Genomic DNA, 54,259 nt, shown 5'->3' with positions numbered 1-54,259 from the left:
GCAGAAATAACCCCGGTCCGCGCGCATCACGCGGAAATCGTGCGCCATCGCGAGCATCGCGCCCGCGCCGAACGCGTGGCCGTTGATTGCCGCGATCGTCGGGACCGGCAGCGTCAGCACCCGGGCGAACAGCTCCTGGACGTCCGCCACGTACCGGCCGGCCTGGTCACTGTGCGCCGTCAGCCATTCGAGGTCCAGGCCGTTCGAATAGAACTTGCCGCCTCCGGTCGTCAGCAGCGCGCCGTCGACACCGTCCAAAAAGGAATGGACGCGCTGCAGCCAGTCCGGCGAGAAGCGGTTTTCGCCGTCGCCCAGGTCGAGCACGGAAACGGTCACGGTCGGTCCTTTTCTCGAGGGGGCACGGTCAGCACCGCCCGCACCGCGGCGGCCAGCCTTTCCCGCACCAGCGGATCGGTGATGTCACGCCGGAAGAACGCCGTCGGCAGGTCGACGACGCACGTCGTGATCACCTCGACGGCCAGTCCGTCGCCGCGGCCCCACACCTGCCGGGCGAGCCGGACCAGCAGGGTGACCAGGCGTTTGTCCACCGCGTGCAGTGCTTCCGCCAGCTCGTCGGGCAGCTCCGGCCCGAACAGCCGGTCGCTCCGCACCTTCAGCAGCATCCGCGCCCCGTCGGGACGCAGCAACGCGAACTCCGCGGGCGTGTCCGCCGCCGCGACGACGGCCTCGACCGGCGACGAAGCCTGCTCCACGCGGGAGGTCTGCAGGTCGAGGAACGCCGTCGCCGCGCGTAGCCAGACCTGAGCCAGCAGGGCACTGAGCGACCCGAACGCGTGGTAGATGGTCCCGTTCGGGACACCCGCGGCCGCCGCCAGGCCACGCACCGTCACGTCCGTCGAGGAGGCGACGAGCCGCTCGGCGACGTCGAGCAGCGCGTCGAGGTCGTGAACGCGGGGGCGGGGCATGCCGCGACCGTAACAGAACACGTGCTCCAAAACCAGGGCGGTAGGCTGCCGCCGTGGAGATCTGGATCAACCCGGCGTGCTCGAAGTGCCGGTCCGCGGTGTCGATGCTCGACGAGGCCGGCGCGGAGTACACCGTGCGCCGCTACCTCGAGGACCCGCCGACCGTGGCGGAACTCGAAGCCGTCCTGGAGCGCCTCGGCCTCGAACCGTGGGACATCACGCGCACCGCCGAGCCCGTCGCGAAGGAACTCGGCCTCAAGACCTGGGGCCGGACGCCCGAAGACCGGCCGAAGTGGCTCGACGCGCTGGCCGCGCACCCCAAGCTCATCCAGCGCCCGATCATCACCGCCGACGACGGCACCACGGTCGTCGCCCGCGACCCCGAAACCGTGCGTTCGGTCCTTTAAGGAATCTCGTCGGTCGTCGCCAGGAGCGGGACGTCGAGGGGCACCGTCTCCGGGTACTTGATCCCGGCGCCGGTGTTGAGCACGACGACGTCTTCGCCGCCCTCGAGCCATCCGGACTCGCGAAGGTGCCGTAGCGCGGCGAAGCACGCTCCGCCTTCGGGGCAGACGAAGGTGCCCTCGTAAGAGGTCAGTTCCCGTTGCGCCGCAAGCAGTTCCTCGTCGGTGACGGCGACCGCGGTGCCGCCGGTCGCGTAGACGGCGTCGAGCACGAGGAAGTCGCCCAGCGCCTTGGGTACGGTGATGCCGAAGGCGACCGTCCGGGCGTCCGGGAACGGCGTGCTCTCCCGCTCGCCGCGCGCGAACGCCGTGACGATCGGCGCGCACCCGGTGGCCTGGACGGCGACGAGCCGGGGCAGCGGACCGGAAACCCAGCCCAGCTCCCGCATCTCCAGCAGCGCCTTGTGGATCCCGATGATGCCGACCCCGCCGCCGGTCGGGTAGAGGATGACGTCGGGCAGCCGCCAGCCGAACTGCTCGGCGATCTCGTACCCCATCGTCTTCTTGCCCTCGATGCGGTACGGCTCCTTCAGCGTCGAGACGTCCTGCACCCCGGGACGCCGCCCGGCCGCCGCCGCGACGAGCTTGCCCGCGTCCCCGATGAGACCGGCCACCCGGTACAGCTCGGCGCCGGCGGCCACGCACTCGCGCAGGGTGATCGCCGGCGCGTCGTCCGGCATCGCGACCAGGCTCGACAGCCCCGCGCGCGCCGCGTACAACGCCCACGCGGCGCCGGCGTTGCCGTTCGTCGGCATCGCGATCCCGCGCACGCCCAGCTCGGCCGCCCGCGAGACACCGACCGCGGCGCCGCGCGCCTTGAACGTGCCGGTCGGGACCAGGCCTTCGTCCTTCATCCACAGGCGTGACAGGCCCAGCTCGCGGCCGTAGCGCGGCAGCCGCAGCAACGGCGTCATGCCTTCGCCGAGGCTGACGACGTGCTCGGGCGACCGCACCGGCAGCACCTCGTGGTAGCGCCACAGCGTCGGTTCCCGCCCGGCGATCTCCTTCGGCGTCACGGCTTCGCGAACCCCGTCGAGGTCGTAGCGCGCGAGCAGCGGCGCGCCGGCCGGGGACAGGCCCTGGACGGTGTCGGCGGCCAGGCGTTCGCCGGTCCGCGAGCATTCCAGGTGGCTGAGGAACGAGTACGGCACAGAGCCGATCTTAGGTCCTAAAGTGAGCACATGGACGCGCTGCGGGTGTGCCTGTACGTCTTCGCCGGGGTCACGCTCGGCACCTGGCTGGTATCCCTGCTGACCAGGGAGTACTCCTGGGTCGACCGGATCTGGTCGATCGTGCCGGTGGCCTACGTGGGGATCTTCGCCGGCGCCGCCGGGTTCGCCGACGCGCGGCTCGACGTCATGTTCGCGCTGGTCGCGCTGTGGGGCGCCCGGCTGACGTTCAACTTCGCCCGCAAGGGCGGCTACGCGCCCGGCGGTGAAGACTACCGGTGGGCCGTGCTGCGCGCGCGGATGGCGCCGTGGCAGTTCCAGGTGTTCAACTTCTTCTTCATCTCGCTGTACCAGAACGTGATCCTGCTGCTGATCACGCTGCCGGCGCTGACCGCGCTGGAGCACCCCGGCGAGTTCGGCGTCGCGGACGTCGGCGTCGCGGTGGTGTTCGCCGCCTTCCTGGTCGGCGAGACGGTCGCCGACCAGCAGCAGTGGGCGTTCCACCGGGAGAAGCACGCGGGCCGCGCGCCGACGCGGTTCCTGCAGGCCGGGCTGTTCCGCTACTCGCGGCACCCGAACTTCTTCTTCGAGCAGGCGCAGTGGTGGGCGATCGCCGCGTTCGGCGTCGTCGCCGGCGGTCTGGAGTGGACGGTCGTCGGCGCGGTGCTGCTCACCCTGCTGTTCGTCGGCTCGACACGGTTCACCGAGAGCATCACGAAGTCCCGCTACCCCGAGTACGCGGACTACCAGCGGCGGACGTCGGCCGTGGTCCCGTGGCCGGTGCGCGGATGACGGTCGTCGCCGCCCTGCAGATCGCGACCGGTGTCCCGATCGAGCGTGTCCTGGCCTTCGAGGACGACATCCGCGGCGCCGACCTGGTCGTGCTGCCCGAGGCCGTCCTCGGCGGCTACCCGCGCGAAGAACCGTTCGTGGAGTACTTCGGCGCGTCGGTGACCGTGCCCGGCCCGGAGGTGACGGAGCTGGCCGGGCTCGCGGCGTGGACCGGCGCGACCCTGGTCGTCGGCGTCATCGAGCGCGACGGTTCGACGCTGTACAGCACGGTCGTCTTCCTCGACCCGGAGCAGGGGCTGGTGGCCAAGCACCGCAAGCTGGTCCCGACGGCCCGCGAACGCCTGGTGTGGGGCCGCGGCGACGGCTCGACGCTCCCGGTGGTCCCGACGGCGGCGGGCCGCGCCGGCGCGGCGATCTGCTGGGAGAACCACATGCCGCTGCTGCGAGCGGCGATGTACGCGAAGGGCGTCGAAATCTGGTGCGCGCCGACGGCGGACGACCGCGACGTCTGGCAGGCGTCGATGCGCCACATCGCCGACGAAGGCCGGTGTTTCGTGGTTTCGGCGTGCCCGTACGAGCCGGCGGGCGACGACCCGTTCCGCGGCGGCAGCGTGATCGTCGGCCCGCTCGGCGACGTGCTGGCGGGCCCGCTGCGCGACGGCGAAGGCCTGATCAAGGCGGAGATCGACCTGACGGAGATCGTCGCCGCGCGGCACAGCCTCGACGTCTCGGGGCACTACGCGCGGCCGGACGTGTTCTCGCTGACCGTGGACGAGCGGCCGCGGGACGGCGTCACTTTCGTGAGGTGACGCCGTCCCGCGCGCGCTCACACCGCCAGCCGGCCCCCGTCCACCGGCAGGATCGCGCCGTGGACGAAGCTCGCGTCGCCCGCCGCCAGGAACGCGATGGCCGCCGCGATCTCCTCCGGGGACGCCACGCGGCCCGCCGGGCCCGCCGCCGCCAGCCTGTCCAGGCCGTCGCCGAAGGCCGCCGTGCCCTCGGTGCGGGTCGGGCCCGGGCTGACCGCGTTGACGCGCACGCCCGACGGCCCGAACTCCGCCGCCCACGCCTTCGTCATCAGCTCGATCGCCGCCTTTGACGCGCCGTAGACCGCCATGCCCGCCATGCCGCGCAGCGCGACCATCGTGGACACGTTGACGATCGCGCCGTGCCCGCGCGCCGCCATCTCCGGCCCCACCGCGGCGACCAGGAAGAACGGCACCTTCACGTTCGTCGCGAACACCGTGTCGAAGTCCGCCTCCGGGAACTCCGCGGTCGGCCCGGTGGGGAACACGCCGGCGTTGTTGACCAGCACGTCGATCGGCCCGCCGACCTCGCGTGCCCGGTCCGCGAGGGCCCGCGCCGACGCGGCGTCCGTCAGCTCCGCCGCGACGAAGTCGGCCTTGCCACCCGCCGCGCGAATGGCTTCGACGACTTCGGCGCCGCGCCCGGCGTCCCGGCCGGACAGCACCACGTGCGCGCCGAGCCGAGCCAGCGCGACCGCCGTCGCCCGGCCGATCCCGCTCGTCCCGCCGGTCACCAGTGCCGTCGACCCGGCCAGTTCTGCAGTCATCGCCCAACTCCTCCGCAACTCCGGGGGTTTTCCCCGGTCGCAGGGTTCAAGCGAGGCCGCCGCAAGGGGCTTCCCAAACTGCGTTCGTCCCTCCTTATACCTCCGATCCGTTCCGCTGATGGTCTTCCAGCGCCGCGACGAACTCCGCGACGTCACGCCGGTGCGACGTCGCCGGCCACACGGCCCAGGTGCGCCGGACGATCGGGGTGCCGGCCAGCGGCACCCACCTGACCGTGTCCGGCAGCGGGTACGGCCACTCGGGCGGCGCGAAGGCGTACGCCCCGCCCGCGCTGACCGCCGGAATCTTGAGCTCGACGATCAGCCGCTGCTCCTCCGGCACCTCCGGGCCGACGTCGAGGCCGTGGCTGCGCAGGATCGCCGCCAGCTCGTCGTACCAGGCCGGGCTGCCCGCACGCGGGAAGGCGAACCACTCCAGGCCGGCCAGGTCCTCCAGCCGGACCGGCGAACCCAGCTTCTCGGCCAGGTCCGCGGCCAGCAGGACGCCGACGTCCTCGGTCACCACGAGGACGGCGTCCAGGTCGGGCCCGGGCGGGCGCTCGCGGACCAGCCCGACGTCCAGCTCGCCGGCCCGCAACGCGGCCACCTGCGCCACCGACGACAGGTGCCGCGCCTGCACCCGCGTGTCCGGCAGCCGCGCGAGCGCCGAAGGCAGCAGGCCGGGTGGCAGTTCCAGGGGGACGCCGACGCGCAGCACGCCGCTGCCGGGCGCGGTGTGCCGGGCCATGGCGGCGAGTGCCTGGTCGTGGCGGGCCAGCACGGCCCGGGCCTCGCCGAGCAGTGTCGTCCCGGCGTCGGTGACCTGGACGCCGGTGCTGGTGCGCACCAGCAGCCGGACGCCGAGCCGCCGTTCGAGGGCGGTGATCGTCTGGGACAGCGCCGGCTGGCTGACGTGCAGCTGCCGCGCCGCTTTCGACATCGCGCCCGCCTCGACGACCGCGACGAACGTGCGCAGCTCCCGGATCTCCATCAGCGGCCCCACCGGATCGGCAGCGACTTGAGGCCGTTCTGGAAGTTCGACCGCAGCCGCACGGGAGGCCCCGCCAGGGAAACGTGGCCGAGCAGGTCGAGCACCGCGTCGAACATGGCCCGCATCTGCACCCGCGCGAGGTGGGCGCCGAGGCAGAAGTGCGGCCCGTGGCCGAAGGTCAGGTGGTCGTTCGGGGTCCGGCCGATGTCGAAGGTGTCCGGCGAAGGGAACACCGCGGGATCCCGGTTGGCCGACGAGAACCAGACCACCACCTTGTCGCCGGCGGCAATGTCCACATCGGACAGCCGGACGTCCGATGCCGCCGTGCGCCGGAAGTGCGTCACCGGCGTCCACCACCGCAGCATCTCCTCGACCGCGGAGGGCAGCAGCGACCGGTCTTCGAGGAGCCGCCGGTATTCCGCGGGGTGGGAGAGCAGGGCGAGCAGCCCGCCGGGCAGACCGTTGCGCAGGGTTTCGTTGCCGGCCACCGAGAACAGCCAGAACAGGTTCTCGAACTCGGCGAGCGAGACGCGCCCGCCGTCTTCGCCGACGTGCCGCATCAGGTTGCTCATCACGTCGTTGCCGGGATGCGAACGCTTGTACTCGCCCAAAGCGTTCGCGTACGCGTAGAGATCCGGCATGCCCGCCCGGGTCCGCGGGTCCGGCATCGACCCGTCCGGCCCCGGTGCCGGGCGGACGGCGAGCGCCGCCCGGGCGAGGTCGCTCACCTCGGCGACGGAAACCGTCGAGCTGACCGCGTATTCGGCGTCCTGGTAGCCGATCACGCGGTTGCTCCAGTCGTACATCAGCCGCCGGTCCTGTTCCGGCACGCCGAACACCCCGGCCAGGGTGCGCAGCGGCAGGTCGGCCGCCACGGCGGCGAAGTCGCACGAACCGCGATCGGCGACCGCCGCGACCAGCTCCCGCGCCCAGCTTTCGATCTGCGACGTCAGCTTCGCGACCGCGCGCGGGGTGAACGCCTTCGTGAGCAGGCCACGCAGCCTGCCGTGCTCCGGCGGGTCCATGTTGAGCATCATCCGGCGCACGTACGCGAGATCCGCCGCGTCGCGGATCTGCGTCCCGCCCAGCTGTGAGGAGAACACTCCCGGGTCGCGCAGCACCCGCCGCACCTCGGCGTGCCCGAGCACGGCCCAGAAGTCGTCGACGCGCACCACCGGGCCGGCGCGCCGCAGCCGCGCCAGCTCGTCGTACGGGACCCCTCGCACGTAGGTGTCCGGATCGGTGATCGCCACGCGCCGACCCTAGCCGCGACCACCGACAATTTGGGAGGCTGCGCGGATGGACACGCTCAACATGCGCATCGGCGGCAAGGGCGAACCGGCCGTCCTCCTCCTGCACGGCCTCGGCGCGACCGGCGCCGTCTGGGACCACTTCTCCGTCCTGCTCGACCGGCGCGTCCTCGTGCCCGACCTGCCCGGGCACGGCCTGTCCGCGCCGCTGCCGCACTACAGCTTCCGGACGCTGGCCGCGGCGGTCGCGCGGGCGCTGCCGGACAACCGGCCGCTGGTCGTCGCCGGCCACTCGCTCGGTGGCGTGCTCGCGCTGGAGCTGGCGTCCGACCGCTACGACGTCGACGTCGCCGGCGTGCTGGCCCTGGGCGTGAAGGTCGAGTGGAGCCAGGACGACCTGAACCGCGCCGCGTCGTTCGCCGCCAAGCCGGCCCGGGTGTTCGCGACGCGGGAAGACGCCGACCAGGCCTACCTGAAGGTGTCCGGGCTGCTCGGCATCGCGCCGGCCGACCCGGCCGGGCTTCGCGAGACCGAGGGAGGTTGGCGCCTCGCGATGGACCCGGCCGCGTTCGGCCTCGGCGCGCCGGACATGCCGGCCCTGCTGGCCGGGGCGCGTTGCCCGGTGCTGCTCGCCGCGGGCGAGCACGACCCGATGAGCCGTCCGGAGCAGCTGCGGGCGCTCGACCCCGGCGCCGTCACGCTCGCCGGCCTCGGGCACAACGCCCACGTCGAGGACCCGGCCGCCGTGCGGGCCCTGCTCAAGCGCTTCGGCGTGTGACGGTCCGGGCGCAGCCGTCGTACCCCACGCGACGGCTGCTCCGCGAACCCCTCGCCACCACCGGACGCGAGAAAGCCTAGGAAAGCGCGGTGGACGAGCGCCTGTACTCGTGCTCGCCGCCGCTGTCACGGTCCGTACCTGCGGAAACGGTTATCTTCGCCGATCGGTGGTACATCTCGGGCGGCACGATCGTGATGCTGGAGAGGTACGTTCCGCTCGGGGACGCAGGAGAGGACGCCTGTGGAGGAAGGCCCGTCGTTCGCCGGATGGCTGCGGGACCGGCGTGTGCTCGCCGGCCTCACCCAGGCCCAGCTCGCCGAGCGCGCGGGGCTGAGCCTGCGCGCGGTGCGCAACGCCGAGCTCGGCAGCGTCCGGCGGCCCCGGCCGGAGACGGCCCGCAAGCTGCGGGAAGCGCTGGCCGAAGCCCCGCCGGACCCCGTGCGGATCGGCGTGCTGGGCCCGCTGACGGTGACGCGCGGCACCGAGGCCGTGGAGATCGGCGCGGAGAAGCAGCGCCTACTGCTGGCGCTGCTGGCCCTGCGGCCGAACCGGACCGTCCGGCGCGAGGACCTCGTCGACGTCATCTGGGACGAGCCGCCGCCGTCGTGCCTGGACCTGCTCCACACCTACGTGGCGCGGCTGCGGCGGGCGCTGCGGCCCGCCGACCTGATCGCCACGGACAAGGGCGGCTACCGGCTCGCGGCCGGCGAGGACGAGCTCGACCTGCTGCGTTTCGAAGCGCTCCTTGAGCGGGCCGCGCTCAAGGAAGCCCTCGAGCTCTGGCGCGGCCCGGCGCTCGCCGACGTCGAACGGCTGCGCCAGCACCCGGCCCGGCTCGCGCTGGCGATGCGACGCGCCAAGGCGGTCATGGCCTACGCCGACGTCGCCGAGCCCGAAGACGCGGCCGTGCAGCTGCGGGTGCTGACCGCCGAGGAGCCGCTGAACGAGTCCGCGCACGCCAAGCTGATGCTGGCGCTCGCCGCGTCCGGGCGCCAGGCCGCCGCGCTGGACGTCTTCGCCGAGGTGCGCCGCCGGCTGGCCGGGGAGCTCGGCCTCGAACCCGGCCCCGAGCTGCGGGCGGCCCAGCGGCAGGTGCTGCGGCAGGACTTCGCCGCGCCGGAGCCGCCGGCCCGGGTGCCCGCGCAGCTGCCCGCGGACGTCCCCGGCTTCCGCGGCCGCACCGCCCAGCTGGCCGAGCTGGACGCGTTGCTGCACCGCGACGAAGGCGACACGAGCGCGCGCATCGCCGTCCTGTCCGGCACCGGCGGGGTCGGCAAGACCGCCCTCGCCGTCCACTGGGCGCGGCGCTCGCCCGGGGAGTTCCCGGACGGCCAGCTCTACCTCGACCTGCACGGCTACGGCACGGTCCGGCCGGTCGACCCGGGCGACGCGCTGTCGGGCTTCCTGCGTGCCCTCGGCGTCCCCGGGGCGGACATCCCCGCCGAGCCGGACGAGCGTGCGGCCAAGTTCCGCACCGCGCTCACCGGACGGCGGATGCTACTGGTGCTGGACAACGCGAACGCGGTCGGGCAAGTCCGCCCGCTGCTGCCCGGCTCGCCGACCTGCCTGGTCCTGGTGACCAGCCGGGACGCGCTGCCCGGGCTGGTCGCCCGCCACGGCGCCCGGCGCGTGCTCGTCGACCTGCTCACCGAGGCCGAAGCCCGTGACCTGCTGCGCGCGCTGCTCGGCCCGCGCGTCGACGGCGAACCCGAGGCCACCGCGGCGCTGATCGGCTACGCGGCCCGGCTGCCGCTGGCCTTGCGGCTGGTCGCGGAGCTGGCGCTGAGCAGACCGGGGGAGCGGCTGGCCGATCTCGCCGCGGAACTCGCCGACGAACGGCGGCGGCTCGACCTGCTCGACGGCGGCGGCGACCCGCTGACCGCGGTCCGCGCCGTGTTCTCCTGGTCCTACCGCCACCTCGCGCCCGACGCCGCCCGCGTGTTCCGGCTCTGCGGCCTGCACCCGGGCCGCGACCTGACGCCGCCCGCGCTGGCCGCGCTCGCCGGCGTCCCGCTGCCGGAGGCCGAACGGCTGGCCGGCGCCCTGGTGCGCGCCCACCTCGCGCAGCAGACCGGCGACGACCGCGTCCAGCTGCACGACCTGCTGCGCGTCTACGCCGCCGAGCTCGCGGCCGCCGACCCTCTTGAAAGCCGCGACGCGCAGCAGCGGCTGTTCGACTTCTACGTCTCCTCGGCCGGGCAGGCCATGGACGTCGTCCTGCCGCAGGAACGGCACCTGCGGCCGCGCGTGCCCGAACCCGACGTCAAGGTGATCGACGCGCAGGCATGGCTCGAGGCCGAGCGCCGCAACCTGCTGGCGGTCGCCGCGCACGCGACGCGCCACGACTGGCCCGACCACCTGCGGCTGCTCTCCGGGATCCTGTGGCACTACCTCGACGTCGGTGGCTACCACGAGGAAGCCCTGGTGCTGCACACGCACGCGTCGGCGCTGGCGCACGACGCCGGGGACCGTGTGGCCGAGGCGGAGCCGCTCATCCTGATCGCGCTGGGCCACTGGCGCGTCGGCCGGTCGCCGGAAGCCTTGCGGTACCTGGAGGAGGCGCTTGTCCTGGCCCGGGAAACCGGCGACTGGCGCACCGAGCTCCACGCCGTCAACACCCTGGGTCTCGTCTGCCGCGCGCTGGGCCGGTTCGCCGACGGCATCCGGTACTCGACGGAAGCCCTGGACCTGGCCAGGAAGACGGGCGACCGCACCAGCGAAGGCCTGGTCCTGGTGGTGCTCGGCTGTTCCTGCCGCGGCATCGGCCGCTACGGCGAAGCGATCGGACACCTCGAAGAGGCGCTGGCACTGGCCCGCGACACCGCCGACCGCACGAGCGAGGGCTACGCGCTGGTCAACCTGGGCGACACGCTGTCGGCGCTCGGCCGGCACGACGAAGCCGCGCGGGTCCTGGACGAGGGGCTGGGGCACCTGCGCGCGATGGGCGTGCGGGTCAGCGAGGGGTACGCCCTGGGCATCCTCGGCGACGTCGAGCACGCGCGTGGCCGGTACGCCGAAGCCGCGGCACACCTGGAGCGGGCGCTGGAAATCGCGCAGGAGACCGGAAGCCCGCCCAACCGCAGCATCTCGCTGAAGCACCTGGGTGACGTGCGGCTGGCGCAGGGCCGCTACCCGGAGGCGGCCCAGCACCTGGAAGAGGCGCTGAGCCTGGCCCGGGAATGCGGCGACCGCGGCGTGGAATCCCGCGTGCTCAACAGCCTGGGCAGCCTCTCCGCCGCCCGCGGCGCCGCCGCGGAGGCGCTGCGGTACCACCGCGAAGCACTGGCCGTGGCGAAGGAAACCGGCTGCCGTCCGGAACAGGGCCGCGCCCACTGCGGGCTCGGCGAAGTCCACTATGGACTCGGGGACTCCGGAGCCGCGCGCTCGCACTGGGAGCGGGCGCTGGCCTGTTACGCCGGGGAAGGCCTGCCCGGCGCGATCCGGGTGCGGAACCACCTGACGGCCTTGGAACGCGTCTCGCGGTGATCGGGTTCGCGGCCGGCCAGGTCGTGTTCGAGCCGCTGGCGGTCGCGGTCGACGACGTCGGTGCTGCCGGCGAGCCGGGGCCTCACGGCCTGCTCCCGGTGGCCTTGAAGAACGTGTAGTGGAAGGTGCCGTCTTCGCGGGTGGTCCGGTGCAGGTCCGCGACGCCGTGGTCCCAGCGCTCCCGCGTGATCAGCCCGTGGGTGACGGCGGTTTCGCCGACGCCTTCGACCATCGCGGTGAAGGTGTCGCGGGTGAACCCGGCGACCAGATCGGGTCGCGACGCGTCGGCGTAAACCGTGCGCGGCGCGACACTGACCTCCGCGAATCCGGCGCCGGTGAGCAGCGGATAGAGGCGCCGTCCGATGAGCGCGTCGCCGCCGGCGCCGGCCTGCAGCCCGACGAGGCAGCCGATCGCGGCCTGGGCGGCCTCGCTGCGCGGGTGGAAGAACGCCGACCCGTGGTCGCCTTCGATCACCGTGATCGTGCCGCCCGGCCGCAGCAGGGTCTTCAGGTGCGCGAGGGCTTTCTCCGGCTCCGGCAGGTGTTCCAGGACGAAGCAGACGAAGACGTGGTCGTACTCGCCGTCGAGGGCGAACAGGTCGGCCTGCCGGAAATCGACGCCGCTCACGCGTTCCCGCGCCTGGGCGAGGGACGCTTCTTCGACGTCGACCGCCGTCAGGTGCGCGCCCGGGCTGCGGGCGACGAGGTGGACGGTCTGGGCGCCGACGCCGCAGCCGGCCTCCAGCACGCGGCTGCCGGCGGGGTAGGCCGTCCCGGCGTGCAGGAGTTCGGCGAGGGTGTCGGCCTGGTCGCCGAGGCGGCGGGCCTCGGGTGCGGTGTATCCGTGCACGTAAGCGGTGTCCATGGGTCCAGCGTGCTGCGACAATGGTCCGATGGACAGAGCCAAAACCACGTCCTCCGAGGGGTCCATAGGCTCGGACTTCCTCCAGCTGGACGTCCGGTCGGCGCCGCCGGGTGGGCTCGCGGACTGGCTCGCCGGGCAGCTGCGCGCCGCGGTCGCCGACGGCAGGCTCCCGGTCGGCGGCCGGTTGCCCGCGTCCCGGGTGCTGGCCGCGGACCTGCGCGTGTCGCGCGGGGTGGTGACGGAGGCCTACCAGCGGCTGATCGACGACGGCCACGCCGAGGGCCGCGGCCGGGCGGGCACGGTCATCGTGGCCGCGCCCGTGCTGCCGCCCTCGCCGTCCCCGGCTCGTCCGGCCTGGAACGTGATCACGCCCGTGCCCGGTGCGGAGGTCTTCGACGCGGTCCGCGCGGCCCCGGCCCGGATCGACCTCACACCGGGCGTCCCGGACCTGACGGCGTTCCCGCGGGCGGCGTGGCTGAAGGCGGAGCGGGCGGTGCTGGACGAGCTGGAGCCGTCCCATTTCGGCTATGGCGACCCGCGGGGCGCGCCGTCGATGCGGCTGGCGGTGTCGCGCTGGCTGGCGCGCAACCGCGGGATCCGCGTGGATCCGGGCGAGATCATCGTGGTGGCGGGGGTGGCGCAGGCGCTGACGTTGCTGGGGGAGGTGCTGCGGCAGCACGGCGTCTCCGCGGTGGCCGTCGAGGACCCGGGTTCGCTCGGTGCCCGCCAGCACCTGCACCACTGCGGCCTGGAAACCCCGCCGGTCCCGGTCGACGACGACGGCGTGCGGGTCGCCGCGTTGGAGGCTCCGGCGGTGCTGCTGACGCCGGCCCACCAGTTCCCGACGGGCGTGGTCCTGGGCGGCGGGCGTCGCCGGGAGCTGCTGCGCTGGGCGGCCGGCGGCGGAATCGTCATCGAGGACGACTACGACGCCGAGCACCGCTACGACCGGGCGCCGGTGCCCGCGGTGCGGTCGATGCTGCCGGAGGTGTGCTACATGGGCAGCGTGTCGAAGCTGCTGGCGCCGGCGTTGCGCGTGGGCTGGCTGCTGGCGCCGCCGCGGTTCTTCCCGGATCTCGTGGCCGCCAAGCGGTTCGCCGACCTGGGGAACCCGGTGCTGGCCCAGCTGGTGCTGGCCAGGTTGATGGAGACGGGCGAGCTGGAGCGGCAGCTGAGGGCGGTGCGGGGGCGGCACCGCCGTCGCCGGGACGCGATGATCCGGGCGCTGGCTGCCGAGCTGCCGTCGGCGGTCGTCCACGGCGCGGCGGCGGGCCTGCACCTGACGGTGACTTTCGACGCGGACGTGGACGACGTCGCGGTGGCGGCGGCCGCGTTGGCGGAGGGCGTGAAGGTCCAGCCGTTGTCGTGGCACCGGCAGCGTCCGGGACGGCCGGGCCTGGTGCTGGGGTATGCGGCGCGGACGGCGACGGAGATCGAGGCGGGCGTGGCGGTACTGGGACACCTGTTAAAGAGTCCACAAAGGACGTTCAAGCGGATGTGACCACGCTCTCCCATGCGTTTCGCGCTGTTGGTTGCCATACGCAAGCAAGTTGCTTAGCCTAGCTAAGGGACTGGCGAGCAGAAGGGCTGCACAGTGGCGGAACGCCGGACGTATTCGATCGCGGAACTGGGGCCGCGGTACAAGTGGATCGCGCTGTCCAACACGACGCTGGGCATGCTGATCGCCACGATCAACTCCTCGATCGTGCTGATCGCGCTGCCCGACATCTTCAAGGGCATCGGCATCAACCCCCTGGAACCGGCCAACACGAGCTACCTGCTGTGGATGATCATGGGCTTTCTCGTGGTCACCGCGGTGCTCGTGGTGAGCTTCGGCAGGCTCGGCGACATGTACGGCCGCGCGAGGATGTACAACCTCGGCTTCGCGGTGTTCACGGTTTCGTCGATCATGCTGGCCATCACGTGGTTCGACGGCGACGCGGCCGCGTTGTGGCTGATCGGCTGGCGGATCGTGCAGGGCGTCGGCGGCGCCTTCCTGATGGCGAACTCCTCGGCGATCCTCACCGACGCCTTCCCGGCCAACCAGCGCGGGCTCGCGCTCGGCATGAACGGCGTCGCGGCGATCGCGGGCTCGTTCCTCGGCCTGGTCGTCGGCGGCGTGCTCGCGCCGGTCGACTGGAACCTGATCTTCCTCGTGTCGGTGCCGTTCGGCGTGATCGGCACGGTCTGGGCGTACCTCAAGCTGCACGACACCGGCGTCCGCAAGCACGCGCGGATGGACTGGTGGGGCAACATCACCTTCGCGGTCGGCCTGATCGCGGTGCTGATCGGCATCACCTACGGCATCCAGCCGTACGGCTCGTCGCCGACCGGCTGGGGCAGCCCGTTCGTGCTGAGCTGCCTGATCGGCGGGATCGCGGTGCTGGTGGCGTTCGTGATCATCGAGTCGAAGGTGGACAACCCGCTGTTCCGCATGTCGCTGTTCCGGATCCGTTCGTTCACCTGGGGCAACGTCGCGAACCTGACGGCGTCGCTCGGCCGCGGCGGGCTGCAGTTCATCCTGATCATCTGGCTGCAGGGCATCTGGCTGCCCCAGCACGGCTACACGTTCGAGCAGACACCGCTGTGGGCGGGCATCTACATGCTCCCGATGACGATCGGCTTCCTGGTGTCGGCGCCGGCGTCGGGCGTCCTGTCCGACCGCATCGGCAGCCGCCTCCTCGCCTCCGGCGGCCTGTTCATCACGGCGGTGACGTTCCTGCTGCTGATCCTCCTGCCGGTGAACTTCGACTACTGGGCGTTCGCGACGATCCTGTTGCTGAACGGAATCGGCATGGGCATGTTCGCCTCCCCGAACCGCGCGGAGGTGATGAACAGCCTCCCGGCGGACGCCCGAGGTTCCGGCGCGGGCATGATGACAACGTTCCAGAACGCGGCGATGGTCCTGTCCATCGGCTTCTTCTTCAGCTTGATCATCGCGGGCCTGTCGTCGAGCCTGCCGTCCACGATGAGCGCGGGCCTGATCGAACACGGCGTTCCCGCGGCGTCGGCGGCGCAGATCGCCAACCTCCCGGCGGTGGCGGTGCTGTTCGCGGCATTCCTGGGCTACAACCCGATCCAGCAGCTCCTGGGCGGTCAGCTGTCGTCGCTCCCGCCGGACCAGGCGTCGTTCCTGACGGGCCGCAGCTTCTTCCCGAACCTGATTTCGGGCCCGTTCCAGTCGGGTTTGGCGGTGGCGTTCGGCTTCGCGATCGTGGTGTGCCTGATCGGCGCGGTGGCGTCGTTGCTGACAAAGGACGCCCGCCCGGCGGACGCCGAGTCGGCGGGCGAGGAACTGGCCGCGGTGGCCGGGGAGTCGAGCGGCGGGCCGAGCGAATTGGTGTCGCCTTCCAGGGAACGCTGAAGGTAGTTTCGGAAGCCGGGTGCCGGATGGAGGACCGCATCGTCGTCTTCGGCTCGGACGGTGGCGGAGCCTTGTTCGCGCTGAGCGAGAGTGGCCGCGGCGTCTATCGAATGGCCGACGGATCGTTCGTCGGGCGAGGGGCGCCGTGCGACGGAGGAGATGTCACCGTTGTCGCCCCGGACATCGGAGGGTTCTGGGATTTTCTGTGTGACGAACTGCGCGCTCAACTGAACGGATTCGGGGAAGCCGGGTGAATGGACTCGCGGGCCGCGAGGTCGATCGCGTCGACTGGTCGGCCTTGCCGGTGATGGGGGACCGTTCGAGTGAGGTTCCGGCGAGCCTGGTCGGACTTCTCGGCGCGACTACCCGAGAAGAAGCGAAATCCTGCTACTGGCGCCTCGAGAACGTGGTGGTGGTCCAAGGGCAGTTGTTCGAGGCGGCGCCTGCCGTGGTCTCGGTTCTGATGGCCGCACTTTCGGAAGGCGTCTCGAAGGCTGCCAAGCTGGAAGTCTTGGAATTGCTTTTCCAGCTGGTCTCCGGTGAGTCCGACCGTGAAGCGCGGGCGCGGGGCAACGAGGTGCTGGGGGATCAGTGCCGGGAGCGGGCCCGCGAAGGTCTGTGGACCCGCTACGCGGAGTTCGGCGGCGAGTACGAACCGGAGGCCCGGGACATTCTCGAACGCATCGAAACGAATCCGGAGCGGCTGGCGACCTGGCGGTAGGTCTACCAGCCGACCGTGGCTCGCTGGATCTTCACCGGCTTCGCCGGCGCCCCGTCCAGCGGCCCATTCGGATCGGTAGGAATGATCCCGTCCGCCACCATCCGATCAAGAGCCGACATCCCCCGAACCACCCGCCCCATCACGGAGTAGTTCGCCGGGATGTTCGCGAACGAGTGCACGATGAAGAACTCCGACCCATTCGTCCCCGGCCCCTGGTTCCCCATCGCAATAGTCCCCCGCGGGTACGTCTCGGAACCCGAGACCTCGTCCGGGAAGCGATACCCCGGCCCACCCTTCTCCACCTCATAGATGTCCCCACACTGAAGAACACCAAGCCGCGAAGAGTTGGTCAGCCGCCAGCACTGGGACCGGTCATAGAACCGCTGCAGAACCAGCGAAACCATGTTGTGCACCGCACAAGGCGCAGCCCCACCACGATCCAGCCGCACGGTCACCGGTCCGTAGTTGAACCGGAACGTCACATCGACAGTCCCGCGGGTCAACGCGAAAGGCAACGGACGCACCACCGGCCGCGCAGCCGGGTTGTCCGGGGTGGGCGTGAACTCGCACCGGACCAGCGGCGCCGACGCCGAGGCCGGTGCCGGAGCCGCCACCAGGGCACCCAAAACGGACAACACAGCCAGTCCCCAGCGCAGCTTCATGCCGGGGACGTTAGCGAAAAACCGACTACTTGCGCCAGGCCGTGCGCTGCTTGCGGATGTCCAGCACCAGCAGCAGCACGAGGAACGCCGACAGGCCGATGAGCCACACGTTCTCGGTGTTGTTCTCGTGGTTGCCCTTGATCATCACCAGCAGGATGATCGCGCTGACCCAGCCGGCGATGCGGGTGGCCTTCGGGAACGAGCCGTGCCAGCCCCAGGCCGCGGACGGCTCGTCGCGCGGGTCGACCTCGGGCCGCCTCTTCTCGACCGCCTTGCCTGCCACGATGAACTCCTCAAACCCCGTGAACCTCGGACCCGCCGATGATCCCACACCTCCGGGTGCGCCGCGGAGACGGCCCGCGCGACAATGACCGGCGATGACTACCTCGCGAAGCGTTCTCGTGCTCGGCTCGACCGGGTCCATCGGTGTGCAGGCCCTCGACGTCGCCGCGCGCAACCCGCACCTGTTCCGGGTGGCCGGGATCGCCGCCGGTGGGGCCGATCCGGCCGCGCTCGCCGCGCAGGCCATCGCCCACGGGGTCGAGGCCGTCGCCGTGACCAAGGCCACGGCCGCCGAAGACGTGCAGCTCGCGCTGTACGCCGAGGCGCAGAAGCGGGGGTACGCCCAGGGCGAGTTCAAGCTCCCGCGGCTCTTCGCCGGCTCCGACGCCGTCACCGAACTGATCGACTCGGTGAAAACGGACACCGTTCTCAACGCGCTCCCCGGCTCCCGGGGCCTCGAGCCGACGCTCAAGGCGCTCGCCACCGGCGCCACCCTCGCCCTCGCGAACAAGGAGTCCCTGATCGCCGGTGGGCCGCTCGTGCTCGCCGCCGCCAAGCCCGGTCAGCTGGTCCCGGTCGACTCCGAGCACTCCGCCATCGCGCAGGCGCTGCGGGCCGGGAAAGAAAACGAAGTCGCGCGGCTCGTCCTCACCGCTTCCGGCGGCCCGTTCCGCGGCCGCAAGCGCGCGGAGCTGGCCGGCGTCACCGTCGAGCAGGCGATGGCGCACCCCACCTGGTCCATGGGCCCGCTCATCACGATCAACTCCGCCACCCTGGTCAACAAGGGCCTCGAGCTGATCGAGGCGGCCCTCCTCTTCGACATCGCGCCGGAAAAGATCGACGTCACCGTGCACCCGCAGTCGATCGTTCACTCGATGGTGACCTTCACCGACGGCTCGACGATCGCCCAGGCCAGCCCGCCCGACATGCGGCTGCCGATCGCGCTCGCGCTGCACTGGCCCGACCGCGTTCCCGGCGCCGCCTCCGCCTGCACCTGGGACACCGCCGCGACCTGGACGTTCGAGCCGCTGGACAACGAGGCGTTCCCCTCGGTCGAGCTGGCCCGCCACTGCGGCAGCGCAGGCGGCTGCCTGCCCGCGGTCTACAACGCCGCGAACGAGGAGCTCGTGTCCGCCTTCCTCGCGCAGAACACCAGCTTCACGTCGATAGTGGACACTGTTTCCGAGGTGGTGGGAGCCGCCGACGAATGGCGTCGCGAACCGCGTGACGTCGAAGACGTTCTCGCCGCCGAGCGCTGGGCTCGCGCGCGGGCCGGTTCGATCATCGAGGGGAAGTAGCGGGTGCTCGCCTACATCATCGGTGTGGTGCTCTTCGCGCTGGGGATCTGCGTCTCCGTCGCACTGCACGAAGCAGGCCACATGCTCACCGCGAAGGCCTTCGGCATGAAGGTCCGCCGGTACTTCGTGGGCTTCGGGCCCACGGTGTTCTCCTGGCGCCGCGGTGAGACCGAGTACGGCCTGAAGTGGATCCCGCTCGGCGGGTTCTGCGACATCGCCGGCATGACCGCGCTCGACGAGGTCACCCCGGACGAGGCGCCGCGCGCGATGTGGCGGTTCAAGACCTGGAAGCGCACCGTCGTGATGTCGGCCGGGTCGATCACCCACTTCATCCTGGGCTTCGTGGTCCTCTACCTGATGGCCGTGACCATGGGCCTGCCGAACCTGGCGGCCGCCGACCCGGTCCAGCCGGTGCTGGCCTCGACCTCCTGCGCCGTCTCGACGACGACGAAGGAACAGGCCGCAAACTCCACCTGCCCGCCGGGGGCGCTGACGCCGGCGAAGACGGCCGGGCTGCAGGCCGGCGACAAGGTTCTCGCGGTCGGCGGGAAGCCGGTCGCGTCCTGGGAGGAGATGCTCACCGCCGTGCAGGCCACCAGCGGCCGGACGGTGTTCGAGGTGCAGCGCGGCAACCAGCAGCTCTGGCTCGTCGTCGACGTGCCGAAGGTGCAGCGCTGGTCCCCCTCCGGGGTCAAGGAGGTCGGGATGATCGGCGCCTCGCCCCAGCCGCCGTCGGTGACCACGCAGTACGGCCCGGTCGCCGCGATCGGCGCCACGTTCAGCTTCACCGGTACGATGTTCGCCGAGACGGCGCAGCGGCTCATCGAGTTCCCGGAGCGCATCCCCGCCGTCGTCACCGCGATCTTCGGCGGCGAACGCGACCCGAACACGCCGGTCAGCGTCGTCGGCGCGAGCCGGATCGGCGGCGAGGCCGTCGAGCAGGGCATCTGGGTGCTGTTCTTCTTCCTGCTGGCCAGCCTGAACTTCTTCATCGGCGTGTTCAACCTGCTGCCGCTGCTGCCGCTGGACGGCGGGCACATCGCGGTGGTCTGGTACGAGCGCGTCCGCGACTGGATCCGGGCCCGGCGGGGCAAGGCGGCCGCCGGTCCCGTCGACTACACGAAGCTGTCCGGCATCACCATGGTCCTGGTGCTCATCGGCGGCGCGGTGACGCTACTCACGGTGACCGCCGACATCGTCAACCCGATCCGGATCGGCCCATGAGGTTCCACGGTGGGGTGGCGGCCCGCCGGCGGCCGCTCACCCCGGCCGTAATGTTGCTCACCGTGACGGTTGACATGGTGAAGGCGGCCCGGTAGGGCTAGGTACGCTGGACGTCGTGACCGTCGCACTCGGTATGCCAGCCCTGCCCCCGCCCGTTCTCTCCGAGCGCCGCAAGACCCGCCAGCTCCAGGTGGGTCCGGTCGGTGTCGGCAGCGACCACCCGATCTCCGTCCAGTCGATGACGACGACGCTCACCTCCGACGTCAATGCGACCCTGCAGCAGATCGCCGAGCTGACCGCCGCGGGCTGCGACATCGTCCGCGTGGCGTGCCCGTCGGCCGACGACGCCGAGGCGCTGCCCGCGATCGCGCGCAAGTCGCAGATCCCGGTGATCGCCGACATCCACTTCCAGCCGAAGTACGTCTTCGCGGCGATCGAGGCCGGCTGCGCGGCGGTGCGCGTCAACCCCGGCAACATCCGGAAGTTCGACGACCAGGTCAAGGAGATCGCGCAGGCCGCGAAGGACCACGGCACGCCGATCCGGATCGGCGTCAACGCCGGCTCGCTCGACAAGCGGATCATGGACAAGTACGGCAAGGCGACGCCGGAGGCGCTGGCCGAGTCGGCGCTGTGGGAGGCGTCGCTGTTCGCCGAGCACGACTTCCACGACATCAAGATCTCGGTGAAGCACAACGACCCGGTGGTCATGGTGCGCGCCTACGAGATCCTCGCCGAGCAGTGCGACTACCCGCTGCACCTCGGCGTGACCGAGGCCGGCCCGGCGTTCCAGGGCACGATCAAGTCGGCCGTCGCGTTCGGCGCGCTGCTGCGCCAGGGCATCGGCGACACGATCCGCGTCTCGCTGTCCGCGCCGCCGGTCGAAGAGGTCAAGGTCGGCATCCAGATCCTGCAGTCGCTGAACCTCAAGCAGCGCAAGCTGGAGATCGTGTCGTGCCCGTCGTGCGGGCGCGCGCAGGTCGACGTCTACACGCTCGCCGAGCAGGTCACCGCCGGGCTCGAGGGCATGGAGATCCCGCTGCGCGTGGCCGTCATGGGCTGCGTCGTGAACGGCCCCGGCGAGGCCCGCGAGGCCGACCTGGGAGTGGCGTCGGGCAACGGCAAGGGCCAGATCTTCGTCAAGGGCGAGGTCATCAAGACCGTGCCCGAGCACGCGATCGTCGAGACGCTCATCGAAGAGGCCATGCGCATCGCCGAAGAGGCCGGCGAGTCCCTCGGCGAGGGTGCGCCGGTGGTCACCGCCGGCTGAGTTCTTCCGCCGAAGCCCTCCTCACCGGCCGGTGAGGAGGGCTTCGGCGCGTTTCAGCCCTGGAGGTGGTGCTGGGCGGCGTCGCGGATCTGCAGGCGGACGTTCTCCAGCGCGGCCGCGACCTCGTCGATCTGCTGGGAAGCGAGCTGGATGGCGCCCTGGATCGCGGTCGCGGTGGACGTCTCCCCGAGCAGGCCCAGCACCTGGGCCTGGAGGTCTTCGAGGTCGCTCTTCGTGGCGAGCGCGATGCCGGTCGGCACCTGGTCGGCGAGCAGCTCCAGCTGCTGCGCCTGCTCCTGGATCGTCATCGGGTGGTTCCTTCCGCGGTGGGGACGCACGTCCGTGTTATCAGACCCGGAAACTGTCGGTGGTGACGATTACGCTGGCATTCGTGAGCGTGACCTGGGCCATTCGCGAGCCGCACCCGGTGGTGCGGCCCCTGGTCGCGCGCTATGTCGGGTATGCCCAGGACGACGTCACGCTGGCCGTCCACCGCGGCCTGCCGTCCCGGCATGTGACGCTCGTCATCAGCCTCGCCGGGCCGGTGCGGATGGCCGGCCACAGCCTGCAGGCGCTGGTCGGCGGGCTCCACACGCGCGCGGTGCTGATCCGGCAGGACAGCGTGCAGGAGGGCCTGCAGCTGGAGCTCGACCCGCTGGGCGTGCGGACGCTGTTCGGCGTGACGGCGGCCGAGCTGAGCGGCGAGGTGGCCGACCTCGCCGACTTCGGGCTCGGCTGGTTGCCGGACAGGCTGCGGGAGCTGCCTTGGCGCGAGCGGTTCGCGCTGCTCGACGACGTCCTGGCCACCCGGGCCGTCGAGCCGGTGGTGCCGCCACCCGAGCTGGGCCAGGCGTGGCGCCGGCTGCGCGGCGCCGGCGGCCAGGTGCGCGTCGCGGAGCTCGCCGAGGAGGTCGGCTGGAGCCGGCGGCACCTGGGCGAGCGGTTCCGCACGGAGCTGGGGCTGACGCCGAAGCAGGCGGCGCGCGTGCTGCGGTTCGAGCGGGCCGGGAGCCTGCTGCGGCAGGGGCGGGCGGACCTGGCGGCGCTGGCGGCGGAGTGCGGGTTCTACGACCAGGCGCACCTGACCAACGAGTGGCGTGCGCTGGCGGGCTGCACGCCGGGCACGTGGATCGCCGAGGAGCTCCCGTTCCTCCAAGACGAGGAGACGGAGGTGGCGCGAAGCTGACCGCATGACTCCCGAACCGAACGTCTGGCCCGCTCTCCGGTACGACGACGCCCCGGCCGCGGTCCGTTTCCTCGTCGACGTCCTGGGTTTCACCGAGGCATTGGTGGTGCCCGAGGGCGACCTCATCGCGCACGCGGAGCTGCGCTGGCCCGAGGGCGGCGCGGTGATGCTGGGCAGCGTCCGCCCTCCGGACGGCGTCCACGACGCGATGAAGCCGGGTGCGGCCGCGGTATACGTGGTGTCGGACAAGGTCGACGAGATCCACGCGCGGGTGAAGCGCGCCGGCGCGGAGATCACGGCCGAGCTGACGGACACCGACTACGGCTCGCACACGTTCAGCCTCCGCGACCCGGAGGGCAACTCCTGGACGGTCGGCACCTACCGCGGCGCGGCCTGACCGGACGCGCCCGGCTACCGCACCGGCCGCTCGAAGGTCACCAGCAGGCCGTCGACCCCGCCGGGGCCGACGCGTCCCTTCACCTCGGTGGCCGTGATGGCCTTGAGCTGCCACCCGTCGGACGCGTGGTCGTTGAGCAGCTTCTCGAGCTTGGCGCCCGACATCTTGCCCCCGACCAGCTTCTCCCGGACCTCGACGACCTTGTACGTGTAGCGCTGCATGTCCCCGATTCTGCCCGGGACGGCCGGCGCGGGTGTTCATCTCACCGTGTCGACGGCCTCGCGTTCCGTTTACCGGCCGAATCTGGCACCCTGGAGCCCGTGTTGCGGCTTGCAGGTGCACGGCTGCTCGACGATCGGGACTATCCGGCGGTTCGTGCCGCGCTGGCCGCCGACCCGGTGGGCAGCTGCATGGTCAGCGCCCGGGTCGAGGCCGCGGGCCTCGACCCGTGGCGGCTCGGTGGTGAGCTCTGGGCCGCCGACAGCCGTCCGGTCCGGGCCGGACGGCTCCAAGGGCTGTGCTTTTCCGGGCCGAACCTCATCCCGCTGCGCGGCAACGCGCCCGCGTTGCGCTCCTTCGCCGACCGGGCACTGAGAAGGCAACGCACCTGCTCCTCCCTCGTCGGTCCGGCCGAGCAGGTCCTCGGCCTGTGGGACGAACTCGAAGGCGAGTGGGGCCCGGCCCGCGAAGTGCGCGACGACCAGCCGCTGATGGCCCTCGACAGCACCCCGCTCGTCGCCGCCGATCCGCTGGTCCGGCCCGTCCGGCCGGACGAACTGGAGCGGTACCTGCCCGCGGCCGTCTCGATGTTCATCGAGGAGGTCGGCGTCGACCCGCGCAGCGGCGACGGCGGCGCCAGCTACCGCGCCCGGGTCACCGAGCTGATCGGTGCCGGCCGCGCGTTCGCCCGCTTCGAGGACGGCGAGGTCGTCTTCAAGGCCGAGATCGGCGCCATGTCGGCCACCGTCGGGCAGATCCAGGGCGTCTGGGTGCACCCCGGGCGCCGCGGCGACGGGCTGGGCACCGCCGGCACCGCCGCGGTGGTCAACCGGCTCGTCCGCGGCCTCGGCCGCACCGCCAGCCTCTACGTCAACGCCTTCAACGCCCCCGCCCTCGCGGCCTACCGCAAAATCGGGTTCAAGCAGGTCGGCCAGTACGCGACGGTGCTGTTCTAACCACTCTTCCGTGGCGGTGTTTCACCGCCCGCGACACCGCTCTGACCAGGCATCATCCGGCCATGAGTGCACGTCGACGTCGCAGTGCGCTCGCGGTGCTGCTGCTCGCCGCCGCGACCACGGCCGGGTGCTCGGGCGACGGCCCCGAGGACGCCCTCTCCGCCTTCCTGGACGCCGTCGCGGCCGGGGACGTCGCCGCCGCGGCGGCGAACACCGACTCGCCCGAAGCCGCGAAGACCGTCCTCGCCCAGGTCCGCGGTGTGCTCGAGCCCGAGGGCCTCGACGTCGACGAAGAAGAGGTCAAGCAGCCGGAAGGCGACGTCGTGACCGCCAGCTACCGGCTGACCTGGCACCTGCCGCACGGCCGCACCTGGTCCTACCGCGCCGACGCCCAGCTGCGGGCGGCCGAGAACGGCTGGCAGGTGCACTGGCAGCCGACGGTCGTGCACCCGCAGCTGGCCGTCGGCCAGACCCTGGGCATGCTGCCCCAGCTGCCGGAGACGGCACCGGTGCTCGACCGCGACGGCGTGCCGCTGATGCGTCCGCAGACCGTCATCGGCGTGGTCGTCGATCCGCAGAAGACCGGCGACGCGAGTGCGGTCGCCGGCACCCTCGCCAAGGCACTGCACCGCTACGAGCCGTCGGTCACCGGCCGGTCCGTGCTCGACGGGATGAACAAGACCAAGCCCGGCGACGCCTACCCGGTGATCACCCTGCGCGCGGGTGACTACCAGCGCGTCAAGTCGGCGATCTACGACCTGCCGGGCGTCCGCTTCGCCAGCCAGGAGCGGCTGCTGCCGGTGACCCGCGGGTCCGGGCAGCAGGTCCTGCCGGGTATCCGGGCGCTGGTCGAGCAGCAGCTGGCCGGGGCGGCGGGCTGGCGGATCGTCACCCGCGACGTCACCGGCGGCGAGGTGTCCGAGCTCAGGGCCGAGCCGCCGCGGCCCGCGCCCGCCGTCACCAGCACACTCAGCGCGAAGCTGCAGGCCGCCGCCGAGAAGGCGCTCGACACCGAGCCCTACCCGGCCGCGCTGGTCGCGATCCAGCCGTCGAGCGGGGACATCCTCGCCGTGGCGCAGAACGACGCCGCCGACGAGGAAGGCTCGCTGGCGCTGTCCGGGCGGTACCCGCCGGGGTCGACGTTCAAGATCGTCACGGCCGCGGCCGCGCTGTCGGCGGGGGAGGCCGACGCGGGCAGCGCGGTCGGCTGCCCCGGGACGACGACGATCGAAAACCGCGTCGTGCCGAACGAAGGCCGGTTCGACCTGGGCCGGGTGCCGCTGAAGACGGCGTTCGCGCGGTCCTGCAACACGACCTTCGCCCGGCTCGCCGCGAGCCTGCCGGGGCCGTCGCTCACCGACACCGCCCGCTCCTTCGGCCTCGGCGCCGACTTCGTCGTGCCGGGCCTGACCACGGTCACCGGGGACGTCCCGGCCAGCGACTCGGCCGTCCAGCGGGCGGAAAACGGCTTCGGCCAGGGCCGGGTGGTCGCCAGCCCGTTCGGCCTGGCGCTGGTCGCGGCCACCGTGCAGGCCGGGAAGGTGCCGTCGCCGTCGATCGTCAAGGGCATGCCGGCGACCACGGAGAACGTCGGCGACCCGCCGTCGCGAGAAGTCCTCGACGCGCTACGCGGGATGATGCGGGAGGTCGTCACCGCGGGCACCGCGACCGGGCTGCGGGACATCCCCGACGTCGCGGGCAAGACCGGCACGGCCCAGTTCGGCGACGGCTCCCGTTCGCACGGCTGGTTCGTCGGCTACCGCGGCGACCTGGCGTTCGCCGTGCTCCTGACCGAAGCCGGGTCCTCCAAACCGGCGGTGCAGGCCGCCCACCGGTTCCTGGCGGGGATCGGCTGAGGAGGCCGTCGTAAGGTGGGGGCATGTCCGTTCGTGCCCCGCTCGTTCCCGGCGTCCAGACGCCGCGCCGTGACGTCCCCAGTTCCATCGCCCGTCCCGAGTACGTGGACAAGCCGGCGCCGAAGCGGGACACCGGCAACGGCGTGCGCACGCCCGAGGTGATCGAGAAGATGCGGGTCGCGAGCCGCATCGCCGCCCAGGCCCTGGAGGAGGGCGGCAAGGCCGTCAAGCCGGGTGCCACCACGGACGACATCGACAAGGTGGTGCACGAGTTCCTGCTCGACCACCACGCCTACCCCTCGACGCTGGGCTACCGCCGCTTCCCGAAGTCGTGCTGCACCTCGCTCAACGAGGTGATCTGCCACGGCATCCCGGACTCGACGGTGATCGAGGACGGCGACATCTGCAACATCGACGTCACCGCCTACATCGGCGGCGTCCACGGCGACACGAACGCGACCTTCCTGGCCGGCGACGTCTCCGAGGAGGCCCGCCTGCTGGTGGAGCGCACCCGCGAGGCGACGCTGCGGGCGATCAAGGCGGTCCGCCCGGGCCGGCAGCTGAACGTCATCGGCCGGGTGATCGAGTCCTACGCCAAGCGGTTCGGCTACGGCGTGGTCCGCGACTTCACCGGCCACGGCGTCGGCCCGGCGTTCCACACCCCGCCGACGGTCCTGCACTACGAAGAGCCCTCCGTCGACACGATCATCGAGGAGGGCATGACCTTCACGATCGAGCCGATGATCACCCTGGGCACCATCGACTACGACATCTGGGCCGACGACTGGACCGTCACCACGAAGGACAAGAAGTGGACGGCCCAGTTCGAGCACACCCTCGTGGTGACGGCCGACGGCAGCGAGATCCTCACGCTGCCCTGAGTCAGTGGCTGGTGGCCTTCTTGTAGCAGCGCACCGAAAGCGGCACGAAGATCACCAGCAGCACCGCGATCCACAGCACCGAGGCGAGCACGGCGTGCTGCATCGGCCAGGCGCCGTGCACCGGTATGGCGGCGCTGGTGTTGCCGAACAGCTCCCGTGACGCCTGGGTGATCGCCGACACCGGGTTCCAGTCCGCGATCACCCGCAGCGGGGTGGGCAGGCGGCCGCTGTCGACGAACGTGTTGGCCAGGAACGTCAGCGGGAAGATCGCCACGCTCGAGACGTTGTTGAACACCTCGGGCTTGCGCACGGCCAGGCCGAGCGTGCCCATCACCCACGACAGCGCGTAGGCGAACGCGAGCAGCAGGAGCACGCCACCCAGCGCCTCGAAAACGCCGGTGTGGATGCGCCAGCCGACCAGCAGGCCGACGAGGCCCATGATGAGCAGGCTCGTCACGTTGAGGATCAGGTCCGCCGTGGTGCGGCCGATCAGCACCGCGGCCGGGGACATCGGCAGCGAGCGGAACCGGTCGATGATGCCCTTCTGCAGGTCGTCGGTCAGGCCGTAGCCGGTGACGATGCTGCCCATCGCCACCGCGAGGACGAAGATCCCCGGCAGCATGAACTCGCGGTAGGACATCCCGGGGATGTCGATCACGCTGCCGAACACGTAGCCGAACAGCAGCACGAACATCACCGGCATGAACACGATGGACCCGAGCAGGTCCAGCGACCGGAGGATCTTGATCGAGTTGCGCTTGGCCACGGTCACGCCGTCGGTGACGGCCATCTGCACCGCGTTCATCACACGGCCTCCTTCGCGGGTTCGGCCGTCTCGTGGCCGGTCAGGGTGAGGAAAACGTCGTCGAGGGTGGGGCGGCGGACACCGACGTCGCGGACGTCGACGCCTTCCGCGGCGAGGATCGCCAGGGCTTCGGTAAGCGCTTTCGCGCCGTGGGTCACGGGCACGGTGAGCCGGAAGGCCTCGGCCTGCGGCTCGCCGCTGGCCAGCCGGGCCAGGGCGCGGCGGGCCACGAGGACGTCGTCGTGGGTGCCGACGGTCAGCTCGATCCGCTCGCCGCCGACGAGGTCCTTGAGCTCGTCGGCGGTGCCGCGGGCGATCACGCGCCCGTGGTCGACGACGGCGATGCTGTCGGCCAGCCGGTCGGCCTCTTCGAGGTACTGGGTGGTCAGCAGCAGCGTGGTGCCGCCCGCGACCAGCTCGGTGATGACGTCCCACAGCTCGGTGCGGGCCCGCGGGTCGAGCCCGGTGGTGGGCTCGTCGAGGAACAGCACCGGCGGGTTGGCCACGAGCGCGCCGGCCAGGTCGAGCCGGCGCCGCATGCCGCCGGAGTAGCCCTTCACCGGGCGGTCGGCGGCGTCCTCCAGGCTGAACCGGGCGAGCAGCTCCCGGCCGCGGGCCTTGGCCCGCTTGGTGCCCAGGTGGTAGAGCCGCCCGACCATCTCGAGGTTCTCGGCCCCGGTCAGCTCCTGGTCGACGGCGGCGTACTGGCCCGAGGCGCCGATGTGCGAGCGCAGCTCGTGCGCGTCCTTCACGACGTCGAACCCGGCGACCGTCGCGCGGCCCGCGTCCGGCTTCTGCAGCGTCGTGAGGATCTGGACGGTGGTGGTCTTCCCGGCGCCGTTCGGCCCGAGCACCCCCAGCACCGTGCCCTCGGGGACCCGCAGCGACATCCCGTCGAGCGCGGTGACCTTCCCGTACTTCTTGACCAGTCCCTCGGCCACGATGGCGTCCGGCATGGGATTTCCCCTGTCTGTGTGTGGATTTCAGGCCCGGCGGATGACGATGTCGCCGGTGTAGGTGTGGGCCTTGACCTCGACGGTCTCGGTGGTGCCGCCCGGCCCGTCGGACGGCGTGAGCGTGTTGCGCACGGAGCCGGTCAGCGAGTTCAGCTCCAGCCACGCGGCACTGCCCTCGCGGATGCCGACCTCGATCTCGCCGACGGCGGTCTCGAGGACGACCCGGTCGCGGATGACCTCGCCGAGCCGGATGTCGCCGGCGGCGGTCTTCGCGTGGACGCCGGCGTGGGCGACGTCGACCACGATGTCGCCGTTGGCCGTGCTGACGCGCAGGTCGCCGGTCACCTCGCCGACGCGGGTCTCGCCGTTGGAGTTCTTCAGCACGGCGGTGCCGTCGATCTCGCGGATCCGCAGCTCGCCGGAGCCGGTGCCGACCTCGGCGTGCCCGGTGGCCCGGTCGACGAAGACGTCACCGGTCGCGGTGTTCGCTTCCAGCCGCGAGGTCTCGTCGAGGTGGATGTTGCCCACGGACGTCTTGAGCCGGCTGTCACCGAGGCGGCCGGTGACGTGGACGTCACCCATCGCGGACGTCGCCTTGACGCGGGAGCCGGCCGGCAGCTCGACCGTGACGTGCAGCGCGCCGCCCTTGCCCCACAGTTTGGTGGTGTACTTCGGGCCCTTGACCAGCAGCTCGCCGTCGGCGAACTCGACGCGGGTCTTCGCGGCGGCCTTGACGTCCTCGGTGTCGCCGGGGTCGGCCGGCTGGACCTCGACGGTGGTTTCGGTGCGGTCGCCGGCGACGATCCGGACGTCGGCCACGCTGACGTCGAGCGTGGCCGTGATCGGCTCGGGGGTGGCGAAAAATGGCATGGCTGCGCCCTCCTGGGGTGCGGTGAGAGTGTTTTTGCTGGTCAGCGCAGGCGGGTCAGCGAACCCAGCCGGTGTACTTCTCGCCGTAGACGGAACGGCGGTACGTGGGCCTGCTCGCGTCCGCGCCGAGTGCGGTGTTCGCGGCCCGGACGAGCCAGGCGTTGATGGAGAGCCGGTCGCGGCTCGCGGCCTCCTCGACCCGCTGCTTCAGCTGGTCGGGGAGCCGCAGGTTGATCCGGGAGACGGCGCCGTCGTCGGCCTCGGGCGGCGGCGGTGGTGCTTCGTCGGGGGCCGGTTCGGGCGCGGTGGGCAGGGCGACCGCGAACTCCGCTTCACGGCGGCGAAGGCGTACTTCGACGGAGCCGGGAGCGAGGTCGCGGGTGATCTCGTCGGCCGCGGCCGACAGCGCGTCGAGCAAGGTGAGCCGGATGGCGGACTCCAGGGGGGAGGCCAGCCGCTCGGCCAGGGCGACAGCGTCCTCGCCGGCCGCCTCGGCGGCTACCGCGAACTCGCGGCGGAGGCTGTCCACGAAGGGCGTCAGGTCCATGGCACTACTGTGGCACCACGGTGGTGCCACGACAACCCTGAAATGGCACCCTTAAGGGTCGTCGGCGGGTGAAGTCGCAGGTCAGGAGCGTTCTATGCGCTCCAGGAGCTCGTCGAGGAACCCACAGGCCTCGGCGGCGGCGCGGTCCGGATCTCGGTCGGCGATGGCCTGCGCGAGGCCTTCGTGGCCGATTTCCGGCGAATGGTTCGCCCCCGGCGCGATGCTGGACGTCGTCGCGATGCTCGCCGCGATGACCTCGGTCAGGCCGCGGTAGAGCTCGGTCAGCAGCCGGTTGTGCCCGGCGCCGACGACCGCGCAGTGGAATTCGGCATCCGTGCGGGCGAAGTCCTGCCAGCGTCCTTCGCGCAGCTCGACCTCGCGGCGGCCGAGCAGCGACCACAGCTCGGCGACCTCTTCTTCGGTCCGCTCGATGGCCGCGAGGCGGGCGCCCTCGACCTCCAGCGTGCGCCGGACCTGCAGGACCTCGCGCAGCTCCGAGCCGCAGAGCCGGCGGATCGCGCCGGACACCTCGCTCGTGGCGCGCACGTAGGTGCCGTCGCCCTGCCGGACCTCCAGGAGACCGGTGTGCGCGAGCGCGCGGACGGCTTCGCGGACGGTGTTGCGCCCGACGCCGAGCTGCTCGACGAGCGCGGTCTCGGTCGGGATGCGCTCGCCGATCGGCCATTCGCCCTGCGTGACCGCGGTCCGCAGCTGCTCGATGACCTGGTCGACGAGGCCGGCCCGGCGCGTGGTGGCCAGAGGCACAGGATTATCCCTTCATCCAATCATCCTACGTATGAGAGAGTAGCGGGCATGCCCGTCGAACAGCGTGAACTCGAACTGGACGGCGCCACCGAGATCCGGACGCCCGGCGTGGTCGCCGCCGGGGCGCTGCTCGCGGTCGCGGTGGTGCTCACCGCCCTCAACCTGCGCCCGGCCATCACCGGCGTCGGGCCGATGCTCGCCGAAATGCGCCAGGACCTGGGCACGTCCGGCGTCTGGGCCGGCGTGCTCACGACGTTGCCGACGCTCTGCTTCGCCGGCGCCGGGCTGGCCGCGCCGCTGCTCGCGCGCCGGGCCGGGATCGGCGCCGCCATCGCGATCGCGCTGGCCGCCCTCGCCGCCGGCCTCGTGCTGCGCGTGCTCGACGGCCCGGCCGTGGTGCTCGGCGGCACGCTCGTCGCCACCGCCGGGATCGCCCTGGTCAACGTGCTCATCCCGGTCGTCATCAAGGACTCCTTCCCGGCTCGCATCGGCGTGCTGACCGGCGTCTACACCGCCGCGCTGCAGGGCGGGGGCGCCCTCGGCTCGGCGGTGACCCCCCGGCTCGGCGACGCCCTCGGCGGCTGGCGCCCGGCGCTGGGCAGCTGGGCCGTGCTCGCGGTCGTCGCGCTGCTGGCGTGGATTTTCGCAGCCCGCGGCACCGGCCGGACACCGCGGCCCGCCGACGGCGCCGCGGGCGGCCGGTCGCTGCTGCGCAACCGGCTCGCCTGGATCGTCACGGGCTTCTTCGGCCTGCAGGCGTTCTACGCCTACGCGGCGATGGGCTGGTTCCCGCAGGTGCTGATGGACGCGGGCGTGCCGCGCGACGACGCCGGGCTGCTGTTCGGCCTGGTTTCGCTGATCGCCGTGCCGATCAGCCTCGTCGTCGCGCCGATGGCGGCCCGGCGGCGCGGGCAGAGCCCGTGGATCGTCGGGTTGGGCGTCTTCGGCGTCGCCGGGACCATCGGGCTGATGCTCGCGCCGTCGTGGTCGCCGCTGCTCTGGAGCATCCTCGTCGGGCTCGGGATGAGCACGTTCTCGCTGGCCCTGACCGTGATCGCGCTGCGCGCGCGGACCGGCGCCGACACCGCCCGGCTGTCCGGGATGGCTCAGGGCTTCGGCTACCTTTTCGCCGCGCTGGGGCCGTTCCTGTTCGGCCTGCTGCACGACCTCGCGGGCGGCTGGACCGTGCCGCTGGCCATGCTGCTCGGTCTGCTCGTGGTCCAACTGACGTTCGGCGCCTTCGCCGGCCGCCACCGCTTCGTCTGATTCACCGGCGAGCGGCCAGCACGGCCGCGAGGCCCTCTCGCAGATCGTCGACGAAGTACTCGGGGACCTCCAGCGACGGGAAGTGCCCACCGCGTTCGGGCTCCCGCCAGCGGACGATCTGCCGGTATCGCTCCTGCGCCCAGGGCCGCGGGTACTTCTCGATGTCGTGGGGGTACGTCGTGATGGCCGCGGGGACGTCGACCCGGAGATCGGGGTCGAGCGAGTTGTGGCTCTCGTAGTAGATGCGGGCCGCCGAGGCGCCGGACCGCGTCAGCCAGTACAGGGTGACGTTGTCGAGGACGCGGTCACGGGAGATCGTCTCGAACGGGCTGTCCTCGGTGTCGGACCACTCGGCGAACTTGTCGAGGATCCAGGCGAGCAGCCCGGCCGGTGAGTCGACGAGTGCGTAGCCGATGGTCTGCGGCCGGGTCGCCTGCTGCTTCGCGTACGCCGCGCGGTGGTGCCAGAAATGGTGGGTTTCCTCGGCCCACCGGCGTTCGACCGCGGTCAGCCCGTCCGTCGTCGCCCCGGGCAGCCCCTGCGCGAACGTCGTGTGGATGCCGAGGACGTGCGCCGGGAACCGGCCGCCGAGCACCGTGGTGATGTTGCCGCCCCAGTCGCCGCCGTGGGCGGCGAACGTGGCGTAGCCGAGCCTGCCCATCAGTTCCACCCAGGCGGCCGCGATCTTTTCGGTGCCCCACCCGGTAGTGGCCGGCTTGTCGCTGTACCCGAAGCCGGGCAGCGACGGCGCCACGACGTGGAACGCCGGCGCCTCGGTGTCCGCCGGGTCGGCCAGTTCGTCGATGACATCGACGAACTCGGCGACGCTGCCCGGCCAGCCGTGTGTCATCAGCAGGGGAGTGGCGTCCGGGCGCGGGGACCGGCGGTGCAGGAAGTGGATGCCCAGACCGTCGACGGTCGTGCGGAACTGGCCGATCCGGTCGAGGCGGTCTTCGAACGACCGCCAGTCGTACCCGGTGCGCCAGTAGTCCACGACGTCGACGAGGTCGGCGAGCGGCACGCCCTGCGCCCACCGGCGCTCTGTCGTCTCGGCTTCCGGCAGCCGCGCGGCGGCCAGCCGGGCGCGCAGATCGTCGAGTTCGGCTTCGGGTGCGCGGGCTTCGAATGCGTGCAAGTCGCTGGTGAGACGGAGCATGAGACCTCCTGACCTTGCCGGAACCGGCTAAGACGGTTCTAACACGGCGTCGCGCCGGCAGGCAACCGGCTAAGGTGGTTCCATGCGTGCCGAATTCCCCGAATTCCGCCTCGGTAGCGTGCTGGCGACCAGCTTCACGGCGACGCTGACCGAGCGTCAGGGCGAGGCTGTGGAGCGCGTTCCGACGCCGCGGCGGCTCGCCGACTGGCTGGCGGTGAGCGGTCTCGCCGTGGATTCCTGCACCACGGCCCAGCACGACCTCGCCCGGGAACTGAGGGAGGCGATCCACGCCACCGCGACCGCGGCCGCGCTCGGGGACCCGCTCCCGGCGGACGCGGTCCGGATCATCAACGACCGCAGCGGCCAGGGCCGGGCCGCGGCCGTCCTGACGGCCGAGGGCAAGCGGCTATGGCGGATCGGCTGCGTGGAAGACGCCCTCGGCGTGATCGCCGCCGACGCGATCGGCATCGTCGCCGGCGAGCGAGACGGAAGACTGGCCCTGTGCGCCTCGCCGACCTGCCGGGCCGCGTTCTTCGACACCAGCCAGAGCCGCACCCGCAGATGGTGCGACATGAACTCGTGGGGTAACCGCCATATGATGGCGCTTTTCAACGCAAAAAAAGCCTGAGCCGCGGGGGGGGGGGGGCCCGGCCCGCGGAGGTTCAGTCCAGCGGCAGGTTGAGCAGCGCGTTCTCGACCAGCTCCGGCATCGCCGGGTGGATCCAGTACTGGCCACGCGCCATGCTGCGCGCGTCGAGGCCGAAGCTCATCGCCTGGATGAGCGGCTGGATCACCGACGACGCCTGCGGGCCGATGATGTGCGCGCCGAGCAGCTGCCCGGTCGCCGGGTCGGCCAGGAGCTTCGCGAAGCCCGTCGTGTCCTCCATCGCCCAGCCGTAGGCGATCCCGGCGTAGTCCTGCTTCGAGACCACATAGGACACGCCGAGCTCGCGGGCCTTCTGCTCGGTGAGCCCCACCGAAGCCACCTGCGGGTGGGTGAAGACCGCGTGCGGCACGAACCGGTGGTCGGCGGTGATCCGTTCCTCCGGGTGCAGCAGGTTGTGCTGCACCACGCGGGCTTCGTGGTTCGCGACGTGCTTGAGCTCGTGCGGCGACGACAGGTCACCGAGGGCGTAGATGCCCTCGACCACGGTCTGCTGGTGGTCGTCGACCACGACGTGCCCACTGTCCATTGTGGTCACACCCGTCGCGGTGACGTCGAGGAGGTCGGAGTTCGGCTTCCGGCCGGTGGCGATCAGCAGCACGTCGCCCTCGACGGTCTCGGCGCCCTGCGGGCCTTCGAGGTCCAGCGCGATGCCGCCGTCCGTCTTGCGCGCCCGGACGGTCTTGCGGTCGAGGCGGACGTCGAACCGCTCGGCGGCCAGCTCGGTGAAGCGCGCGCTGACGTCCTCGTCCTCCGAGCGCAGCAGCCGCCCGGAGCGGTTGACCAGCGTGACGTGCACGCCGAACGAGGCGAAGACGTGCGCGAACTCGGCCGCGATGTACCCGCCGCCCAGGATCACGATGCGCTCGGGCAGCTCGTCGAGGCGCATCACGGTGTCGGAGGTATGGTACTCGACGCCGTCCAGGCCCGGGATCTCCGGGATGACCGGACGGCCACCCGCGGCGAGCACGAACTTGTCGGCGGTCAGCACCTCGTCGGGGCGGCTGTCGGCGAAGCTGACACGCAGCTCCTTGTGCCCGGTGAAGCGGCCGGTGCCCTCGAAGACGTCGACGTTCGCGTTGTCCTCGTGGTTGCGGCGGTACTCCGCGCCGCCCTCGGCGATCGGGTCGATCCGGCCGAAGACGCGGTCACGGACGTCTCGCCAGCGCACGCCCTTCAGCTCTTCGTCGACTCCGTACTTCGCGCTGTGCGAAGGCGTGTACGCCACGTCGGCGGCGTACACGAACATCTTCGTCGGGATGCAGCCCACGTTGAGGCAGGTGCCGCCGAAAGTGCCCTTCTCCACGATCGCCGTCTTCTTGCCGGCGAAACCGGGGCCGAGGATCGAGTTCCCCGATCCCGTCCCGACGATCACCAGGTCGTAGTGGGGCACTGCATCCTCCGCGGGGTTCGGTCCGGTCGATTCACCCTAGCCAACCGTTGCCGCGCAGCGCGTGTTCCCCGTTGTGCTTAACGTCGTATTACGTGGTCAACGGCCGGTCGCGGTGAAGTGCATCCGGTCGGTCGGGCTGCGCCAGTTCCCGCCCCAGCGCCATCCGATCGCCGCGAACGCGCGCACGGTCGCGTCGCCGGCCAGGACCATGCCGGGCCGCTTGCGCGAGCGGTCGACGTACGCCGAGGCCAGCTCGGGCAGCACCAGGTCGCCCCGGGTGTAGGGGTTGCAGAACGGGTTGACGTCCACGGCGAGCCCGGAGGCGTGCGCCGACCAGGTCGGCTGCCCGTCGGCCGCCCCGCGGGCGTTCACCAGCATTTCGCCGGTGTGCGCGCGGCCGTCGAAGCCCCAGAAGGACATCGTCAGGGAGCGGAGGTCGCCTGCCTTGACGGGGCAGGCGGGCTGCCACGTGCTGCGCGCGAGGACGTCGGCGGGCACGACGCTGATCGTCGAAGCGTAGCCGGCACCCGCCGGCGGCGGCAGGAAGTCTTTTGTCGGAAGTGCCCGATTCACTAGTTCGGGTGGCGTCGGCTCGATTTGGCCGAAGCCGTCGGGACGGCGGGGGAGCGGCCGGGCACCCACCCGCCAGGTGACGGCGGGCGCGCTCGACGGCGGCTGTCCGGCCGTGGTGCTCGCCGCGACCGTCGTCGACGTCGGGGCCGAAGGCGCAGGCGGCGCTTCCGCCGAGCACGCCGCCAGCGCGAGGGCCGGGACCGCCCACCACGCCGCCGTCGCTCTCCGTCGCAGGGGGCGAGCCTGGCAGAAGCGCTGGGTGAGCGCGGAGTCCACCCGTTCCAGTGACACCGTTTTGGGCCCCCTCGGATTAGGGTAATGAGCGCACGTCGTTCACGCACCGGAGTTGTCCGGGTGCCGAGTGCTCTGCCCTGTGCTGTGCCGAAGAGGGGAAGACCCATGTCCGTGAAGTCCCGTCGTTCCCTGCTGTTCGCGAGCGGCGTGCTCCTCGCGGTCGCCGCGGTCGCCGTCCCGGTCGTGGTGGGCACGGCGGCGGCGGATTCCGGCGCGGCCGGGTCCGGCAACCAGGCGCGGATCGTCGGCGGCCAGCGGGCTTCCCTGTCCGACCACCCGTACGCGGTGTACCTGACCGACGCGGGCGGCAACCAGTTCTGCGGCGCGGTGATCGTCAGCTCCACGTCGGTCGCGACGGCCGCGCACTGTGCCAAGGCGGTGGCGAAGCAGGACATCCGCGTGGTGGCCGGCCGCGAGGACAAGCGCACCGCCGAAGGTCAGGTGCTCGGCGTCTCGAAGGTCTGGGTCGCCCAGGGCTACACCGACCCGACGCAGGGCGGCGACATCGCCGTGCTCACCGTCCGCGGCCAGTTCGACTACCGGCCCGCGAAGCTGCCCGACGGCAACGACGCGCGGCTGTACGACAAGGGCACCAAGGCGACCGTGCTCGGCTGGGGCCGCATCGCCGACGGCGGCGCCCGTTCCGACTACCTGCGCAGCGCCCAGGTCCCGGTGGTGTCGGACGCCGAATGCCGCGCCGACTACGACGTCTACGACCAGCGGACCATGGTGTGCGCGGGCTACGCCGAGGGCGGCGTCGACGCCTGCCAGGGCGACTCCGGCGGCCCGCTCGTGGTCGGCGACACGCTGATCGGCATCGTCTCCTTCGGCGACGGCTGCGCGAAGGCGAACCGGCCGGGTGTCTACACGCGCGTCTCGGAGTACGTCAACGACATCGAGGCCCAGGCCAGGCCCCGCCTCCTCGGCTGAGCGTGCTAAGCAGGGGTATGCCGACCCTGCACGACGCCACCGGTCCCGAGCTGACCGCGGCCCAGCTGCACGACATCCTCCGCCTGCGCGTCGACGTGTTCGTCGTGGAGCAGAAGGCCGCGTACCCGGAGCTCGACGGCCGGGACCTGCTCCCGGACACCCGCCACCTGTGGTTCGACGACGACGGCGCGGTCCTGGCGTACCTGCGGGTGCTGCTCGACCCCGGCGGCATCCGCCGCATCGGCCGCGTGGTCACGGCCGCCCCCGCCCGCGGTGCCGGGTTGGCGGCCCGCCTGATGGACGCGGCCCTGACGGTCCCGGGCGAGTACGTCCTGGACGCCCAGACCTACGTCCAAGGCTTCTACGCCCGCTACGGCTTCATCGCGGAAGGTCCCGAGTACACCGATGACGACGGAATCCCGCACATCAGGATGCGCCGCCGCCCGTGAACCCGCCGATCAGGCGATCGCGCCGCGCGGGGCCGTCGCGGTGATCACCTTCACCGCGCGGTCCACGTCGGCTTCCGTGAGGTCGGCCCGCGCCGTCAGCCGCAGCCGCGAGATGCCGTCCGGAACCGACGGCGGCCGGAAGCACCCGACGCGGATGCCCTGCTCCGCACACGCCGCGGCCCACCCCACGGCCGTCTCCGCGGACGGCGCCTGAACCGAGATCACGGCGGCGTCCGGCAGGCTCGCCTTCAGCCCGGCCGCCTTCAACGACATCGCCAGGTTGCCGGCGTTCTCGACCACCTTCTCCGCCAGCACCGGCTCGTCCTTCAGCGCGTGCAACGCCGCCAACGCGGCCGCGGCGCTCGCGGGCGCCAGCGCCGTGTCGAAGATGAAGCTCCGTGCCGTGTCCACGAGGTGCTTGATCACCCGCCGCGGCCCGACCACCGCGCCGCCCTGGGCGCCAAGGGACTTCGACAGCGTCAACGTCGTGACGACGTCGGGCGCACCCGACAGCCCGGCCGCGTGGACCGCGCCGCGGCCACCCTCGCCCAGGACACCGAAGCCGTGGGCGTCGTCCACGAGCAGTGCCGCGCCGTGCTCACGGCAGATGCCGGCCACCTCGCCGAGCGGGGCCAGGTCGCCGTCGACCGAGAACACCGAATCGGTCACCACCAGCGCGCGCGGCTTGCGCCGGGTCGCCAGCGCGTGCTTGATCGCCGGCGGCGTCGAGTGCGCGACCGCGGCGACGTCGGCCCGCGACAGCCGGCAGCCTTCGATCAGCGACGCGTGGATGTACTTGTCGGTGACGATCGCGGATTCGGCTCCGGACAGCGCCGTCACCGCGCCGAGGTTCGCGGCGAACCCGGAGGAGAACACGAGCGCCGCCTGTGCGCCGCAGAACCGGGCGAGTTCCATCTCCAGCTCGGTGTGCAGCTCGGTCGATCCGGTGACCAGCCGGGACCCGGTCGCCCCGGCGCCCCAGCGCAGCGCGGCGGCCGCGGCGGCCCCGGCGACGCGCTTGTCGCGGGCCAGCCCGAGGTAGTCGTTGCCGGCCAGATCCAGCTCGTCGGCCTGCGCGGGACGCGGCCGCAGCTGCCGCACGAGTCCGGCGTTCGCCCGCTTCTCCGCCTCGGCGTCGAGCCAGTCGAAAACCTCGTCGGGCGGGGGCGTCGGCGGCGTAGTCACGTCCCGCAGTCTCCCATCCGCCCCTCGAAGCTCCGCCAAGCGGGCCGGGAAACGCCGGAAGCCCCGGACCGGGCGGTCCGGGGCTTCCGAAGGGGACGATCAGCTGTCGTAGCCGCGACGCGGGCCACGGCTCGGGCGGCCGTAGCCACCGCCGTTGCCCGAGCGGGGCTGGCGGCCGCGGCCGCCGAAGCCGCCGGGACGGCCTTCGCGGTCGCCGCCGCGGTAACCACCACGGTCGCCGCCGCGCTCGCCACCGCGGTCACGATCGCCGTAGCTGCGCTCGCCGCGGTACGAACCGCCGCGCTCGCCGCCCCGGCCGCCACCGAAGCCGCGGTCACCGCGGAAGCCGCCGCCGCTGCGACGCGGGTTCTCGCGCCGCCGCTCGACGACCGGCTCGCCGCTGGGCTCCTGGGCGCCGGTGATGCGGGACAGCTCGGCGTCGCCCGGGCGGACCGTCGTCGACTCCGCGCGCACGCCGGCGCGGTCGGTCAGCCGGCGGACCATCCGGCGCTGGTCGTGCGTCGCCAGCGTGACGACCACACCGGACGCCCCGGCGCGCGCGGTGCGGCCGGCGCGGTGCAGGTAGTCCTTGTGGTCGGCCGCCGGGTCGACGTGCAGCACCAGCGAGATGTCGTCGACGTGGATGCCGCGCGCGGCGACGTCCGTGGCGACCAGCACCGGGGTGAGGCCGTCCTTGAAGTCGGCGAGGACGCGGTTGCGCTGCCCCTGGGTCTTGCCGCCGTGCAGCGCCGCCGCGTGCACACCCTGCTCGCGCAGCCGCTCGGTGAGCCGGTCGACGTGGTGCTTGGTGCGCACGAACATGATCGTGCGGCCGTCGCGGGCGCCGATCTGCGTGATGACGTCCTGCTTGTCCTGGTGCGAAACCTGGAGCACGTGGTGGTCCATGGTCGTCACGCTGGCGGTCGACGGCGCGACGGAGTGCGTGACCGGGTCGGTCAGGTACTGCTTGACCAGGCGGTTGACGTCACCGTCGAGGGTCGCGGAGAACAGCAGCCGCTGCCCGCCCGGCGGGGTCAGGTCGAGGATCTCGCGGACCTGCGGCATGAAGCCCATGTCCGCCATCTGGTCGGCCTCGTCGAGGGCGATGAAGTTGCAGTCACCCAGCGCCGCGGTGCCCTGGCGGACGTGGTCGGACAGCCGGCCCGGCGTGGCGATCAGCAGGTCGACGCCGCGGGACAGCGCGTCCGCCTGGCGGGCGAAGGCCATGCCGCCGACGGCCGTGCGGCACCACAGGCCGAGCGACTTGGCCAGCGGGGTCAGCGAGTCGGCGACCTGCATGGCCAGCTCGCGGGTCGGGACCAGGATCAGCGCGCGGGGGCGCTTCGGGCGGGCCTTGCCGCCGTCGAGCCGGGCCAGCATGGCCAGGCCGAAGGCGAGGGTCTTGCCGGAGCCGGTCTGGGCGCGGCCCAGCACGTCGCGGCCGGCCAGCGCGTCCGGGATGGTCGCGGACTGGATCGGGAAGGGCTGGTTGATGCCCGCCTCGGCCAGCGCGCGGAGCAGCGGCTCCGGCAGGCCCAGCTGGGCGAACGTCTTGGTGGCCACGGTCTCGACGGCGTCGTCGCGCAGCATGTCGCCGCCCGCAGGCCGCTGGCGCGGCTTGTGGTCGGGACGGCCCGCGCGGGCGGACGTCGAGGAGTGGCCGGAGTTGAACGTGACTGTCACAAATGCCTCTCGGACGTGGTTCGTCGCAAGGGAGGCCCGGGCTGCCCGCGCGCAGGCAGGGCAAGATGGTGTGCGATGGGCGTTCACAGGGACGGACCCGGCACACCGTGTCATCGCTTGCCGACACTGCGCGCCGCTTGGGGGTTACGGATCACCGCGAGCCATTCGGTGGCTCTGGAGGCGACGGACACCAACTCATCCACGCCGCCGGTTGCGGTCTGTGTTCACTGTACCCGAGCCGGAGCTGGGACTACGCATCGAGGTCACCGGTTGTGGGCGGCGTCGCAGCAGTGTTCCGCACCACAGCCGCGACGCCGCCCCGGAATCAGCTGAGACCGGCCGCGGAAACCAGCTCCGCGAGCAGTTCTTCGGTCCTCGTGACGTGCTCGCCGAGGCCGCGGCCGTGGAACCAGCCGGCCAGGTTGCGCACGTCCCGCGCCAGGAACTCGGCGCCGCCGGGGTTGGCGACGACGTCGACGACCTGGGGCAGGTCGATCACCATCAGCCTGCCCCGGTGCACGAGCAGGTTGTACGCCGAGAGGTCGCCGTGCGCGAGCCCCTCGGCGGCGAGCAGCTCGAGCGCCGCGGTGGCCTGGAACCACAGGTCCTTCAGTTCGTCCGGGTCCGGGCGGACCTGGGCGAGCCTGGGCGCGGCCGTGCCGTCTTCCTCGCCGAGGAATTCGAGCAGCAGTTCCGTGCCCTCGCGCTGCACCGGGTAGGGGACCGGCGCGCCGAGCGTCCACAGGCGACTCAGCGCGGCGAACTCCGCGACCGCCCACTGCTCGGCGATGAGGTTGCGGCCGAACGCGCTGCGCTGCGCCATCGCCCGCATCTCACGGGAGCGGCGCATCCGCCGTCCCTCGAGGTAGCCCGCGTCGCGGTGGAACAGCTTGTGTTCGTCGCTGCGGTAGCGCTTCGCGGCGAGCAGCGTGCCCGGCGTGCCGGGCAGTCCCCGCCGCAGGAGGTGGACGTCGGCCTCCTTGCCGGTCTTGAGGACGCCGAGGTCGGTGTCGACCGCGGCGAGCTCGGTGACGACCCAGTCCGGCCGCGGTGACGGACCGTGTTCGGCGTCGTCCCAGGTGGACCAACGGTCGGCACCATCGGGTAGCTGGTTTTCGGTGTAGGCGTCGTCGCGGAGCTTCGCTAGGCGGACGCGTTCGGCTTCGGTCAGCCGCCCGCTGCGCGTGGGCTCGGGTTCGTCGAACCGTCCGCGCCGCGGGCTCTTCCGGCGGCGGGCAGGCTGGTCGTCGAACAGATCGAAATCTTCGAAATCGTGCTGGCGCACTGGTGGGTTTCTCCTTGGTCAGGGATGCCCCACCGGGCGCGTGGTCAGCCTCGGGGGGCGGGTGGGTGAGGGCGCGAAAGGGCCCGGACAGTCATCACGACAGGCACCTCCCGTTCTCACCACACCGGCTCCCTGCCGGCTGCGCACAGGATGCCGGACCGGTCACGCTCCGCGCAAGCGAATAGCGCGAACGGTCCGTTCGTGACGTTTCCTTGAATTCGGTCCGGCGCGGTGGTCACGATGAATGGGCAGGCCGAACCAGGAGAAGGGCGGCGGATGAACAGCTACGACGTGGTGATCGTCGGCGGCGGGCACAACGGCCTGGTGGCGGCCGCGTACCTGGCGCGGGCGGGCCGGTCGGTGCTCGTGCTCGAACGGCGGGACGAGACCGGTGGCGCCGCCGTCTCGTTCCGCGCGTTCGAGGGCGTGGACGTCCGGCTTTCGCGCTACTCGTACCTGGTCAGCCTGCTGCCGAAGAAGATCGTGGCCGATCTCGGTCTCGACGTGGAGCTGCGACGACGCCGGATGTCGTCCTACACCCCGTCGGGCGGCTCCGGTCTCCTTGTCGACACGGGCGACGCCGGCCGGACGTCGGCGTCGTTCCGGGCGGTCACCGGGTCCACTTCGGACTTCTCGGCCTGGCAACGGTTCTACGAGCTGACCGGGCGCGTCGCCGGGCGCGCGTTCGGGACGCTCACCGAACCACTGCTGTCCGAAGTGGACTTCCGCGAGCGCGTCGGCGACGCCGAGGCGTGGTCCCTGCTGTTCGAACGGCCGATCGGCGAAACGCTCACGTCGTGGTTCGGCCACGACACGGTGCGCGGCGTGGTGCTCACCGACGCGCTGATCGGCACGTTCGCCCCGGCGGACGGCGAGGACCTGCGGCAGAACCGGTGCCTGCTCTATCACGTGATCGGCAACGGCACCGGCGACTGGGACGTCCCGGTCGGCGGCATGGGCGCGGTCACCCGTTCGCTCGCGGCGGTGGCGACCGCGGCGGGCGCGCGCCTGGAGACCGGTGCGGACGTGCTCTCGGTCGACCCGGACGGCGAGGTGCGGTATCGGCGCGCCGATACCGAGCTCGTCGTCCGGGGCGGGCACGTCCTGGCGAACGTCGCGCCGGCGACGCTCGCGCGCCTGCTGGGCGAGGAACCGGCGGAACGCCCGGAAGGCGCACAGCTGAAGGTGAACATGGTCCTGACGCGGCTGCCGAGGCTGCGTGACCCGGACGTCGATCCGGCCGACGCGTTCGGAGGCACCTTCCACGTCAACGAGAGCTTCACGCAGCTCGAGGTGGCGTACCGCGAGGCGGCGGCGGGGCGGATCCCCTCGCTGCCGCCCTGCGAGATCTACTGCCACTCGTTGACGGATCCGTCGATCCTCGGCCCGGCCGAACGCTCGGCCGGCACGCACACGCTCACCCTGTTCGGCCTGCACATGCCGGCACGCCTCTTCGAGGGGCGCAACGAAGAGGCACGCGAAGCGGCGTTGCGCGCGACGCTCGCTTCGCTGAACAGCGTGCTGGCCGAGCCGATCGAGGACTGCCTGCACACCACGCCGGACGGAAAACCCTGTGTGGAAGCCAAAACCCCGTTGGACCTGGAAGCCGAGCTGGGTCTGCCGGCGGGGCACATCTTCCACCGGGACCTTGCGTGGCCGTTCGCCCAGGATCCGGCCCGGGCCGGGTCCTGGGGTGTGGAGACACCGCACGAGCGCATCCTGCTCTGTGGTGCGGGAGCCGCGAGGGGAGGTGGTGTCAGCGGCATCCCGGGCCACAACGCGGCGATGGCGGTGCTGGGTGTCCGGCCGGGCTGATCGGAGGCGCCCCTGATTCGCTGCCACCGTTTTACGGGTCAGGGGCGTTTTCCGGAACCGGCTGACCGGTGCGCTGCCCCAAGCAGGTGCATCGGGGGAGGCGTCGTTGACAGGCGTCTTCCCCGGTGCTCCCATGAAGTCGCCAGTGGCTGAGGGCGCGGGTCGCGGAGGGGCACGGATGAGCGAAAACGATGCGTTCGCGGAGTTCCCGCCCGAAATCCGGCGGCGGGTGGCGAGCTACCTCACGGTGACTTCGCGGGCCGGGATTCCCGAAGTTTCGCAGTACGGGTCCGAAGGCTCGGAGAGCACCGAGAGCTCCGAAAGCAGCGAACGGTCCGAAGGCAAGGAGGGGACCGAAAGCAGTGAAACTTCGGAGCGTTCCGAAAGCACGGAAACCAGCGAGAACTCCGAAACCACCGAAATGACGGAACGGTATGGCGGCCAGTTCCCCGGCCCCCGCTGACGCCGGTCGCGAGCCGGACCCACCCGGCGCGGGTTCCGGCGGGCTGTTCATCCCGGCCGAAGCGCGGCCCGCGGTGGTGACGGACCTGGCGAAGACCGCTTGGCAGGTCGCGGCCGCCCTCGAGGCGTGGGAAACCAGCCGGCGGTGACGCTCCTGGTCATCGCCCCGGAGTCGGACGAGACGGCGGCCCGGTTCGCCGGTTTCGCCGTCGGGCACGGGATTCCGGCGGTGGTCGCGGCCGAGTTCGGCCGCGTCGGTGTCTCGGTGCGCGTGAACCGCGCGCGGGAAAGCCGGGTGCGGCTGACGCTCGACGGCGCCGAGGTGACCGGGGTCCTCAACCGCGGAATCGGCGGCTGGGGAGACGAACCGGACCGCGACCGGGCGTTCGCCGCGGCCGAGACGTACGCGGCCTTCTGGTCTGCGCTCGCGCTGTGGCCGGGGCCGGTGGTCAACCGGCCTTCGGAACGCGGGTACTTCGCGCGCCTCGACCCGCTGGAGCTCGTCGCGGCCGGCGAGGTCGAGCCGCCGCGCTCGGTGGTCCTCAACGACGGGTCGGCGCCGGGGCGGGACGTGCTCCGGATTCCCGAATGGACAGTCGTGGACCCCGGCGCGCCGCGCAGCCGGTTCGACGTCGTGCAGATCACCGACCGCGATCCGGCCCGCACCCGCCGGGTGCTCGTGGCCGGCACCGGGGTCTTCGCGGTGGACGGGTCCGGCCGGGCGCTGGTGGAAGGGGTGGCGCCGGTAGTCGCGTGGCTGCGCCGCCGGGGCCTCGGGTTCGCCGACTTCGCCGTGGAAGCGGAAGCCGGTGCGCTCCGGCTGGTCGACGTCTCGTGCTGGCCGGGACACCACCTGTTCGCGCACCTGGAGGACCAGGTCTACGCGGCGCTGCTGGCGCGGCTCGTCCCGTGATCCTCTGCCTCGGCTTGGCCGCCGACCCGACCTTCACGGCCGGGTTGCGGGCGTTCCGCCGGGCGGGGCTGGACTTCCGGCCGGTCGACCTGCCGTCGCTGGCGATGCGCGGAAACATCCGGATCCCGCTGGACAGCCCGGGCGACACGGTGCTGTCGATCGGCGACGACCGCCACCGCGTCGGCGACTTCTCCGCTGTCTGGTGCCGGCTGGTGGAGGTCGCCTCCGCCGCGCCGACGCCCGAACTCGCGGCCGCCTCCGCGGGCCAGACCGAAGCGCTGGCCCGGATCCTGGAGTTCGTGCCCGGCCGGGTGATGAACCCGCCGCTTCGCGAGGCGTCCGGCTTCACGAAGGTGCTGCACTCGGTCGCGCTCGGCGAGGTCGGCGGCTGGCAGGTCCCCGAGACGTGCCTCACCTCGGATCCGGCGGAGGCGCTGGACTTCGTCCGCGGCTGCCGCACCGGCGCGATCTTCAAGGGCGCCAGCGCGACGAAGACGTGGGCGACGGTCTTCGAGCCGCACCACGAGTCCCGGCTGCCCCTGCTCGTCCGCCTCCCAGTGCTCTTCCAGGAACGCGTCATCGGCCCGGACGTGCGGGTGCACGTGGTCGGCGACCGGTCGTTCGGCGAGCTGATCGACTCGCCGGTGCTCGACTACCGGACCGTCCGCGGGGTCAACGACTACCGGCCGCTGGAGCCACCGCCGGAAATCGCCGGAGGGTGCGCGCGGCTCACCGCGCACTGCGGGGTGCCGCTGCTGGGCGTCGACTTCAAGATCGACCGCGTCACCGGCGAATGGTTCTTCCTGGAGGCCAACTCGATGCCGTGCTTCGAGGGGTACGACGAGCGGGCCGGCGGGGCCATCTCCCGGGCGATCGCCGGCTGGCTCGGCGCGGAAGCCTGACCCGCGGACGTCAAGGCGCGTAGCCGTCGCCCAGAACCTGCGGGATGCCCTGCCGGATTTCCTCGGCAGTCGCCTCGTCGCCCGCTTCGGCGAAGACGGCCGCCGCTTCGGTGAACCTGTGGAAGGCGTCCGCCGGCCGCCCCGTCTTGCTCAGTGCGTGGCCCAGCTGGATCAGCGCCATGCCCCGGCCCTGGTGGTCGCCGGCACGGGAACAAAGGTCGAGAGCTCGCTGGTGGGCGGCCATGGCTTCGCCGGTCCGCCCGCCGGCGGCCAGCACGATCCCGAGGTTGTTCCACACCACGCCTTCGCCGGGACGGGGCCCGAACTCGCGGAAGATCTCGAGGGCCTTCCGGTGCGCGGCGGCGGCCTCGTCGAACCGGCCCAGCTCGCGCAGGGCGATCCCGAGGTTGTTCAACGCGGCGCCTTCGCCGTGGTGGTCGCCGGCCTCCCGCAGGATTTCGCGGGCCCGCTCGTGGGCGCCGCGCGCTTCGCCGAACTGCTTGAGCGCGCTCTGGGCGAGGCCCAGCCGGTTCCACGCGGACCCTTCGCCGACGCGGTCACCGGCGGTGCGGCAGAACTCGATGTCCGTTCGGTGCTCGGCGATCGCCTCCTCGAACCGTCCGGCCGCACGGAGTGCGGACCCCAGATCGTGGGACGTCGCGGTTTCGCTGGGACGATCACCGAACTCGCGGAAGATGGCGAGGGCCCAGCGGTGGGCGGTGACGGCGTCGTCGAACCGCCGCACGTCGTCGAGTGCGCGGCCGAGGCTGCTCCAGGCCTGGGCTTCGCGGAACGGGTCGTCGAACTCGCGGAAGAGGTCACAGGCCCGTTCGTGCGCGTCGATGGCATCGGCCGCCCGCCCCAGCTTGCGCAGCGCGTGCCCCAGTCCGTTGCACGCCAGGGCTTCACCGCGACCGTCGCCGATGATCGCGTGGAGGTCGCGAGCACGCCGGTGGGCGATGATCGCTCTGCCGAATCGCTTCAGCTCGCACAAGGCGATCCCGAGGTTGTTCCACGCCATGGCCTCGCCGTGGCGGTCGCCGGAGGCGCGGAAGATGGCGCGAGCGAGCCGGTGGGCGGTGACGGCTTCCCTGAATCTCTTCACCTCGCTCAAGGCGAGACCGAGCCCGTTGGCCGCCTGGGCCTCGCCGTGGCGGTCCTTGAACTCGCGGTAGAGGGCGCGCGCCCGCTCGTGCGCCGCGATCGCCTCGTCGAACCGCCGCACCGCGCACAACGCGAAACCCAGGCGGTTCAGCACCGCTCCGATCCGCTGGGGGTTGCCGAGCGCGGTCGCCGCCGCGGCGGCGTGCTCGGCGACGGTGATCCAGTCGGTGAAGTGCCGCCGCCCGCGCAGGTATTCGGCGATCAGCATGGCGAGCCGGCAGGTTTCGCGGTAGCGGCCGGTGCGGTGGGTGAGGGCCACGAGGGCGGTGATGTTCGCCCGCTCGGCGTCGAACCAGGCCAGTGCCTGAGCCCGGCCGGCGAACCGGTCGGGGAGGAACTGGCCGCGGAGAACGTGCAGGTGGGCGTCGGCGGCGTCGGCCGACCAGAGGTAGTACCGGACGAGCCGGGACATCGCCGCGGTCGCGACGTCGGCGGCGAGGTGACGGCGGGCGTAGAAGGCGACCAGGTCGTGGAGCTGCCACCGGCCGTCGGCGGTGTGCCGCAGGAGCGAGCCGGCGCGCAGGGTCCGCAGCAGCGTGGCCGCGGCCGCCGTGGACACGCCGGCGAGCGCGGCGGCGGTTTCGGTGGCCAGGTCCGGTCCCGGGTCGAGGGTGAGCAGCGGCAGCAACGCGGCGGCACCGGGATCGCGCTCGGCGAGACGCCGGTAGGAGACGTCGATGACAAAGCCGACGTTCCGTGCGCCGTGCCGCAGACCGGACACCCGCGCTTCCCCGTCGGCGAACTGGGCGGCCAGCGTGGCGATGCCGGTCGTCGGTTCGTCGGTGAGGATGGCGGCCGCGATCTCGACCGCCAGCGGCAGCAGCCCGCACAGCCGCACCAGGTGGCCGACGACCTCGGGTTCGGCACCGGGCCGGGGATCCGCGGGGTCGGCGGCCCGGAGCGTGCGGATCAGCAGGTCGGCGGCCTCGGCCTCGGTGAGGACGTCCAGGGAGAGCCGGCGCACGGCGGCCGTATCGAAGAGATGGTCGCGGGTGGTCACCAGCGCGCGGTGCTTGCGGTGGCGCGGCAGCAGATCCCGCACCTGGGCGGCTTCGGCGACGTTGTCCAGCACGAGCAGCACCGGCCGTCCGCGGTCGGCCAGCCGGTCGAGCCACCGGTGGTACTCGCCGGCCTGCTCGTCGACGGTGTCCGGGATCCGCTCGTCGGGCATGCCCAGCACCCGCAGCATCGACGCGTAGACCTGGGCGGGCCGCACCGGCGCGGCGTCGTAACCGTGCAGGTCCACCAGCAGCACCCCGCCCGGACACCAGCCGCGCTCGGCGGCGAGCATCGCGGTGTGGACGGCGAGCGCGGTTTTCCCTACGCCGCCCATGCCCGCCATGGCCGACACGACCACGGGCTTGGTCGTGTCGGAGCTGGGAGCCAGCAGCCGCAGCAGCCCTTCGACCTCCGAAGCCCGGCCGACGAACAGGTGGCCGTCGCGGCCCGGGTGGAGGACTTCCACCACGGCGGCCGGTCCGGGGGTGGTGCCGGGATTGATGAAGACGTTCTCGGCCACCGCGAAGGACGTCCCGCCGGCGGACGCAAGCGCGGACACGTGCGCCGCGCCGGCCCGGCCGGGGTGGGGAGCCTGGACGAGCCCGGTCGCGGGTGGCTCTACGCCCGGTCCGGGGCCTGAGGGTCCCGCGGCTGCCCGAAATGCACGTCGCGGCCGACGGCGCCGATGGCGATCCCCTGGTCGTGGGCGTGCGCGGTGCCCGACACCGCTGTCCCGCCGTCGGTGGCCACCACGCCGCCGGGCCGGCTCGCCTCGGCCAGTGCGGCTTCCAGCGCCGCGGCGAACCGCTCGTCTTCGTCGGCCGCGTCTTCGACCGCCAGCGCCACCCGGGTCCGGGTGCGCTCGCTCACCTCGCCGGTCTCGGCGGCTTCCGCGGCCAGCTTCTGCACGGCGGAGTCGTCGCCGAGTTTCGCCAGCACGACGTCCCTGACCTTCGCCGCGCCCGCGTCCACGACTTCGTCTGCGATCCCGTCGAGCGCCTTGCCCGCCCGCCGCGCCTTGCCCACCGCCCAGGCGATGAGCGCTCCGATCACGATCTCCACACCCACCACGACGGGCCCCTTCGCTCGGCTGCCACCGCACCCTGAGTCGCCGGTCGCCCATCCTACGTAACAGCGAGAGCCGTTCGCACCGACCGAACGGGCAGTCAGCCGTGCTCCGCGCACAGGCACGCGACGCCCGGCTCGATCCACTCCCGGCCCGCCCACTCCGGGTGCCGCTCGACGAGCAGCGCGCGAACTTCGGCGGTGGTCTCGGCCACGCCCATCGCCGAGTCCCGCCGTCGCCAGGTCTCGTCGCGCAGTTCCCGCAGGTAGTCACGGACGTCGGTGAGCACTGAGCTGTCGCCGGCGGCACCGTGCCCGGGGACGACCACCCGCGGCCCGGTCGCCACCAGCCGGTCCAGCACCGCGAGCCAGCCCACGCCCGAGACGTCCGTGTCGTGCGGCGGGAACCACGGGAAGATGGCGAACTGCCCGGTCTCGGCCAGGTCGCCGGTGAACAGCACGCCGGCGTCCGGCACCTCGACGACCTGGTCACCGGCGGTGTGGCCCCGCCCGGTGGGCCGCAGCCGGACGGTCCGGCCGCCGAGGTCGAGGTCCCGCGCGCCGTCGTAGACGACATCGGGCGTGGGCAGGCGGACGCCGTCGAGGCGGCGGGCGATCGGTTCGCCCAGCCCGCGGAACATCTCCAGGTAGCCAGGGCCTTTGGTGGCGAGGTCCGCGGCCTGCGCACGGTTGACGAGGTAGGTGGCCTCGCCGGCGAACACCTGCGCGCCGAAGGCGTGTTCGGGGTGGAAGTGCGTCGTGGTCAGGTACAGCTTCCGGCCCTTCGCCACTTCGCGCGCGAAGGCGAGTACCTGAGCCGCGTTGGCGTTGCCGATGCCCGTGTCGACGACCAGCACGGCTTCGGTGCCGCCGACGACGCCGATGTTGGGTACCAGGTCGACGTGGTCGTTCGGGATCACCAGCAGGTCGGGGGCGATCTCCCGGGCGCCGGAGACGCGCACGGCGGGATCGGTCAGTTCGGTCATGCCCCGATTCCACCGCCGCCCGGGCACAGGCGTCCAAGACCGGTTCGGTGGTGCCGATACCGGGCGAATATCGTCGCCGGTCATGGAGCTGCGCACGCTTCGGTACTTCGTCGCGGTCGCCGAGGAACTTCACTTCGGCCGGGCCGCCGCGCGGCTGCACATGAGCCAGCCGCCGCTGAGCCGGGCGATCAAGCAGCTCGAAACCGACGTCGGGGCCGTCCTGCTGCTGCGGTCCGCCGCCGGCGTCACGCTCACCCCGGCCGGGACGGCGCTGCTGGCCGAGGCACGGGCACTGCTCGACCAGGCCGACCGGGCCCGCGCGCGCGTGGCCACGGCGGCGGGCGCACCGACTCTCACCGTCGGCATCCTCGGCGACGGCGCCGACCCGGCCGCGAACCGGCTCGCCGACGCCTACCGGCGGCAGCACCCGGACGTCGAGGTCCGCGTCCGCGACGCCGACCTGACCGATCCGACCTGCGGGCTGCGCGCCGGGCTGGTCGACGTCGCGCTGACCCGCGGGCCGTTCGACGAGACCGGCCTGACCGTGCACGAGCTGCGCGCCGACCCGGTGGGCGCGGTGCTGCGCGCCGACGACCCGCTGGCCGGCCGCGACCGCCTGGCGCTCGCCGACCTGACCGGGCGGCGCTGGTTCCGGTTCCCCGACGGCACCGACCCGGTCTGGCAGGCGTACTGGCACGGCGGCGAACACCGCGAGGGGCCGGTGGTGCGGGCGGTCCAGGAGTGCCTGCAGGCGGTGCTCTGGAACGGCACGGTCGGGCTGATGCCGCTCGGGCACCGGCCGCCGGGGGAGCTGGTCGTGGTCCCGCTCGCCGACATGGCGCCGAGCCCCGTGGTCGTCGCCTGGAAGGACACCGGGCCGCTGGTCCGCTCGCTCGGACAGCTCGCGATGGCCGCCTACCGGGCCTGAGCAGCGCGGCGCCCGAGCTTGCCGGGCCACTAGACCACCGGCGCGCGGCGGACGTCGTACAGATCCCAGTCCAGCTGCCAGAACGCGTCGATGCCGTGCTCGCGGATGTACTTCCGCTCGGTGTCGTGCACCGGGTAGCAGCCGGCGATGCTGATCGGCGGGCCGCCGACGTCGATCAGCGTGTACTGGTGCGCGTCGAGGGCCGCCGGCGCCGAAACGGCGAACGCCGTCATCGCCGACTCCGGCGCGATCGGCTGCCCGAAGTCGATGGTGTCGCCGTAGACGAACGGGCAGGTGCCCCGCAGCTGCTCGGCGAGGTAGCCGATGGCCAGCGCCCAGACGGGGTCGTCGGACCGGACGCTGATCCACAGCTCGGGTTTCACGCCGTGCCACTCGGGGTGGTCGGCCAGCGAAAGGCCGTAGGTCGCGCCGGTGAGATACCGCGGTTCGGGCTCGTCGGCGTAGACGAACGCGATGACGTCGTCGAGCCCGGGCTGCGTCGACGGGATGGGCTGCAGCCGGGGCTGGGAGGACCCCGTCAGGGTGTCGAGATGGGCGACATACCGCTCGGCACGGCTCGGCATGGCGCGCAGCATACGACCGGGCGGCTGCCTGCGTGGCGCATCCCGTTGGCCCGGGCGTGCCAAGATCGGGCAGGGTGGAGAGCATGCGAGTGCTCGTGATCGGCAGCGGAATCGGCGGCGCGGCGACGGCCTGGCACCTCGCGGGCCGCGGCGCGGAAGTGGTCGTGGCGGACGCGGCCCGGCCGGGAACGGCGACCGAAGCCGGCGCCGGAATCGTCAGTCCGTGGACATCACGCTGGGAAGACGCGCTGTACCCGCTCGCGGCGGCGGCCGGCCGCCACTACCGGGAGTTCACCGCGGAGCTCGGCGACGCGTCGTTCGAGGTCGTCGGCGGGATGGTCGTGTCCGCCGACGACGCGGAGCTGGCCGAAGTACACGAACGGCTGACGGCGCGGGCAGCGAAGGCACCCGAGATCGGCGAGGTCCGGCGCCTCGACCCGGCGCAGGCCCGCGAACTGTTCCCGGCGCTGGCGCCCGGCCTGGGCGCGGTGCACCTGGCGGGAGCGGGCCGCGTCGACGGGCACCTGTTGCGCCGCGCGTTGCTGGCGGGCGCCGAGCGCCGGGGCGCGAAGTTCGTGGCGGGCGAGATCGCGTTCCGCGCCGACGGCACCGTGGTCGGCCCGGACGGCCCCCTGGAAGCGGACAGCGTCGTGGTGGCGGCCGGCGCGTGGAGCCGGGAACTGCTGGCACCGCTGGGGATCGACCTGCCGGTGACGCCGCACCGCGGCCAGATCAGCCACTTCGACCTGCCGGGCACGGACACCTCGGCGTGGCCGGTGGTCCTGCCGCGCAGCAGCCACTACCTGCTCGCCTTCGGCGGCGGCCGGGTGGTGGCGGGCGCGACACGCGAGGCGGAAGCGGGCTTCGACTACCGCGTGACGGCGGCCGGCCAGCGCGAAGTACTGGACAACGCCTTGACGGTGGCGCCCGGCCTCGCGAACGCAACCCTCACCGAAACCCGGGTCGGCTTCCGTCCCGGCACCCCGGACGGTCTCCCGGTGCTGGGCCTGCTGCGTCCGGGCCTGGCGGTGTCGACCGGCTTCGGCGCCGGCGGGCTGACGAACGCACCGTTCGCGGGAAAGCTGGTGGCGGCGGTCGCGCTGGGCGAGGACCCGGGCTTCGACCTGAGCCCGTTCGCCCCGGACCGGTTTTGAGGGGATATCGCCTCCGCGCGGCGACGGAGGCGGACATACCGGCGTTGCTGGCGATTCTCGACGGCGCGAGCGAGTGGCTCGGGTCGCAGGGGACCGACCAGTGGGCGGGCTCGCGGTGGCGGGCGGAGGAGCTGCGTCCGGATTTGGCGACGGGCGGCCTGCGGGTGGCGGAGCAGCTGCGCCCCGACTTGGCGACGGGTGTCTCCGCGGCCGCCGAGCCGGCCCTGGCGGAAGCCGGCCGCAGCTCACCTCCGCTCCGGGCCGTTCCGGTCGCCACCATGACACTCGGCGAAACCGCCTCCTCGCTCCACCTCGGCCACTTCGCCGTCGACCGGCGCTTTGCCGGGCTCGGCGTCGGCGCGTGGCTGATTCGCGAAGCCGCCGACGAAGCCGCGCGGCGGGGGAAACGCTCGCTGCGGCTCGATGCCTGGACCACCAACACCCGGCTGCACGACTACTACCGCCGGCAGGGCTTCCGGCTCGTGCGGATCTCCGGCGGCACCTCGGGGGCCTTGTTCGAACGGGCCGTCAGCCCTCGGTGACCAGCTCCAGGGCGTGCTCGCCGGTGCGCTCGACCACCAAGCCCGCCTTGGTGATCACCTTCACCAGCTGGTCCACAGTGGACGGCTCGGCGCGTGTCGCAGCCAGGACGTGCGCCAGACGGCCCTTGTACGCCTTGTTGAAGTGGCTCACCGTCACGCGCTCACCGCGGGCGTTCTCCGTCACCACCCGGACCGTCACCGCGTCCGGGCGCAGCTTCGCGAACGCCGAGTACGTCCCCGAGCGCAAGTCCACGACCAGGCCCTCTACGCCCTGCAGCACCGGCTCGAGCACCGGCTTCCACAGCCCGCGGACGGTGCCCAGCGCCGGCAGCGAGTTGCCGCCCGAGAGCCGGTACGCCGGGATCGGGTCCGTTGCCGAGACGACGCCGAACAGCGACGACGTCACCGCCAGCCGCCGGTGGGCCTTCTCCAGCCCCGCCTTCGTGAAGCTCTTCACGTCCAGCGCGTCGTACAGCACGCCGGTGTAGCGGCGCAGCGCCGGCATCGTCGGGGCCGTCCACAGCTCCGCGTTGCGCGCGACCTCCCCGGCCTGCCGCTCGGTGAGGCCGAGGGCCGCGATGCTCGCGGGGACGTCGGCGGCCAGCTCGGCCAGCGCGTCGGCGACCTTCGCGCGCGTCGGGTTCAGCTCGGGGTACGACAGCGCGGCGAGGTCGAGGGGACCGCCGCGGCCGCCGTCGGCCTTGGTCTCGGATGGGGGGAGGAGCACCAGCACGCGCCGAGCCTAAATCGGGATGCGCGAGCGTCGCCGTCCGGCCTAGCCTCCCGGCATGGACCTGACCTGGCGCCCGTTGACCCTCGACGACGCTCTCGCCCTCGCCCGGCTGTACGCGGCGGCTGAGGCAGTCGACCGGACGGGTGAGCACTTCAGCGCGGAAGACCTCCGCGAAGAGCTGGAAGCGCCCAACGTCGACCTGGCCCGCGCCACCGTCGGTGCCTGGGCCGGCGACCGGCTCGTGGGCTACGGCCTGGTCCTCCGCCGCCCCGCCGCCGACCCCGTGCACATGATCCGGCTCCAGTCGGTCGTGCACCCGGAGCACCGCGACGACGCCGTCGGCACTCACCTGGTCGAGTGGTTCGCGCGCACGAGCCACGAGGTCCACGAGCGTGCCTTCCCGGACGCGCCCCTCGAACTCCAGCACGGCAGTCACCAGAACGAACGCTGGATCGCCGGCGTCCTCACCCGCGCGGGCTACACGCACGGCCGGACGATGGTGAACATGCGCGTCGGCCTCGCCGACCTGCCGCCGCAGCCGCCGCTGCCGGACGGCTTCGAGGCCGTGCCGTTCGACCTCAAGTACG

57 protein-coding genes (2 of these 57 running past the window's edge) are annotated in these 54,259 nt (G+C 72.3%); 30 read left to right on the top strand and 27 right to left on the bottom strand.

Annotated features, from left to right (window positions below):
• Nucleotides 1-336, bottom strand: partial view of an enoyl-CoA hydratase/isomerase family protein gene (locus I4Q55_RS11235; protein ID WP_206786770.1) — the 5' portion only. The gene continues 285 nt to the left of window position 1, outside the view; the window shows 336 of its 621 coding nt (coding positions 1-336); the start codon lies at nt 334-336; the stop codon falls past the left edge of the window.
• A complete protein-coding gene (locus tag I4Q55_RS11230) occupies nt 333-926 on the bottom strand; it encodes a TetR/AcrR family transcriptional regulator (protein WP_206786768.1) in 594 nt (197 codons plus the stop codon). The genes I4Q55_RS11235 and I4Q55_RS11230 overlap by 4 nt, the downstream gene beginning before the upstream one ends.
• 53 nt (nt 927-979) lie before the next feature.
• Between I4Q55_RS11230 and I4Q55_RS11225 the strand changes: the two genes are divergently transcribed.
• Nucleotides 980-1,333, top strand: coding sequence for an arsenate reductase family protein (locus I4Q55_RS11225; RefSeq protein ID WP_206786766.1), 354 nt, complete (start codon nt 980-982; stop codon nt 1,331-1,333).
• On the opposite strand, the gene I4Q55_RS11220 is transcribed toward I4Q55_RS11225, so the two are convergent.
• Nucleotides 1,330-2,541 carry a threonine synthase gene (locus I4Q55_RS11220; protein ID WP_206786765.1) on the bottom strand — a complete coding sequence of 404 codons (1,212 nt, stop codon included), beginning with the start codon at nt 2,539-2,541 and terminating at the stop codon, nt 1,330-1,332. The two genes, I4Q55_RS11225 and I4Q55_RS11220, sit on opposite strands and share 4 nt — an antisense overlap.
• Before the next feature lie 30 nt (nt 2,542-2,571).
• On the opposite strand from I4Q55_RS11220, the gene I4Q55_RS11215 reads away from it, so the two are divergent.
• Nucleotides 2,572-3,351 carry a DUF1295 domain-containing protein gene (locus I4Q55_RS11215; protein ID WP_206786762.1) on the top strand — a complete coding sequence of 260 codons (780 nt, stop codon included), beginning with the start codon at nt 2,572-2,574 and terminating at the stop codon, nt 3,349-3,351.
• Entirely contained in the window at nt 3,348-4,160 is an 813-nt protein-coding gene (locus I4Q55_RS11210) for a carbon-nitrogen hydrolase family protein (protein ID WP_242545744.1), read from the top strand. The genes I4Q55_RS11215 and I4Q55_RS11210 overlap by 4 nt, the downstream gene beginning before the upstream one ends.
• A gap of 17 nt (nt 4,161-4,177) precedes the next feature.
• Here I4Q55_RS11210 and I4Q55_RS11205 read toward each other — a convergent pair whose 3' ends face one another.
• The 3 genes from I4Q55_RS11205 to I4Q55_RS11195 form a co-directional block, all read right to left on the bottom strand.
• Nucleotides 4,178-4,924, bottom strand: coding sequence for an SDR family NAD(P)-dependent oxidoreductase (locus I4Q55_RS11205; RefSeq protein WP_206786759.1), 747 nt, complete (start codon nt 4,922-4,924; stop codon nt 4,178-4,180).
• Between the two features lie 94 nt (nt 4,925-5,018).
• Nucleotides 5,019-5,912, bottom strand: coding sequence for a LysR family transcriptional regulator (locus I4Q55_RS11200; RefSeq protein ID WP_242545743.1), 894 nt, complete (start codon nt 5,910-5,912; stop codon nt 5,019-5,021).
• The gene (locus I4Q55_RS11195; protein WP_206786755.1) at nt 5,912-7,165 is read right to left on the bottom strand and encodes a cytochrome P450; all 1,254 of its coding nucleotides are present in this window, start codon (nt 7,163-7,165) and stop codon (nt 5,912-5,914) included. The genes I4Q55_RS11200 and I4Q55_RS11195 overlap by 1 nt, the downstream gene beginning before the upstream one ends.
• Before the next feature lie 46 nt (nt 7,166-7,211).
• On the opposite strand from I4Q55_RS11195, the gene I4Q55_RS11190 reads away from it, so the two are divergent.
• A complete protein-coding gene (locus I4Q55_RS11190) occupies nt 7,212-7,940 on the top strand; it encodes an alpha/beta fold hydrolase (protein ID WP_206786753.1) in 729 nt (242 codons plus the stop codon).
• Between the two features lie 240 nt (nt 7,941-8,180).
• Entirely contained in the window at nt 8,181-11,426 is a 3,246-nt protein-coding gene (locus I4Q55_RS11185; RefSeq protein ID WP_206786751.1) for a tetratricopeptide repeat protein, read from the top strand.
• Between the two features lie 82 nt (nt 11,427-11,508).
• On the opposite strand, the gene I4Q55_RS11180 is transcribed toward I4Q55_RS11185, so the two are convergent.
• Complete coding sequence (locus I4Q55_RS11180; RefSeq protein WP_206786749.1) at nt 11,509-12,291, bottom strand: L-histidine N(alpha)-methyltransferase; 783 nt, start codon at nt 12,289-12,291, stop codon at nt 11,509-11,511.
• A gap of 28 nt (nt 12,292-12,319) precedes the next feature.
• On the opposite strand from I4Q55_RS11180, the gene I4Q55_RS11175 reads away from it, so the two are divergent.
• From I4Q55_RS11175 to I4Q55_RS11160, 4 genes are all read left to right on the top strand, one after another.
• Nucleotides 12,320-13,792 (top strand): PLP-dependent aminotransferase family protein, encoded by a 1,473-nt coding sequence (locus I4Q55_RS11175; protein WP_206786747.1) that lies wholly within the window; start codon nt 12,320-12,322, stop codon nt 13,790-13,792.
• 93 nt (nt 13,793-13,885) lie between these two features.
• Complete coding sequence (locus tag I4Q55_RS11170; RefSeq protein WP_206786745.1) at nt 13,886-15,655, top strand: MFS transporter; 1,770 nt, start codon at nt 13,886-13,888, stop codon at nt 15,653-15,655.
• Nucleotides 15,656-15,681: 26 nt separating this feature from the next.
• Entirely contained in the window at nt 15,682-15,909 is a 228-nt protein-coding gene (locus tag I4Q55_RS11165) for a hypothetical protein (RefSeq protein WP_206786744.1), read from the top strand.
• The gene (locus I4Q55_RS11160) at nt 15,906-16,376 is read left to right on the top strand and encodes a hypothetical protein (RefSeq protein WP_206786742.1); all 471 of its coding nucleotides are present in this window, start codon (nt 15,906-15,908) and stop codon (nt 16,374-16,376) included. The genes I4Q55_RS11165 and I4Q55_RS11160 overlap by 4 nt, the downstream gene beginning before the upstream one ends.
• Nucleotides 16,377-16,378: 2 nt before the next feature.
• On the opposite strand, the gene I4Q55_RS11155 is transcribed toward I4Q55_RS11160, so the two are convergent.
• Together I4Q55_RS11155 and I4Q55_RS11150 are read right to left on the bottom strand one after the other, a co-directional pair.
• Entirely contained in the window at nt 16,379-17,038 is a 660-nt protein-coding gene (locus I4Q55_RS11155; protein WP_206786739.1) for a peptidylprolyl isomerase, read from the bottom strand.
• A 25-nt stretch (nt 17,039-17,063) separates the two neighbouring features.
• Nucleotides 17,064-17,321: a DUF2631 domain-containing protein gene (locus tag I4Q55_RS11150; RefSeq protein WP_206786737.1), complete on the bottom strand. Its 258-nt coding sequence runs from the start codon at nt 17,319-17,321 to the stop codon at nt 17,064-17,066.
• Nucleotides 17,322-17,415: 94 nt separating this feature from the next.
• Between I4Q55_RS11150 and dxr the strand changes: the two genes are divergently transcribed.
• The 3 genes from dxr (at nt 17,416) to ispG (ending at nt 21,109) form a co-directional block, all read left to right on the top strand.
• Nucleotides 17,416-18,618, top strand: a complete 1,203-nt coding sequence (gene dxr, locus I4Q55_RS11145) for a 1-deoxy-D-xylulose-5-phosphate reductoisomerase (protein ID WP_206786735.1) — start codon at nt 17,416-17,418, stop codon at nt 18,616-18,618.
• A 3-nt stretch (nt 18,619-18,621) separates the two neighbouring features.
• Nucleotides 18,622-19,842 (top strand): RIP metalloprotease, encoded by a 1,221-nt coding sequence (locus tag I4Q55_RS11140; protein ID WP_206786733.1) that lies wholly within the window; start codon nt 18,622-18,624, stop codon nt 19,840-19,842.
• A 115-nt stretch (nt 19,843-19,957) separates the two neighbouring features.
• Nucleotides 19,958-21,109, top strand: coding sequence for a flavodoxin-dependent (E)-4-hydroxy-3-methylbut-2-enyl-diphosphate synthase (gene ispG, locus I4Q55_RS11135; protein WP_167384597.1), 1,152 nt, complete (start codon nt 19,958-19,960; stop codon nt 21,107-21,109).
• Nucleotides 21,110-21,162: 53 nt separating this feature from the next.
• Here ispG and I4Q55_RS11130 read toward each other — a convergent pair whose 3' ends face one another.
• Nucleotides 21,163-21,417, bottom strand: a complete 255-nt coding sequence (locus I4Q55_RS11130; protein ID WP_003057586.1) for a hypothetical protein — start codon at nt 21,415-21,417, stop codon at nt 21,163-21,165.
• A gap of 83 nt (nt 21,418-21,500) precedes the next feature.
• Between I4Q55_RS11130 and I4Q55_RS11125 the strand changes: the two genes are divergently transcribed.
• Nucleotides 21,501-22,295 carry an AraC family transcriptional regulator gene (locus I4Q55_RS11125; protein ID WP_206786731.1) on the top strand — a complete coding sequence of 265 codons (795 nt, stop codon included), beginning with the start codon at nt 21,501-21,503 and terminating at the stop codon, nt 22,293-22,295.
• 4 nt (nt 22,296-22,299) lie between these two features.
• Entirely contained in the window at nt 22,300-22,692 is a 393-nt protein-coding gene (locus tag I4Q55_RS11120) for a VOC family protein (RefSeq protein ID WP_206786729.1), read from the top strand.
• A 14-nt stretch (nt 22,693-22,706) separates the two neighbouring features.
• Here the strand turns inward: I4Q55_RS11120 and I4Q55_RS11115 are convergent, their stop codons facing one another.
• A complete protein-coding gene (locus tag I4Q55_RS11115; RefSeq protein WP_206786718.1) occupies nt 22,707-22,913 on the bottom strand; it encodes a DUF4177 domain-containing protein in 207 nt (68 codons plus the stop codon).
• 99 nt (nt 22,914-23,012) lie between these two features.
• Here I4Q55_RS11115 and I4Q55_RS11110 point away from each other — a divergent pair, with 99 nt between their 5' ends.
• The 3 genes from I4Q55_RS11110 to map all read left to right on the top strand — a co-directional run bounded on the left by I4Q55_RS11110 (nt 23,013) and on the right by map (nt 26,604).
• Complete coding sequence (locus I4Q55_RS11110; RefSeq protein ID WP_206786716.1) at nt 23,013-23,867, top strand: GNAT family N-acetyltransferase; 855 nt, start codon at nt 23,013-23,015, stop codon at nt 23,865-23,867.
• A 62-nt stretch (nt 23,868-23,929) separates the two neighbouring features.
• Entirely contained in the window at nt 23,930-25,723 is a 1,794-nt protein-coding gene (locus I4Q55_RS11105; RefSeq protein ID WP_206786714.1) for a penicillin-binding transpeptidase domain-containing protein, read from the top strand.
• 23 nt (nt 25,724-25,746) lie between these two features.
• Nucleotides 25,747-26,604 carry a type I methionyl aminopeptidase gene (map, locus tag I4Q55_RS11100; protein ID WP_206786711.1) on the top strand — a complete coding sequence of 286 codons (858 nt, stop codon included), beginning with the start codon at nt 25,747-25,749 and terminating at the stop codon, nt 26,602-26,604.
• Between the two features lies 1 nt (nt 26,605).
• On the opposite strand, the gene I4Q55_RS11095 is transcribed toward map, so the two are convergent.
• The 5 genes from I4Q55_RS11095 to I4Q55_RS11075 form a co-directional block, all read right to left on the bottom strand.
• Nucleotides 26,606-27,409, bottom strand: a complete 804-nt coding sequence (locus tag I4Q55_RS11095; protein ID WP_206786709.1) for an ABC transporter permease — start codon at nt 27,407-27,409, stop codon at nt 26,606-26,608.
• Nucleotides 27,409-28,365 carry an ATP-binding cassette domain-containing protein gene (locus tag I4Q55_RS11090; protein ID WP_206786707.1) on the bottom strand — a complete coding sequence of 319 codons (957 nt, stop codon included), beginning with the start codon at nt 28,363-28,365 and terminating at the stop codon, nt 27,409-27,411. Before I4Q55_RS11090 ends, I4Q55_RS11095 begins: the two co-directional genes overlap by 1 nt.
• Nucleotides 28,366-28,392: 27 nt before the next feature.
• Nucleotides 28,393-29,235, bottom strand: a complete 843-nt coding sequence (locus tag I4Q55_RS11085; protein WP_206786705.1) for a DUF4097 family beta strand repeat-containing protein — start codon at nt 29,233-29,235, stop codon at nt 28,393-28,395.
• A 55-nt stretch (nt 29,236-29,290) separates the two neighbouring features.
• On the bottom strand, nt 29,291-29,782 hold the full coding sequence (locus I4Q55_RS11080; protein WP_206786703.1) for a hypothetical protein: 492 nt from the start codon (nt 29,780-29,782) through the stop codon (nt 29,291-29,293).
• An 81-nt stretch (nt 29,783-29,863) separates the two neighbouring features.
• The gene (locus I4Q55_RS11075; protein WP_206786700.1) at nt 29,864-30,547 is read right to left on the bottom strand and encodes a FadR/GntR family transcriptional regulator; all 684 of its coding nucleotides are present in this window, start codon (nt 30,545-30,547) and stop codon (nt 29,864-29,866) included.
• A 48-nt stretch (nt 30,548-30,595) separates the two neighbouring features.
• On the opposite strand from I4Q55_RS11075, the gene I4Q55_RS11070 reads away from it, so the two are divergent.
• Entirely contained in the window at nt 30,596-31,813 is a 1,218-nt protein-coding gene (locus I4Q55_RS11070) for an MFS transporter (RefSeq protein WP_206786698.1), read from the top strand.
• 1 nt (nt 31,814) lies between these two features.
• On the opposite strand, the gene I4Q55_RS11065 is transcribed toward I4Q55_RS11070, so the two are convergent.
• A complete protein-coding gene (locus tag I4Q55_RS11065; RefSeq protein ID WP_206786696.1) occupies nt 31,815-32,969 on the bottom strand; it encodes an epoxide hydrolase family protein in 1,155 nt (384 codons plus the stop codon).
• An 82-nt stretch (nt 32,970-33,051) separates the two neighbouring features.
• Between I4Q55_RS11065 and I4Q55_RS11060 the strand changes: the two genes are divergently transcribed.
• Nucleotides 33,052-33,597, top strand: a complete 546-nt coding sequence (locus I4Q55_RS11060; protein ID WP_206786694.1) for an ABATE domain-containing protein — start codon at nt 33,052-33,054, stop codon at nt 33,595-33,597.
• A 34-nt stretch (nt 33,598-33,631) separates the two neighbouring features.
• Here I4Q55_RS11060 and I4Q55_RS11055 read toward each other — a convergent pair whose 3' ends face one another.
• Nucleotides 33,632-35,026 carry a mycothione reductase gene (locus I4Q55_RS11055; protein ID WP_206786692.1) on the bottom strand — a complete coding sequence of 465 codons (1,395 nt, stop codon included), beginning with the start codon at nt 35,024-35,026 and terminating at the stop codon, nt 33,632-33,634.
• Nucleotides 35,027-35,122: 96 nt separating this feature from the next.
• Nucleotides 35,123-35,890 (bottom strand): M15 family metallopeptidase, encoded by a 768-nt coding sequence (locus tag I4Q55_RS11050; protein WP_374194462.1) that lies wholly within the window; start codon nt 35,888-35,890, stop codon nt 35,123-35,125.
• A 108-nt stretch (nt 35,891-35,998) separates the two neighbouring features.
• On the opposite strand from I4Q55_RS11050, the gene I4Q55_RS11045 reads away from it, so the two are divergent.
• Nucleotides 35,999-36,823 carry a serine protease gene (locus I4Q55_RS11045; RefSeq protein ID WP_206786690.1) on the top strand — a complete coding sequence of 275 codons (825 nt, stop codon included), beginning with the start codon at nt 35,999-36,001 and terminating at the stop codon, nt 36,821-36,823.
• Nucleotides 36,824-36,840: 17 nt separating this feature from the next.
• Nucleotides 36,841-37,272, top strand: coding sequence for a GNAT family N-acetyltransferase (locus I4Q55_RS11040; RefSeq protein ID WP_206786688.1), 432 nt, complete (start codon nt 36,841-36,843; stop codon nt 37,270-37,272).
• Nucleotides 37,273-37,281: 9 nt separating this feature from the next.
• On the opposite strand, the gene I4Q55_RS11035 is transcribed toward I4Q55_RS11040, so the two are convergent.
• From I4Q55_RS11035 to I4Q55_RS11025, 3 genes are all read right to left on the bottom strand, one after another.
• Nucleotides 37,282-38,457: an 8-amino-7-oxononanoate synthase gene (locus I4Q55_RS11035; protein ID WP_206786672.1), complete on the bottom strand. Its 1,176-nt coding sequence runs from the start codon at nt 38,455-38,457 to the stop codon at nt 37,282-37,284.
• A gap of 99 nt (nt 38,458-38,556) precedes the next feature.
• Entirely contained in the window at nt 38,557-40,140 is a 1,584-nt protein-coding gene (locus tag I4Q55_RS11030) for a DEAD/DEAH box helicase (protein ID WP_206786670.1), read from the bottom strand.
• 325 nt (nt 40,141-40,465) lie between these two features.
• Nucleotides 40,466-41,425 carry an RIO1 family regulatory kinase/ATPase gene (locus tag I4Q55_RS11025; RefSeq protein ID WP_206786668.1) on the bottom strand — a complete coding sequence of 320 codons (960 nt, stop codon included), beginning with the start codon at nt 41,423-41,425 and terminating at the stop codon, nt 40,466-40,468.
• Nucleotides 41,426-41,701: 276 nt separating this feature from the next.
• Between I4Q55_RS11025 and I4Q55_RS11020 the strand changes: the two genes are divergently transcribed.
• The 5 genes from I4Q55_RS11020 (at nt 41,702) to I4Q55_RS11000 (ending at nt 45,517) form a co-directional block, all read left to right on the top strand.
• The gene (locus tag I4Q55_RS11020; protein ID WP_206786667.1) at nt 41,702-43,240 is read left to right on the top strand and encodes an NAD(P)/FAD-dependent oxidoreductase; all 1,539 of its coding nucleotides are present in this window, start codon (nt 41,702-41,704) and stop codon (nt 43,238-43,240) included.
• A gap of 133 nt (nt 43,241-43,373) precedes the next feature.
• Nucleotides 43,374-43,703, top strand: coding sequence for a hypothetical protein (locus tag I4Q55_RS11015; protein WP_242545742.1), 330 nt, complete (start codon nt 43,374-43,376; stop codon nt 43,701-43,703).
• On the top strand, nt 43,675-43,851 hold the full coding sequence (locus I4Q55_RS11010; RefSeq protein WP_206786665.1) for a hypothetical protein: 177 nt from the start codon (nt 43,675-43,677) through the stop codon (nt 43,849-43,851). Before I4Q55_RS11015 ends, I4Q55_RS11010 begins: the two co-directional genes overlap by 29 nt.
• Nucleotides 43,830-44,615 carry a hypothetical protein gene (locus tag I4Q55_RS11005; RefSeq protein WP_307793181.1) on the top strand — a complete coding sequence of 262 codons (786 nt, stop codon included), beginning with the start codon at nt 43,830-43,832 and terminating at the stop codon, nt 44,613-44,615. The genes I4Q55_RS11010 and I4Q55_RS11005 overlap by 22 nt, the downstream gene beginning before the upstream one ends.
• On the top strand, nt 44,612-45,517 hold the full coding sequence (locus I4Q55_RS11000; RefSeq protein ID WP_206786663.1) for a hypothetical protein: 906 nt from the start codon (nt 44,612-44,614) through the stop codon (nt 45,515-45,517). Before I4Q55_RS11005 ends, I4Q55_RS11000 begins: the two co-directional genes overlap by 4 nt.
• 10 nt (nt 45,518-45,527) lie before the next feature.
• Here the strand turns inward: I4Q55_RS11000 and I4Q55_RS10995 are convergent, their stop codons facing one another.
• The 3 genes from I4Q55_RS10995 to I4Q55_RS10985 all read right to left on the bottom strand — a co-directional run bounded on the left by I4Q55_RS10995 (nt 45,528) and on the right by I4Q55_RS10985 (nt 49,731).
• A complete protein-coding gene (locus tag I4Q55_RS10995; RefSeq protein ID WP_206786661.1) occupies nt 45,528-48,239 on the bottom strand; it encodes a tetratricopeptide repeat protein in 2,712 nt (903 codons plus the stop codon).
• A gap of 59 nt (nt 48,240-48,298) precedes the next feature.
• Entirely contained in the window at nt 48,299-48,751 is a 453-nt protein-coding gene (locus I4Q55_RS10990; protein WP_206786660.1) for a hypothetical protein, read from the bottom strand.
• 95 nt (nt 48,752-48,846) lie between these two features.
• Complete coding sequence (locus I4Q55_RS10985; protein ID WP_206786658.1) at nt 48,847-49,731, bottom strand: MBL fold metallo-hydrolase; 885 nt, start codon at nt 49,729-49,731, stop codon at nt 48,847-48,849.
• An 82-nt stretch (nt 49,732-49,813) separates the two neighbouring features.
• Between I4Q55_RS10985 and I4Q55_RS10980 the strand changes: the two genes are divergently transcribed.
• Nucleotides 49,814-50,659, top strand: a complete 846-nt coding sequence (locus I4Q55_RS10980; RefSeq protein WP_206786656.1) for a LysR family transcriptional regulator — start codon at nt 49,814-49,816, stop codon at nt 50,657-50,659.
• A 29-nt stretch (nt 50,660-50,688) separates the two neighbouring features.
• Here I4Q55_RS10980 and I4Q55_RS10975 read toward each other — a convergent pair whose 3' ends face one another.
• Nucleotides 50,689-51,243 carry a suppressor of fused domain protein gene (locus I4Q55_RS10975; RefSeq protein WP_242545741.1) on the bottom strand — a complete coding sequence of 185 codons (555 nt, stop codon included), beginning with the start codon at nt 51,241-51,243 and terminating at the stop codon, nt 50,689-50,691.
• An 83-nt stretch (nt 51,244-51,326) separates the two neighbouring features.
• Between I4Q55_RS10975 and I4Q55_RS10970 the strand changes: the two genes are divergently transcribed.
• Entirely contained in the window at nt 51,327-52,397 is a 1,071-nt protein-coding gene (locus I4Q55_RS10970; RefSeq protein WP_206786652.1) for an FAD-binding oxidoreductase, read from the top strand.
• Nucleotides 52,394-52,939 (top strand): GNAT family N-acetyltransferase, encoded by a 546-nt coding sequence (locus tag I4Q55_RS10965; protein ID WP_206786650.1) that lies wholly within the window; start codon nt 52,394-52,396, stop codon nt 52,937-52,939. The genes I4Q55_RS10970 and I4Q55_RS10965 overlap by 4 nt, the downstream gene beginning before the upstream one ends.
• On the opposite strand, the gene yaaA is transcribed toward I4Q55_RS10965, so the two are convergent.
• The gene (gene yaaA, locus I4Q55_RS10960) at nt 52,926-53,672 is read right to left on the bottom strand and encodes a peroxide stress protein YaaA (protein WP_206786648.1); all 747 of its coding nucleotides are present in this window, start codon (nt 53,670-53,672) and stop codon (nt 52,926-52,928) included. The genes I4Q55_RS10965 and yaaA overlap by 14 nt on opposite strands.
• A 55-nt stretch (nt 53,673-53,727) precedes the next feature.
• On the opposite strand from yaaA, the gene I4Q55_RS10955 reads away from it, so the two are divergent.
• Nucleotides 53,728-54,259, top strand: the 5' portion of a protein-coding gene (locus I4Q55_RS10955) for a GNAT family N-acetyltransferase (protein ID WP_206786646.1). 434 nt of this gene lie beyond the right edge of the window; only the first 532 of its 966 coding nucleotides appear in the window; the start codon lies at nt 53,728-53,730; its stop codon lies beyond the right edge, outside the window.

Source organism: Amycolatopsis sp. MtRt-6 (assembly GCF_017308975.1).
Classification (GTDB): Bacteria; Actinomycetota; Actinomycetes; order Mycobacteriales; family Pseudonocardiaceae; genus Amycolatopsis.
This window is presented reverse-complemented; position numbering and strand designations above follow the sequence as displayed.

Excerpts from the sequence above, each read along its gene's own strand:
- I4Q55_RS11015 (WP_242545742.1), top strand. The coding sequence starts at position 43,374 with ATGAAGTCGCCAGTGGCTGAGGGCGCGGGTCGCGGAGGGGCACGGATG.
- I4Q55_RS11065 (WP_206786696.1), bottom strand. The coding sequence starts at position 32,969 with ATGCTCCGTCTCACCAGCGACTTGCACGCATTCGAAGCCCGCGCACCC.
- I4Q55_RS11115 (WP_206786718.1), bottom strand. The coding sequence starts at position 22,913 with ATGCAGCGCTACACGTACAAGGTCGTCGAGGTCCGGGAGAAGCTGGTC.
- I4Q55_RS11085 (WP_206786705.1), bottom strand. The coding sequence starts at position 29,235 with ATGCCATTTTTCGCCACCCCCGAGCCGATCACGGCCACGCTCGACGTC.
- I4Q55_RS11045 (WP_206786690.1), top strand. The coding sequence starts at position 35,999 with ATGTCCGTGAAGTCCCGTCGTTCCCTGCTGTTCGCGAGCGGCGTGCTC.
- I4Q55_RS11060 (WP_206786694.1), top strand. The coding sequence starts at position 33,052 with ATGCGTGCCGAATTCCCCGAATTCCGCCTCGGTAGCGTGCTGGCGACC.
- I4Q55_RS11020 (WP_206786667.1), top strand. The coding sequence starts at position 41,702 with ATGAACAGCTACGACGTGGTGATCGTCGGCGGCGGGCACAACGGCCTG.
- I4Q55_RS11080 (WP_206786703.1), bottom strand. The coding sequence starts at position 29,782 with ATGGACCTGACGCCCTTCGTGGACAGCCTCCGCCGCGAGTTCGCGGTA.
- I4Q55_RS11210 (WP_242545744.1), top strand. The coding sequence starts at position 3,348 with ATGACGGTCGTCGCCGCCCTGCAGATCGCGACCGGTGTCCCGATCGAG.
- I4Q55_RS11040 (WP_206786688.1), top strand. The coding sequence starts at position 36,841 with ATGCCGACCCTGCACGACGCCACCGGTCCCGAGCTGACCGCGGCCCAG.
- I4Q55_RS11090 (WP_206786707.1), bottom strand. The coding sequence starts at position 28,365 with ATGCCGGACGCCATCGTGGCCGAGGGACTGGTCAAGAAGTACGGGAAG.
- I4Q55_RS11190 (WP_206786753.1), top strand. The coding sequence starts at position 7,212 with ATGGACACGCTCAACATGCGCATCGGCGGCAAGGGCGAACCGGCCGTC.
- I4Q55_RS11070 (WP_206786698.1), top strand. The coding sequence starts at position 30,596 with ATGCCCGTCGAACAGCGTGAACTCGAACTGGACGGCGCCACCGAGATC.
- I4Q55_RS11205 (WP_206786759.1), bottom strand. The coding sequence starts at position 4,924 with ATGACTGCAGAACTGGCCGGGTCGACGGCACTGGTGACCGGCGGGACG.
- dxr (WP_206786735.1), top strand. The coding sequence starts at position 17,416 with ATGACTACCTCGCGAAGCGTTCTCGTGCTCGGCTCGACCGGGTCCATC.
- I4Q55_RS11165 (WP_206786744.1), top strand. The coding sequence starts at position 15,682 with ATGGAGGACCGCATCGTCGTCTTCGGCTCGGACGGTGGCGGAGCCTTG.
- I4Q55_RS11120 (WP_206786729.1), top strand. The coding sequence starts at position 22,300 with ATGACTCCCGAACCGAACGTCTGGCCCGCTCTCCGGTACGACGACGCC.
- I4Q55_RS11105 (WP_206786714.1), top strand. The coding sequence starts at position 23,930 with ATGAGTGCACGTCGACGTCGCAGTGCGCTCGCGGTGCTGCTGCTCGCC.
- I4Q55_RS10980 (WP_206786656.1), top strand. The coding sequence starts at position 49,814 with ATGGAGCTGCGCACGCTTCGGTACTTCGTCGCGGTCGCCGAGGAACTT.
- I4Q55_RS11155 (WP_206786739.1), bottom strand. The coding sequence starts at position 17,038 with ATGAAGCTGCGCTGGGGACTGGCTGTGTTGTCCGTTTTGGGTGCCCTG.
- I4Q55_RS11130 (WP_003057586.1), bottom strand. The coding sequence starts at position 21,417 with ATGACGATCCAGGAGCAGGCGCAGCAGCTGGAGCTGCTCGCCGACCAG.
- I4Q55_RS11180 (WP_206786749.1), bottom strand. The coding sequence starts at position 12,291 with ATGGACACCGCTTACGTGCACGGATACACCGCACCCGAGGCCCGCCGC.
- I4Q55_RS10975 (WP_242545741.1), bottom strand. The coding sequence starts at position 51,243 with ATGCCGAGCCGTGCCGAGCGGTATGTCGCCCATCTCGACACCCTGACG.
- I4Q55_RS10985 (WP_206786658.1), bottom strand. The coding sequence starts at position 49,731 with ATGACCGAACTGACCGATCCCGCCGTGCGCGTCTCCGGCGCCCGGGAG.
- I4Q55_RS11200 (WP_242545743.1), bottom strand. The coding sequence starts at position 5,912 with ATGGAGATCCGGGAGCTGCGCACGTTCGTCGCGGTCGTCGAGGCGGGC.
- I4Q55_RS11175 (WP_206786747.1), top strand. The coding sequence starts at position 12,320 with ATGGACAGAGCCAAAACCACGTCCTCCGAGGGGTCCATAGGCTCGGAC.
- I4Q55_RS11010 (WP_206786665.1), top strand. The coding sequence starts at position 43,675 with ATGGCGGCCAGTTCCCCGGCCCCCGCTGACGCCGGTCGCGAGCCGGAC.
- I4Q55_RS11230 (WP_206786768.1), bottom strand. The coding sequence starts at position 926 with ATGCCCCGCCCCCGCGTTCACGACCTCGACGCGCTGCTCGACGTCGCC.
- I4Q55_RS11095 (WP_206786709.1), bottom strand. The coding sequence starts at position 27,409 with ATGAACGCGGTGCAGATGGCCGTCACCGACGGCGTGACCGTGGCCAAG.
- I4Q55_RS10970 (WP_206786652.1), top strand. The coding sequence starts at position 51,327 with ATGCGAGTGCTCGTGATCGGCAGCGGAATCGGCGGCGCGGCGACGGCC.
- map (WP_206786711.1), top strand. The coding sequence starts at position 25,747 with ATGTCCGTTCGTGCCCCGCTCGTTCCCGGCGTCCAGACGCCGCGCCGT.
- I4Q55_RS11215 (WP_206786762.1), top strand. The coding sequence starts at position 2,572 with ATGGACGCGCTGCGGGTGTGCCTGTACGTCTTCGCCGGGGTCACGCTC.